This window comes from Priestia sp. J2, from assembly GCF_020790095.1.
GTDB classification, from domain to species: domain Bacteria; phylum Bacillota; class Bacilli; order Bacillales; family Bacillaceae_H; genus Priestia; species Priestia zanthoxyli.
In genome coordinates this window covers 3,159,012-3,212,800 of sequence record NZ_CP086208.1, presented here as the reverse complement: position 1 = coordinate 3,212,800, position 53,789 = coordinate 3,159,012, and the positions used below count along the sequence as shown (strand labels likewise).

Annotated in this window: 71 protein-coding genes and 1 pseudogene (2 of these 72 cut by a window edge); 46 read left to right on the top strand and 26 right to left on the bottom strand. The window is 38.9% G+C overall.

The features are described 5' to 3' along the window. The 3 genes from LJY09_RS16425 to LJY09_RS16415 all read left to right on the top strand — a co-directional run. On the top strand, window positions 1-27 hold the 3' portion of the coding sequence (locus LJY09_RS16425) for a glycosyltransferase (protein WP_099000380.1). 1,251 nt of this gene lie to the left of the window's left edge; the window shows 27 of its 1,278 coding nt (coding positions 1,252-1,278); its start codon lies beyond the left edge, outside the window; the stop codon is at window positions 25-27. Between the two features lie 22 nt (window positions 28-49). After that, a complete protein-coding gene (locus tag LJY09_RS16420) occupies window positions 50-706 on the top strand; it encodes a TetR/AcrR family transcriptional regulator (RefSeq protein ID WP_028414499.1) in 657 nt (218 codons plus the stop codon). A gap of 152 nt (window positions 707-858) precedes the next feature. Beyond that, entirely contained in the window at window positions 859-1,452 is a 594-nt protein-coding gene (locus tag LJY09_RS16415) for a hypothetical protein (protein WP_228307331.1), read from the top strand. 40 nt (window positions 1,453-1,492) lie between these two features. On the opposite strand, the gene LJY09_RS16410 is transcribed toward LJY09_RS16415, so the two are convergent. The 7 genes from LJY09_RS16410 to LJY09_RS16380 all read right to left on the bottom strand — a co-directional run bounded on the left by LJY09_RS16410 (window position 1,493) and on the right by LJY09_RS16380 (window position 7,227). After that, window positions 1,493-1,846, bottom strand: a complete 354-nt coding sequence (locus tag LJY09_RS16410; protein WP_223272376.1) for a DUF1516 family protein — start codon at window positions 1,844-1,846, stop codon at window positions 1,493-1,495. Window positions 1,847-2,000: 154 nt separating this feature from the next. Further along, window positions 2,001-2,423, bottom strand: a complete 423-nt coding sequence (locus LJY09_RS16405) for a NucA/NucB deoxyribonuclease domain-containing protein (RefSeq protein ID WP_098112357.1) — start codon at window positions 2,421-2,423, stop codon at window positions 2,001-2,003. Between the two features lie 140 nt (window positions 2,424-2,563). Continuing rightward, window positions 2,564-3,028: a FixH family protein gene (locus tag LJY09_RS16400; RefSeq protein ID WP_228307330.1), complete on the bottom strand. Its 465-nt coding sequence runs from the start codon at window positions 3,026-3,028 to the stop codon at window positions 2,564-2,566. A gap of 29 nt (window positions 3,029-3,057) precedes the next feature. Further along, window positions 3,058-4,437 carry a PepSY-associated TM helix domain-containing protein gene (locus LJY09_RS16395; RefSeq protein ID WP_228307329.1) on the bottom strand — a complete coding sequence of 460 codons (1,380 nt, stop codon included), beginning with the start codon at window positions 4,435-4,437 and terminating at the stop codon, window positions 3,058-3,060. 156 nt (window positions 4,438-4,593) lie between these two features. Beyond that, on the bottom strand, window positions 4,594-5,586 hold the full coding sequence (locus LJY09_RS16390) for a glycerophosphodiester phosphodiesterase family protein (RefSeq protein ID WP_228307328.1): 993 nt from the start codon (window positions 5,584-5,586) through the stop codon (window positions 4,594-4,596). A gap of 177 nt (window positions 5,587-5,763) precedes the next feature. Beyond that, window positions 5,764-6,405, bottom strand: a complete 642-nt coding sequence (locus LJY09_RS16385) for a response regulator (protein ID WP_033580507.1) — start codon at window positions 6,403-6,405, stop codon at window positions 5,764-5,766. Next, entirely contained in the window at window positions 6,406-7,227 is an 822-nt protein-coding gene (locus LJY09_RS16380) for a sensor histidine kinase (protein ID WP_098112354.1), read from the bottom strand. Between the two features lie 202 nt (window positions 7,228-7,429). Between LJY09_RS16380 and LJY09_RS16375 the strand changes: the two genes are divergently transcribed. The 3 genes from LJY09_RS16375 to LJY09_RS27690 all read left to right on the top strand — a co-directional run bounded on the left by LJY09_RS16375 (window position 7,430) and on the right by LJY09_RS27690 (window position 9,213). Beyond that, a complete protein-coding gene (locus LJY09_RS16375) occupies window positions 7,430-8,263 on the top strand; it encodes an AraC family ligand binding domain-containing protein (RefSeq protein ID WP_165636480.1) in 834 nt (277 codons plus the stop codon). Between the two features lie 27 nt (window positions 8,264-8,290). Continuing rightward, on the top strand, window positions 8,291-8,920 hold the full coding sequence (locus tag LJY09_RS16370) for a LysE family translocator (RefSeq protein ID WP_098112352.1): 630 nt from the start codon (window positions 8,291-8,293) through the stop codon (window positions 8,918-8,920). A gap of 158 nt (window positions 8,921-9,078) precedes the next feature. Beyond that, window positions 9,079-9,213, top strand: coding sequence for a hypothetical protein (locus tag LJY09_RS27690; RefSeq protein WP_260503752.1), 135 nt, complete (start codon window positions 9,079-9,081; stop codon window positions 9,211-9,213). A gap of 87 nt (window positions 9,214-9,300) precedes the next feature. On the opposite strand, the gene LJY09_RS16365 is transcribed toward LJY09_RS27690, so the two are convergent. Then, a complete protein-coding gene (locus LJY09_RS16365; protein WP_033580509.1) occupies window positions 9,301-9,663 on the bottom strand; it encodes a hypothetical protein in 363 nt (120 codons plus the stop codon). 203 nt (window positions 9,664-9,866) lie between these two features. Here LJY09_RS16365 and LJY09_RS16360 point away from each other — a divergent pair, with 203 nt between their 5' ends. From LJY09_RS16360 to cotJC, 3 genes are read left to right on the top strand one after another with little or no spacing between them, the layout of a single operon-like run. Next, complete coding sequence (locus LJY09_RS16360) at window positions 9,867-10,115, top strand: spore coat associated protein CotJA (RefSeq protein ID WP_033580510.1); 249 nt, start codon at window positions 9,867-9,869, stop codon at window positions 10,113-10,115. Then, window positions 10,112-10,372, top strand: a complete 261-nt coding sequence (locus tag LJY09_RS16355; protein WP_025751042.1) for a spore coat protein CotJB — start codon at window positions 10,112-10,114, stop codon at window positions 10,370-10,372. The genes LJY09_RS16360 and LJY09_RS16355 overlap by 4 nt, the downstream gene beginning before the upstream one ends. Before the next feature lie 21 nt (window positions 10,373-10,393). Continuing rightward, complete coding sequence (cotJC, locus tag LJY09_RS16350; protein WP_025751043.1) at window positions 10,394-10,963, top strand: spore coat protein CotJC; 570 nt, start codon at window positions 10,394-10,396, stop codon at window positions 10,961-10,963. Between the two features lie 60 nt (window positions 10,964-11,023). On the opposite strand, the gene LJY09_RS16345 is transcribed toward cotJC, so the two are convergent. Then, entirely contained in the window at window positions 11,024-11,392 is a 369-nt protein-coding gene (locus LJY09_RS16345; RefSeq protein ID WP_228307327.1) for a nuclear transport factor 2 family protein, read from the bottom strand. A 303-nt stretch (window positions 11,393-11,695) separates the two neighbouring features. Here LJY09_RS16345 and LJY09_RS16340 point away from each other — a divergent pair, with 303 nt between their 5' ends. Together LJY09_RS16340 and LJY09_RS16335 are read left to right on the top strand one after the other, a co-directional pair. Then, window positions 11,696-12,274: a TetR/AcrR family transcriptional regulator gene (locus LJY09_RS16340; protein ID WP_028414486.1), complete on the top strand. Its 579-nt coding sequence runs from the start codon at window positions 11,696-11,698 to the stop codon at window positions 12,272-12,274. Window positions 12,275-12,300: 26 nt separating this feature from the next. Beyond that, window positions 12,301-15,450 carry a bifunctional cytochrome P450/NADPH--P450 reductase gene (locus LJY09_RS16335; RefSeq protein ID WP_323134959.1) on the top strand — a complete coding sequence of 1,050 codons (3,150 nt, stop codon included), beginning with the start codon at window positions 12,301-12,303 and terminating at the stop codon, window positions 15,448-15,450. A 71-nt stretch (window positions 15,451-15,521) separates the two neighbouring features. On the opposite strand, the gene LJY09_RS16330 is transcribed toward LJY09_RS16335, so the two are convergent. Further along, on the bottom strand, window positions 15,522-16,457 hold the full coding sequence (locus LJY09_RS16330; protein ID WP_228307326.1) for a helix-turn-helix transcriptional regulator: 936 nt from the start codon (window positions 16,455-16,457) through the stop codon (window positions 15,522-15,524). A 90-nt stretch (window positions 16,458-16,547) separates the two neighbouring features. On the opposite strand from LJY09_RS16330, the gene LJY09_RS16325 reads away from it, so the two are divergent. Then, entirely contained in the window at window positions 16,548-17,066 is a 519-nt protein-coding gene (locus tag LJY09_RS16325; RefSeq protein WP_028414483.1) for a dihydrofolate reductase family protein, read from the top strand. Window positions 17,067-17,155: 89 nt separating this feature from the next. Continuing rightward, complete coding sequence (locus LJY09_RS16320) at window positions 17,156-17,596, top strand: cell wall hydrolase (RefSeq protein ID WP_013083968.1); 441 nt, start codon at window positions 17,156-17,158, stop codon at window positions 17,594-17,596. Window positions 17,597-17,737: 141 nt separating this feature from the next. Here LJY09_RS16320 and LJY09_RS16315 read toward each other — a convergent pair whose 3' ends face one another. Together LJY09_RS16315 and LJY09_RS27685 are read right to left on the bottom strand one after the other, a co-directional pair. After that, window positions 17,738-18,262, bottom strand: coding sequence for a hypothetical protein (locus LJY09_RS16315; protein ID WP_028414482.1), 525 nt, complete (start codon window positions 18,260-18,262; stop codon window positions 17,738-17,740). Window positions 18,263-18,407: 145 nt separating this feature from the next. Then, a complete protein-coding gene (locus LJY09_RS27685) occupies window positions 18,408-18,536 on the bottom strand; it encodes a hypothetical protein (RefSeq protein WP_255219776.1) in 129 nt (42 codons plus the stop codon). Between the two features lie 446 nt (window positions 18,537-18,982). Here LJY09_RS27685 and LJY09_RS16310 point away from each other — a divergent pair, with 446 nt between their 5' ends. Beyond that, window positions 18,983-19,807 (top strand): SPL family radical SAM protein, encoded by an 825-nt coding sequence (locus LJY09_RS16310; protein ID WP_028414481.1) that lies wholly within the window; start codon window positions 18,983-18,985, stop codon window positions 19,805-19,807. Between the two features lie 37 nt (window positions 19,808-19,844). On the opposite strand, the gene LJY09_RS16305 is transcribed toward LJY09_RS16310, so the two are convergent. Then, on the bottom strand, window positions 19,845-20,228 hold the full coding sequence (locus LJY09_RS16305) for a nuclear transport factor 2 family protein (protein WP_028414480.1): 384 nt from the start codon (window positions 20,226-20,228) through the stop codon (window positions 19,845-19,847). Window positions 20,229-20,246: 18 nt separating this feature from the next. Continuing rightward, window positions 20,247-20,726 (bottom strand): RrF2 family transcriptional regulator, encoded by a 480-nt coding sequence (locus LJY09_RS16300; RefSeq protein WP_013057917.1) that lies wholly within the window; start codon window positions 20,724-20,726, stop codon window positions 20,247-20,249. A gap of 160 nt (window positions 20,727-20,886) precedes the next feature. Here LJY09_RS16300 and LJY09_RS16295 point away from each other — a divergent pair, with 160 nt between their 5' ends. Together LJY09_RS16295 and LJY09_RS16290 are read left to right on the top strand one after the other, a co-directional pair. After that, window positions 20,887-21,870 (top strand): LacI family DNA-binding transcriptional regulator, encoded by a 984-nt coding sequence (locus LJY09_RS16295; RefSeq protein ID WP_028414479.1) that lies wholly within the window; start codon window positions 20,887-20,889, stop codon window positions 21,868-21,870. Window positions 21,871-22,142: 272 nt separating this feature from the next. Continuing rightward, complete coding sequence (locus LJY09_RS16290; RefSeq protein ID WP_028414478.1) at window positions 22,143-22,826, top strand: TerC family protein; 684 nt, start codon at window positions 22,143-22,145, stop codon at window positions 22,824-22,826. Between the two features lie 38 nt (window positions 22,827-22,864). On the opposite strand, the gene LJY09_RS16285 is transcribed toward LJY09_RS16290, so the two are convergent. Beyond that, the gene (locus LJY09_RS16285; RefSeq protein WP_028414477.1) at window positions 22,865-23,416 is read right to left on the bottom strand and encodes a helix-turn-helix domain-containing protein; all 552 of its coding nucleotides are present in this window, start codon (window positions 23,414-23,416) and stop codon (window positions 22,865-22,867) included. Window positions 23,417-23,511: 95 nt separating this feature from the next. Here LJY09_RS16285 and LJY09_RS16280 point away from each other — a divergent pair, with 95 nt between their 5' ends. Both LJY09_RS16280 and LJY09_RS16275 read left to right on the top strand, forming a co-directional pair. Beyond that, window positions 23,512-24,237, top strand: coding sequence for an AzlC family ABC transporter permease (locus LJY09_RS16280; RefSeq protein ID WP_028414476.1), 726 nt, complete (start codon window positions 23,512-23,514; stop codon window positions 24,235-24,237). Then, window positions 24,234-24,563, top strand: coding sequence for an AzlD domain-containing protein (locus tag LJY09_RS16275; RefSeq protein ID WP_028414475.1), 330 nt, complete (start codon window positions 24,234-24,236; stop codon window positions 24,561-24,563). Before LJY09_RS16280 ends, LJY09_RS16275 begins: the two co-directional genes overlap by 4 nt. 115 nt (window positions 24,564-24,678) lie before the next feature. On the opposite strand, the gene LJY09_RS16270 is transcribed toward LJY09_RS16275, so the two are convergent. Next, entirely contained in the window at window positions 24,679-25,092 is a 414-nt protein-coding gene (locus LJY09_RS16270) for a DUF1259 domain-containing protein (RefSeq protein ID WP_028414474.1), read from the bottom strand. A 114-nt stretch (window positions 25,093-25,206) separates the two neighbouring features. Beyond that, window positions 25,207-25,863: a DUF975 family protein gene (locus tag LJY09_RS16265; RefSeq protein ID WP_028414473.1), complete on the bottom strand. Its 657-nt coding sequence runs from the start codon at window positions 25,861-25,863 to the stop codon at window positions 25,207-25,209. Between the two features lie 283 nt (window positions 25,864-26,146). Between LJY09_RS16265 and LJY09_RS16260 the strand changes: the two genes are divergently transcribed. The 6 genes from LJY09_RS16260 (at window position 26,147) to LJY09_RS16235 (ending at window position 30,058) form a co-directional block, all read left to right on the top strand. Beyond that, window positions 26,147-26,692, top strand: coding sequence for a CBO0543 family protein (locus tag LJY09_RS16260; RefSeq protein ID WP_155010002.1), 546 nt, complete (start codon window positions 26,147-26,149; stop codon window positions 26,690-26,692). 107 nt (window positions 26,693-26,799) lie between these two features. Then, window positions 26,800-27,159 carry a nuclear transport factor 2 family protein gene (locus LJY09_RS16255; protein WP_186819725.1) on the top strand — a complete coding sequence of 120 codons (360 nt, stop codon included), beginning with the start codon at window positions 26,800-26,802 and terminating at the stop codon, window positions 27,157-27,159. 86 nt (window positions 27,160-27,245) lie between these two features. Next, window positions 27,246-27,806, top strand: coding sequence for a signal peptidase I (gene lepB, locus LJY09_RS16250; RefSeq protein WP_028414470.1), 561 nt, complete (start codon window positions 27,246-27,248; stop codon window positions 27,804-27,806). 292 nt (window positions 27,807-28,098) lie between these two features. Then, complete coding sequence (locus LJY09_RS16245) at window positions 28,099-28,662, top strand: NAD(P)H-dependent oxidoreductase (protein ID WP_028414469.1); 564 nt, start codon at window positions 28,099-28,101, stop codon at window positions 28,660-28,662. Window positions 28,663-29,217: 555 nt separating this feature from the next. Then, the gene (locus tag LJY09_RS16240; protein ID WP_014459286.1) at window positions 29,218-29,403 is read left to right on the top strand and encodes a hypothetical protein; all 186 of its coding nucleotides are present in this window, start codon (window positions 29,218-29,220) and stop codon (window positions 29,401-29,403) included. Between the two features lie 490 nt (window positions 29,404-29,893). Further along, window positions 29,894-30,058 (top strand): hypothetical protein, encoded by a 165-nt coding sequence (locus LJY09_RS16235; protein WP_197028701.1) that lies wholly within the window; start codon window positions 29,894-29,896, stop codon window positions 30,056-30,058. Window positions 30,059-30,139: 81 nt separating this feature from the next. Here LJY09_RS16235 and LJY09_RS16230 read toward each other — a convergent pair whose 3' ends face one another. Further along, the gene (locus tag LJY09_RS16230; protein WP_013057893.1) at window positions 30,140-30,394 is read right to left on the bottom strand and encodes a hypothetical protein; all 255 of its coding nucleotides are present in this window, start codon (window positions 30,392-30,394) and stop codon (window positions 30,140-30,142) included. A gap of 362 nt (window positions 30,395-30,756) precedes the next feature. Here LJY09_RS16230 and LJY09_RS16225 point away from each other — a divergent pair, with 362 nt between their 5' ends. The 7 genes and pseudogenes from LJY09_RS16225 to LJY09_RS16195 all read left to right on the top strand — a co-directional run bounded on the left by LJY09_RS16225 (window position 30,757) and on the right by LJY09_RS16195 (window position 36,462). Continuing rightward, the gene (locus tag LJY09_RS16225) at window positions 30,757-31,563 is read left to right on the top strand and encodes a cell wall hydrolase (RefSeq protein WP_028414468.1); all 807 of its coding nucleotides are present in this window, start codon (window positions 30,757-30,759) and stop codon (window positions 31,561-31,563) included. Window positions 31,564-32,126: 563 nt separating this feature from the next. Continuing rightward, the gene (locus tag LJY09_RS16220) at window positions 32,127-33,077 is read left to right on the top strand and encodes an ABC transporter permease (protein WP_028414467.1); all 951 of its coding nucleotides are present in this window, start codon (window positions 32,127-32,129) and stop codon (window positions 33,075-33,077) included. Next, complete coding sequence (locus LJY09_RS16215; protein WP_028414466.1) at window positions 33,070-34,017, top strand: iron chelate uptake ABC transporter family permease subunit; 948 nt, start codon at window positions 33,070-33,072, stop codon at window positions 34,015-34,017. The genes LJY09_RS16220 and LJY09_RS16215 overlap by 8 nt, the downstream gene beginning before the upstream one ends. Beyond that, on the top strand, window positions 34,011-34,769 hold the full coding sequence (locus LJY09_RS16210) for an iron ABC transporter ATP-binding protein (RefSeq protein ID WP_028414465.1): 759 nt from the start codon (window positions 34,011-34,013) through the stop codon (window positions 34,767-34,769). The genes LJY09_RS16215 and LJY09_RS16210 overlap by 7 nt, the downstream gene beginning before the upstream one ends. Before the next feature lie 23 nt (window positions 34,770-34,792). Beyond that, a complete protein-coding gene (locus LJY09_RS16205; protein WP_028414464.1) occupies window positions 34,793-35,749 on the top strand; it encodes a siderophore ABC transporter substrate-binding protein in 957 nt (318 codons plus the stop codon). Between the two features lie 43 nt (window positions 35,750-35,792). After that, window positions 35,793-36,059, top strand: a pseudogene (locus LJY09_RS16200) (manganese catalase family protein); the annotation flags it as partial. Between the two features lie 262 nt (window positions 36,060-36,321). Next, window positions 36,322-36,462, top strand: a complete 141-nt coding sequence (locus LJY09_RS16195; protein WP_014459290.1) for a hypothetical protein — start codon at window positions 36,322-36,324, stop codon at window positions 36,460-36,462. A gap of 468 nt (window positions 36,463-36,930) precedes the next feature. On the opposite strand, the gene LJY09_RS16190 is transcribed toward LJY09_RS16195, so the two are convergent. The 3 genes from LJY09_RS16190 to LJY09_RS16180 form a co-directional block, all read right to left on the bottom strand. Beyond that, entirely contained in the window at window positions 36,931-38,010 is a 1,080-nt protein-coding gene (locus LJY09_RS16190; protein WP_154973754.1) for a PrsW family intramembrane metalloprotease, read from the bottom strand. Between the two features lie 275 nt (window positions 38,011-38,285). Beyond that, window positions 38,286-38,534, bottom strand: a complete 249-nt coding sequence (locus tag LJY09_RS16185; protein ID WP_014459293.1) for a hypothetical protein — start codon at window positions 38,532-38,534, stop codon at window positions 38,286-38,288. A 22-nt stretch (window positions 38,535-38,556) separates the two neighbouring features. Further along, window positions 38,557-39,171, bottom strand: a complete 615-nt coding sequence (locus tag LJY09_RS16180; RefSeq protein WP_098112345.1) for an NAD(P)-dependent oxidoreductase — start codon at window positions 39,169-39,171, stop codon at window positions 38,557-38,559. 535 nt (window positions 39,172-39,706) lie between these two features. Here LJY09_RS16180 and LJY09_RS16175 point away from each other — a divergent pair. Beyond that, window positions 39,707-41,194: a hypothetical protein gene (locus tag LJY09_RS16175; protein WP_098112344.1), complete on the top strand. Its 1,488-nt coding sequence runs from the start codon at window positions 39,707-39,709 to the stop codon at window positions 41,192-41,194. A 66-nt stretch (window positions 41,195-41,260) separates the two neighbouring features. Here LJY09_RS16175 and LJY09_RS16170 read toward each other — a convergent pair whose 3' ends face one another. Further along, window positions 41,261-41,983 carry a DUF421 domain-containing protein gene (locus tag LJY09_RS16170; RefSeq protein WP_223546162.1) on the bottom strand — a complete coding sequence of 241 codons (723 nt, stop codon included), beginning with the start codon at window positions 41,981-41,983 and terminating at the stop codon, window positions 41,261-41,263. Between the two features lie 327 nt (window positions 41,984-42,310). On the opposite strand from LJY09_RS16170, the gene cspD reads away from it, so the two are divergent. Continuing rightward, complete coding sequence (cspD, locus tag LJY09_RS16165; protein ID WP_013057877.1) at window positions 42,311-42,508, top strand: cold-shock protein CspD; 198 nt, start codon at window positions 42,311-42,313, stop codon at window positions 42,506-42,508. 242 nt (window positions 42,509-42,750) lie between these two features. Then, the gene (locus tag LJY09_RS16160; protein WP_028414456.1) at window positions 42,751-44,328 is read left to right on the top strand and encodes a peptide chain release factor 3; all 1,578 of its coding nucleotides are present in this window, start codon (window positions 42,751-42,753) and stop codon (window positions 44,326-44,328) included. A gap of 97 nt (window positions 44,329-44,425) precedes the next feature. Here the strand turns inward: LJY09_RS16160 and LJY09_RS16155 are convergent, their stop codons facing one another. After that, on the bottom strand, window positions 44,426-44,752 hold the full coding sequence (locus LJY09_RS16155; protein ID WP_013057875.1) for a DMT family transporter: 327 nt from the start codon (window positions 44,750-44,752) through the stop codon (window positions 44,426-44,428). After that, window positions 44,749-45,282 (bottom strand): TetR/AcrR family transcriptional regulator, encoded by a 534-nt coding sequence (locus LJY09_RS16150; protein WP_034328103.1) that lies wholly within the window; start codon window positions 45,280-45,282, stop codon window positions 44,749-44,751. The genes LJY09_RS16155 and LJY09_RS16150 overlap by 4 nt, the downstream gene beginning before the upstream one ends. A gap of 237 nt (window positions 45,283-45,519) precedes the next feature. On the opposite strand from LJY09_RS16150, the gene LJY09_RS16145 reads away from it, so the two are divergent. Next, on the top strand, window positions 45,520-46,095 hold the full coding sequence (locus LJY09_RS16145) for a poly-gamma-glutamate hydrolase family protein (RefSeq protein ID WP_205664195.1): 576 nt from the start codon (window positions 45,520-45,522) through the stop codon (window positions 46,093-46,095). Here LJY09_RS16145 and LJY09_RS16140 read toward each other — a convergent pair. Then, window positions 46,046-46,600, bottom strand: a complete 555-nt coding sequence (locus LJY09_RS16140) for an HAD-IIIA family hydrolase (protein WP_205664194.1) — start codon at window positions 46,598-46,600, stop codon at window positions 46,046-46,048. The two genes, LJY09_RS16145 and LJY09_RS16140, sit on opposite strands and share 50 nt — an antisense overlap. 148 nt (window positions 46,601-46,748) lie before the next feature. Between LJY09_RS16140 and LJY09_RS16135 the strand changes: the two genes are divergently transcribed. Together LJY09_RS16135 and LJY09_RS16130 are read left to right on the top strand one after the other, a co-directional pair. Then, window positions 46,749-48,071: an AlbA family DNA-binding domain-containing protein gene (locus LJY09_RS16135; protein ID WP_224980261.1), complete on the top strand. Its 1,323-nt coding sequence runs from the start codon at window positions 46,749-46,751 to the stop codon at window positions 48,069-48,071. Between the two features lie 157 nt (window positions 48,072-48,228). Then, complete coding sequence (locus LJY09_RS16130) at window positions 48,229-48,375, top strand: hypothetical protein (RefSeq protein WP_165351766.1); 147 nt, start codon at window positions 48,229-48,231, stop codon at window positions 48,373-48,375. A 39-nt stretch (window positions 48,376-48,414) separates the two neighbouring features. On the opposite strand, the gene LJY09_RS16125 is transcribed toward LJY09_RS16130, so the two are convergent. Continuing rightward, on the bottom strand, window positions 48,415-48,858 hold the full coding sequence (locus LJY09_RS16125) for a hypothetical protein (protein ID WP_028414451.1): 444 nt from the start codon (window positions 48,856-48,858) through the stop codon (window positions 48,415-48,417). A 118-nt stretch (window positions 48,859-48,976) separates the two neighbouring features. Between LJY09_RS16125 and LJY09_RS16120 the strand changes: the two genes are divergently transcribed. The 9 genes from LJY09_RS16120 to LJY09_RS16080 form a co-directional block, all read left to right on the top strand. Beyond that, a complete protein-coding gene (locus tag LJY09_RS16120) occupies window positions 48,977-49,195 on the top strand; it encodes a DUF1659 domain-containing protein (protein ID WP_013057868.1) in 219 nt (72 codons plus the stop codon). A gap of 15 nt (window positions 49,196-49,210) precedes the next feature. After that, window positions 49,211-49,423 carry a DUF2922 domain-containing protein gene (locus tag LJY09_RS16115; RefSeq protein WP_013057867.1) on the top strand — a complete coding sequence of 71 codons (213 nt, stop codon included), beginning with the start codon at window positions 49,211-49,213 and terminating at the stop codon, window positions 49,421-49,423. A gap of 55 nt (window positions 49,424-49,478) precedes the next feature. Further along, window positions 49,479-49,616: a YvrJ family protein gene (locus LJY09_RS16110; protein ID WP_028414450.1), complete on the top strand. Its 138-nt coding sequence runs from the start codon at window positions 49,479-49,481 to the stop codon at window positions 49,614-49,616. 84 nt (window positions 49,617-49,700) lie between these two features. Continuing rightward, window positions 49,701-50,114 carry a BlaI/MecI/CopY family transcriptional regulator gene (locus LJY09_RS16105; protein ID WP_028414449.1) on the top strand — a complete coding sequence of 138 codons (414 nt, stop codon included), beginning with the start codon at window positions 49,701-49,703 and terminating at the stop codon, window positions 50,112-50,114. Between the two features lie 3 nt (window positions 50,115-50,117). Then, window positions 50,118-50,969 (top strand): M56 family metallopeptidase, encoded by an 852-nt coding sequence (locus LJY09_RS16100; protein ID WP_028414448.1) that lies wholly within the window; start codon window positions 50,118-50,120, stop codon window positions 50,967-50,969. A gap of 36 nt (window positions 50,970-51,005) precedes the next feature. Further along, a complete protein-coding gene (locus LJY09_RS16095) occupies window positions 51,006-51,713 on the top strand; it encodes a DsbA family protein (RefSeq protein ID WP_028414447.1) in 708 nt (235 codons plus the stop codon). Beyond that, on the top strand, window positions 51,713-52,123 hold the full coding sequence (locus tag LJY09_RS16090; RefSeq protein WP_028414446.1) for a disulfide oxidoreductase: 411 nt from the start codon (window positions 51,713-51,715) through the stop codon (window positions 52,121-52,123). Before LJY09_RS16095 ends, LJY09_RS16090 begins: the two co-directional genes overlap by 1 nt. A 938-nt stretch (window positions 52,124-53,061) precedes the next feature. Further along, window positions 53,062-53,544: a DUF2243 domain-containing protein gene (locus LJY09_RS16085; protein WP_047750497.1), complete on the top strand. Its 483-nt coding sequence runs from the start codon at window positions 53,062-53,064 to the stop codon at window positions 53,542-53,544. Further along, window positions 53,537-53,789, top strand: partial view of a cytochrome c oxidase assembly protein gene (locus LJY09_RS16080; protein WP_228307325.1) — the 5' portion only. The gene runs 506 nt beyond the window's last position; only the first 253 of its 759 coding nucleotides appear in the window; it begins with the start codon at window positions 53,537-53,539; its stop codon lies beyond the right edge, outside the window. The genes LJY09_RS16085 and LJY09_RS16080 overlap by 8 nt, the downstream gene beginning before the upstream one ends.

Below are 53,789 nucleotides of genomic sequence, written 5' to 3'. Positions count from 1 at the left end.
ACACTCGAGACATTCGGGAATAAATAAACAGTAAGCGAGCGTGAAAAAAATGCCAAAAGTAAGGGAAGGATACGCTGAAAAAAAGAAGCAAGAGATTTTAGAAGCAGCCAAAAGAGTATGCAAGAGCAAACCGGTGCATGATGTAGCCATGCGAGATATCGTTTTGGAAGCTGGAATGAGTCAAGGAGGCGTGTACAAATATTTTTCAAACCTTGATGAAGTATTTGTCGGACTTCTTAATCAAGAAAGCGTCAGCTATAAAGTAAAAGATAAAATTGAAGCCCTGCTTCAGACAAAGAAAGACTCCTTTGAAATGCTGCATGATTTCATTATGTATATTGGAGAGCATATCCAGGAATCAATGACAGCAGGAGGAGAAATTTACTTTGAACTAGTAGCATTGTATTCAAAAGACCCTCAGCGTTTTATGAAAATTGAAAATCAGCTAGTTGAAGTATCAAACCTTAAATATATTCAAAAAAAGCTTCACGACTTTATTACGGAACAAATAGAAGTAAAGAATTTCTCTCCGGCTGTACCAACAGATGATCTGCTAGCTTTTATGGCTACAACGATTAATGGAATTACACAAAATCCAGCGCCGGTTTACAACGTCGATGAACAGAAACAAGTTGCAGAAGAGGCAAACGTAGAACGTCATATCAATACGCTGTCAGTAGCTGTCCGAAAGCTGTTAGGTGAATAAGTACAGCTGCAATCTTGAAATGTTCCTTATCGTATGGCTAGCAGCGGTAAGTATAGTGAGAAAAAAGGTACTCACTTCTTCGTCTCCTTTGAATAGTTTTGCAAAAATTAAGCATAATACGACTGCAAACTATATTTAAGGAGATGGAAAAAATGAAAAAAGGGCTTATCATTGCTTCTTCAGTTCTTTTTCTTTCAGGCTTAGCTGCATGTGGAGGAAATAAAGACAACAACGCAATGGACAATACTCAAAATGACTTACGCAACACTTCTACAAACGACGGGGTTGATAACAATATTCCAATGGATAATACTGATCAGCCGACCAAGTCAGTTGAAGCAGCGCAAAATGTAGAAGATATGAAGGAAGTTGACGATGCGTATGTGCTTCGCGATAATAATAATGCCTATGTAACGGTAGACTTAGCGGGAAATGACGCAGCGGACAACAGCGATAACGGCAAGGTGAACACCGTAACGTATAACGGCGATACTTATCATGAAGTTTCAACTGATTTTGAACAAAAAATTGCGGACCGTGTGAGAGAAGCAGATAGTAAAATTGACAAAGTATACGTGGCGTTTGTCAACACGGGTTTAGACAATATGAATAACAACAATAACGTACCTGGTGTAGATAAAAATGACAACATCTATAAAGATGATGAAAAAGACAACAACCGTGATCCAGAAGATATTGTAGAAGATCCAAAAGATATGATGGACCGTAACAACAAAGATCAATAACATCAAAAAGGCCTCTGAATCACCAGAGGCCTTTGGTTCATTAACTAAGTTCAAGTAAAGAAATAAAAATCGGAAGAACACAGCAAGAAACGGCTGAAATAAAATCAAGCTCGTTCTGTTTTTTTGCAGAAAGCGTGAACTCCATCAAAATAATTGTCAGGATACTCATGAAAAGCGTTGCATAAAAAAGAAAATCGCGCTGACTTTCCACTAAAAACAACACCGCATTTAAAATCAAAATAACGGCATAAAGAAACTTAAGCAGCACGTGAAGCTGCATGCTGAATTTATTCTCTTGTTTGTAGCGCAAGATATAGACAAAAAAGAAAATAAATAAAGTTAATTGCCATGAGGCAGGAAGTAACTGCTGCCATAGATTGTCCAAGAAACTCATTCCTCCTATAAAACGATGATGCATATATGTATAACATACATTTTTATTTTAAAAGTGAATAGTATCTTTAGGCAAGAACAATTCTTCCTTTTTTATTCTTTTTCTTATACAGGCTCTCAACATAAAAAAAGAACGGTCGCAATGACCATTCTTTTTACTTCACTTCAATTAAAACCTTCGTACCGTCTGGAAACTCATCTACTTGATGTGAAATCCAAGACCCGGCGCCTCGGTTGTCTGAAGGCTTTACATATTCAATATCTGCACCGCTTCCGCCTTCTTCACAAAAGGCCATCGGAAACTCATCTCGGTCATAGCCGCTTTTAGTCGGAATGCCTTTTAAAGACTCACGGCGGTTTTCTTCAGCACCGTCTCGATCGATTGTACAAACAGCCGATTTTCCTTTATCGATTGCATGTTGAATGTGCGCTGCAGTTTCAGGGTAACGATCAGCAGGGAAGGTAATGACTTCATCGTAGGAGGTATTCGTTGAAGAGTTCTGCTCTAACGGATTTCCTTCAATCATAACAATAACGGCTATTACTAAAATTAAAATACCAGAAACAATTTTTTTCAACCTGTAAAACTCCTTTATAAAACGTTTATCACTCTTATTGTAAAGTAATAAGAAAAAAATGTAAAAACATATAATGGAACTAGCTAGAATTCATAAGACAAACATAAGCTCACGTTCAGCTGATGAACGTGAGCTTATGTCTAATGATGAGAGTGGTGATGATGCGTTTCGTTTTCAGCTGGCTGCAGTGAATGTAACTCTTCTTTTGATAATTTGCCTACTGCGACTTGCTGAGTAGGCAGGATGTGCTCACCGCGAGCATTAATATCGGTTTTAATATAGTAAATACCATCCTCTTTAAAGGCTGCTTTTGCTTTATACATACTGCCGTCATAATGTGCCTTTGCTGTTTCAACTTTACCGGGAGCATCTTTTTTCCACACGTTAAACTGAACGCTTTTGGCGTCATTCACCGTTTTGTTTTCTTGCATGACATGGACTTCTAACACCTGTGTGCTCTGTGGCTCTATATTTTCAGGAAGCATCACATGCGCTGACAGAGGCTTTTGCTGCTTGTAGAGCTGGTCTGCGTCACTGTTTACAGAGCACGCGGAAAGCACAAGCGTACTGAGTATGACCAATCCGGACATTTTCCATTTATTCATTGTTACTGCACCTCACATCGTTTCATCAATCATGCGTTTAAAAATCGCTTCAATGCTGGAATTCGTTTGATAACAAAAAAATCTAAAAGCCACACGATAATCAAAGACAGTCCGACTAAAGGAAAGAGGATACCAAACACGACGATTATACACGTCATGATGCGCATTGCATTTCCTTCAGGAACTTTAGGAGCCCCCATGTTTTTAGCTGGTTTTCTCTTCCACCACAGTAAGGCTCCGCTGATAGCGATACCAGCAACTCCGATACAAATAATAAGGCCCATAAGCTGGTTGATAAATCCAAACTGTGTGCCTTTATGAAGCGTAATACCAAGCGCAATCAATTTGCCCATAAATCCATAGTTGTCATACCGATAATCCGCTAACACAGCTCCGGTGTATTGATCAAGGTGAATGGTGGCTTCATCCTGAGCTCTTGGTGAAAAAACGGAGAGCGTATACACACCTTGAGCGTCTTGCGGAATAGAAATGGTATAGCCGTCGTGCATATGCTGTTCTTTTGCAATACCTACAATGTCATCAAGCGATACTTTTGTATATTGCGAAGCTGTGGAGCTTGGCACTTCTAACGTTTCAGCTCCCCAAGGCACGTCCGCAACATCTTTTGTTTGCACGGTTGAAGTAGGAGCACTTCCTACCCAAATAGACGGAGGGTACCCAACACCTGCGTTTGTGGCGACTTGCTGAAACGCATTGCCCCACAGTCCTGACCACGGAAGTCCTGTTAGTACGAGAAAAAGCATCCCCGCTGAAATCCAAAAGGCCGGTACTGCATGAAGGTCACGTATCAGTACATTTTTACCTTTTGAAAACCGAGGAATCAGCACGCCTTTTATTTTGTCTTTTTTGCGCGGCCACCATAAAAAAGCGCCGGTTACAATTAAGACAATTGCCCAGCAGGCCGCAAGTTCTACGATACGATCACCTGCTGTTCCTGCCATCAGCTCTCCGTGAAATTCTTCAATTTGATTCATTAAGCGACTGGAATCATCTACTTTTCCTATGATGTGACCATTGTGAGGGTTAACAAAAATCGTATATGTATGGTCTTTTAATGAAATTCCTACTTCTGAAGAACGAGTAGAGCGCTCACTGGGCTTATACGTCAACACATCAGCGTCTGGATACTTTTCCTTTACAGCCTGTACTTGTGCTGAAGGGGATACGGACTGTGATTGAGCTTGTACATGATACAAGTCGTGGTACAGTCTTTCTTCAATTTGAGGCTTGAATAAATACATCCCGCCAGTAACAGCTAATATAAGAAGAAACGGAGTAAACACTAAACCTGCATAAAAATGCCAGCGCCATATGGCTTTGTATAGACCTTGAGAACGCGCCGTGCTCTTTTTCGTTGTACTCGCTGATTCTTCGCGCTTTTCCTGCATCGTTTTTTCCTCCTTTTTACTAACTAACGTGCTTTTATTATAGAAGGAAAGGGAGAATTAGCCATCACCCCTGAGAGTGATTGTTGGGACTTATAAAGGGAGGGCATGGATAAAAAAAGCATCTGCTTCACGTAGAAAGGGCAGATGCTTTTTCGTTTATTCCTTTTTCTTTTCATAATAAGGACCTAGACGGTCAATACGATTTGTCCAAATTCCACCTGAATAATTAGCTGGAAGGCGTTTTATGTCTTTGGCAGAATCAAATCCTGTGGAAAATTCGCTTCCGTTTCCGCCTACAATAATCGTCCGGGTATTGCTGTGATCCATTCGATTTAAAAAGCGATTTGGCCATCCCCACAGAAAAGGTCCGATCTTTTCAGGTATATGCAGTTCAGTGTTTTCGCATGCTTTAGGCACGTATCCGGTCCACCCGGTTGCTATATACGGAATAAGACAAGATTTCATCGTTGCTTTTGACATAACTTTTAGATTGGGCATCGCTTTTTTCAGCGAATCAATCGGTTCGTCTCCTCCGTACACAGTGATGTTTGTTAAGCGTTTTTTAGAGAGCTGTGACAAGTACTTTGCTAGTTTTTTTCCTTCTTCAGGATCATTGCTTTTTACGTGAATAAGAAAAGATTGGTGCGGAAAGTATTTCATTACTTCGTCTAGAGAAGGCATAAGGTTAACTCCTTTGCCGCGAAAAGGATGTGTTTTTCCTCCGTCTGCCGTGTAGCCGTACCCAATATCAAGCTTCTTTAATTCCGCCATGGTGTAATCTCGTGTTACGCCCGTTCCGTTTGTCCGGCAATCGAGCGTCCAATCATGGAACACAGCAAACTGATTGTCTTTTGTAATGTGAACGTCAAGCTCGACTATGTCAGCACCGTCTTTAAAGGCTTCGTTTATAGAAGGAATTGTATTTTCTATAAACGAATGCTTAGGTTTGTAGATGCGTTCCGCTGTACACGTGTCGTTTTGAAGGCCTTTTATATTAAACGTTTGAGCTACACCTCTATGAGCAAGAAGGAGAGGCTGTCCGCTTCTTTTTGTCAATAAAGAGCTATTGTTTATGTATACAAAAACAGCGGTTCCTATCAAAATAAACCATACAGATTTTCGTTTGAAAAGCGCTCTCAAAAATTTCATAGCATCCCCCAAGTAGTTGTTTAATTTTAATGCTTACTTCTAAAAAAATCCTATAAGAATCGGCTTTGACTTTCAATATCCCGATGCTAATAATTCTATGATAGTTTTCAGATAATTTATGGAAAAATAGAATGTTTTACATCTACCAAGACACAAAAAAACAGCTCGTAAAAGCTGTTAGTTCATTAAGCCATTTTGAAACGCATAGCTTGTCAGCTGCACGCGGTTTTCTAAATGAAGCTTGCTTAAAATATTTTTCAAATGGCTTTTTACCGTGTGTTCAGAAATAAATAACTGCGCCGAGATATCGCGGTTTGACAGTCCTTTAGCCACTAATTGAAGCACTTCAAGCTCCCGTGCAGACAGGGGAGTGTCTGGCTTTGTAATCGATGTTTCCTGCGGAAACTCTTTTAAAATTTGAAACGCAATTTCTTTTGACATAGGAACTTCATCTAAAGCGAACGCACGCAAATAGTCGTACCACACTTCAGACTGCAGGTTTTTTAACAAATAGCCCTGGGCTCCTTTTTTCAACGCATCAAACAAATCCGTAATATCGTCTGAAACCGTGATGACCACGATTTTAACATACGGAAACTGAAGCTTAATTTGTTTTGTCGCTTCTAATCCATTCATCACGGGCATTTTAATATCCATTAGCACAATGTCAGGCATTAATTTTTCGGTTAGTTCGATTGCTTCCTGCCCGTTGGTTCCTTCGCCAACAATCATAAAATCTTCATATTCTTCTAAAATATCGCGAATGCCTTCTCTTGCGTGAGCGTGATCATCTACAATCAAAATACGAAACGGCTGCATTTACGTAACCTCCTTTTTAATACTAACAATGGTCTGGTTCTGTTTTCGTTGAATGGAAAAGTCCCAGTTCATATCTTTGGCACGATCTTTCATAATTTGCAGACCAAGACCGGCCTTAAGAGATTCAGAGGTGAAACCTATACCGAAATCTGTAATTTCACAAATCCATCCGCCTGCCGTTTCACCGGCTGTAATCCAGATTTTATTTGTTTTTGCATGTTTAATGACGTTCATAGCAGCTTCTTTCACACAGGCAAACAGCTCATTTTTTTCTTTTCTCGAAAGCGTTGTTTCTGACAGTCTCCAATCTAAATTGATATCTAGTAAATGAGTATGTGTTAAATCATCGACGTATTGATGAATGCTTTCAGTCCAGCTTTCTGAAGAGTCTGAAGGAGAGTGCTTTAAATTTGTAATCGCTTGGCGCGTATCGTCATGAACATGCTGCAGAGTTTGCTTCATTCGGATAAAATCAGGATCCTGCTCTAAGTTGTTTTTTCTTCCGAACTTGTTCATTTTAACAGATAGGAGAAACAGCGACTGCGCAATGCCGTCATGCAGTTCACGAGCTAATTTTTCACGCTCAATAAGCGCAGCTTTCTTTTCTTTTTCTTGCCTTAGTTCTTCTTGTATTTTTTCTAAAATAGAAAATAAATAGCGGACAAACACAAGCGTTACAAAAAAGACAAGCAGCGGAGAAAGAACATTTCCCATGTCCATTGAGATGTAAGGAAGCAAAAAGGCATGGCGAACATACTCCCAAAGTGCGATGGTCAGAGTTGGAAGAAGCAAAATCAGCCATTTAATTTGTCTATATTTCACGGTATCCCTTCTTTCATCCATAAAATGTGTCTATATTTTATCATTTGAGCGGAAAATTACTAGAGGAAAGAAGAGAAATCACTCTTAGGGGTGAGTGGATAAAGTTAATAAAGAAAATCTTATCTGCAATATCATACAAGAAAAATTCTCGAGTCAATGGTATGGTTAAAAAGCTTAAGATGTGACAAGGAGTGATTTATTAATGGCAAAAGAAATTCGGACAGCGCACGTTGACGCTGATTTACATATTGAAGCTTATCGTTTTAAAGGAATTATGCAAAAGTTTCCTGCTCATTTTCACGAGTATTATGTGATTGGATTTATTGAAGAAGGTCAGCGTCATTTAATTTGCCAAGGCAAAGAATACATCATTAATCCAGGCGATTTGCTGCTGTTTAATCCGTATGATGTCCATAGCTGTGAACAAATAGACGGCAAAACGCTTGATTATCGCTGTATTAACGTGACGCCAGACGCGATGAAAAAAGCTGTTTTTGACATTAACGGAAGTGAAAGTCTTCCGCGTTTTAACAGCAATGTGGTACAAAGAAGTGAGGCTGTCTCTAGTTTAAAAGAGCTTCATTTACAAATTTTAAATGGTGAACATGAGTTTAAGAAAGAAGAGTTATTTTTATGTTTGCTAGAAGAGCTCATGCACGATCATTCAAACCTTTCCTTTTTTTCGTCAGCTGCTGACACGTCTGATGAAATCAAAACAATCTGCAGCTATTTGGAAGACAACTATACAAACAAGATCACGCTGGATGAATTAAGTAAGCTAATTGGATGGAGCAAATACCGGCTGCTGCGCTCTTTTACAAAGCAAAAAGGAATCTCTCCATACAGCTACTTAGAAACAGTTCGAATCAATCAGGCTAAAAAGCTTCTAGAACAGGGACAAAAACCGATTGACGTCTCCTTTTTAACTGGATTCAGTGATCAAAGTCATTTGACTCGATTTTTTAAAAGTCAGGTGGGGCTAACGCCAAAACAATACATGAAAATCTTTGAAAGTGAAAAGAAAACAGAATGCTAGCAATAGCTTAAAAAGGAGAGAAGAACTGTGGATCATTTAGCTGCTTATATGCTGATGGCGCTGGTTATGTCAATGATACCTGGTGCTGATACGATTCTTATCATGAAAAATACGCTTCATCACGGAGCAAAAGCAGGACGTTTTACCATACTCGGCATGGCTACAGGCCTCACGTTTTGGACGTTAATTGCTGTGCTTGGCTTGTCTGTTGCTATCGCGCAGTCGGTGTATCTGTTCAACACCATTAAATATATAGGTGCCGCGTATTTATTTTACTTAGGTATCAGGGTATTTCTGACAAAAAATACGCTCTCATTGGAGCACATTTCAGAAGAAGAAAAAGCTGTTAAGCCTTCATCTAATCACGCCTATAAAGAATCATACATACAGGGAGCTCTTAGTAATTTTCTTAATCCTAAAACGGTATTGGTTTATATTACATTCATGCCACAGTTTATCAACTTGGATGCTCACACGAATCAGCAGCTGCTTATGCTTGGTTTTATTCTTACACTCATAGCGGTAGGTTGGTTTTTAATCTTAGTGTATGTAGTAGATTACGTGAAAAAATGGCTTAAAAAACCGATGTTTCAAAAAGCTTTTCAGAGATGCAGCGGAGTGCTGCTGATTGGTTTTGGAATAAGAACAATCGTGTAATAGTAGCTAGTAAGCAAAAAAGAGGCTGGGATAAAAATATGTTAGTTGAAGGAAGATCCGAATGAGTTTGATTCTTGATGGAGAATCAAACTCGTTCGGATTTTTTTATTAGTATGGTGAACATAGCCTTCATATATTTATTCAGTTATTTCTAGCTGTTGATTGGAGGGCAAGGCGAAGACTCCTGCGGGAAAAGCGGAACAGGTGAGACCCCGCAGAAGCGCAAGCGACGAGGAGGCTCACCGGCCGCCCGCGGAAAGCGAAGCCATGCACGGAAATCAACAGCAGTGTAACAAGCCACCGATACTAGTTCATGTATTCAATTTTATCGTCTTTAAATTGTATTGATTTAGCTATGTCTCAATCTCTTTTCTTAACGTTTAAAAACACGTAAACGAAACAATTTGTCGTGTATCGACACCGAAAATGGTCCAAAAACGTCCGTTCCATCTAAATCCTGCAACCGATCGCGGTCCTACAAAAATAGGGAAGTACCAGAAGCTAGAGCCGTTTCTAAGCCATATGAACGTATTGCGGAATAGACAAAGAGAAATGGCTCCTGGGTCAACAGCAAATGGAGTTGCCGTTTGCTGAGCTGGAATAAATGCCGGCGGGGGGGAAGTTGGAGCTTGCTGCGGGTCAGGTGTAGGTAAACCGCCTGGTGGTCTAGGTGGACCGGGCGGGAGTTGAGGTCCAGGAAATCGTGCTGGGTAAAAATAAAAATCCATGTAATTAATGTCCATTTTTTAAGCACCTCTATTTTCTTAATCACTATTTTATAAAGTATGAGAAAGCTGCCTAAAGGGATTGGGCAACTATAGCGTTTTTTACATAGGTCTTTTTTATGAAGAAAAGTTTGGTTCTTAAGTCGGGAATGAATTCCTTCATGAACACGATAAAAACTGAATAGGATAAAACAGAGTGTGTTTTTAGAGGAGGACTTTTCATGGATAACAATCCAAAAAAGATGTTTACACCGGTTAAGACCTATCAACCTTTCCACAGTATCTATGATCCGTGCCGGCCGATAGGAGTTAAATATTATTCTACGCCGCCTCAGTTATACATGGGATTTCAGCCCGCGAATCTGCAGCAGTTTTCACCGAAAGAAGCGCTAAAAAAAGGAACGCTGTGGCCGGCTTTTTGGGACTACTATGAAAATCCATACAAAGATAAGAAGAGGGATGAAGAATGAAAAAACTACCTCCGGAGTACTATCAGGATTTAGAAGAAATACAGGCGATTGATTTTGCACTTGTAGAATTAACGCTGTATTTAGATACCCATCCAAATGACCAGCAGGCTATGCAGCAGTTTAACGAATACGCGCAGCAGGCTATGCAGTTAAAAAGAAACTTTGAAACAAAGTACGGGCCGCTCCAGCAGTATGGAAACAGCTATACCGACGGGAAGTGGAGCTGGGGAACAAGCCCTTGGCCATGGCAAATATAAGCAGATAAAGGCGGGAACTATATGTGGGTGTATGAAAAGAAATTGCAGTATCCAGTTAAAGTAAGTACGTGTAATCCAACGCTTGCCAAATATTTAATGGAACAGTACGGGGGAGCGGACGGAGAGCTTGCAGCTGCACTTCGTTATTTGAATCAGCGCTATACCATTCCCGATAAAGTTGTTGGACTGCTAAACGATATCGGGACAGAAGAGTTTGCTCATCTTGAAATGATTGCGACGATGATTTATAAGCTAACAAAAGATGCAACGCCGGAGCAGCTGAAGGCAGCTGGATTGACAGAACACTATGTAAACCATGATAGTGCACTTTATTACAATAATGCTGCTGGCGTTCCGTTTACCGCTACGTATATACAGGCAAAAGGAGATCCGATTGCAGATCTTTATGAAGACATAGCAGCAGAAGAAAAAGCAAGAGCTACATATCAATGGTTAATTGATATATCAGATGACCCTGATTTAAACGACAGCTTACGATTTTTACGAGAAAGAGAGATTGTACATTCACAGCGGTTCCGTGAGGCCGTGGAGATTTTAAAAGATGACAGAGACAGGAAGAAAATCTTTTAATGAGCAAAAGGAACATCCCTCTTAGTAAAGAAGGGATGTTTTTTATTATGGCAGCGTTGATTATGCGCTAGAACTGCAGTGACAAGAAACAACCTTTAATGTTCCTTCAACATCTTTCCAAATTCGCGTATAGCAGTATTCTCCTCCAATGGCTTCACCGGTTGCCAGCGACCCATTTAACGCTACTTTTGTAACGGTAACGGCAAGTTCTTGAAACAGTTTAATTTCTTGTTCCAACACTTCGATGCCCGCTATATCAAGACTTTTTGAACGATGAGCATTTGTATCTTGCTCTTTTGACAACCATTGCCCAAAGTGATTCACAAAAATAAGCTCATCTGAAAGTAATTCTTCTAATAACTCTACGTTATTAGAAAGCATGGCTGAGCGAAGCATTTCTTCGTATTCTATCACTCTTGCTTGGTCCATTTTTAATCCTCCTTTACGCCTTGTGTAACTCTTTTCTATTTCCACCTTACTTTTCCTTTAAACTTCTTCCTTTAATAGATTGTGTTAAATTATGTTAATCAAGGGGATAAGTGGACTAATTTTCTGTAAGCATAAAATATTCTGAAAGACTCCATTATTTACCTTTAAATGGTATAAAATTAGAGTGAAAGAACCTTTTCTTTCCACTTGTCTAGTTATCTTTTTACTATTAAGAAGCAGTTTTTTATACTTGTAATTGTAGCGGAATGAACGTTCATTCCGTTTTTGGAAAGAGGTGATAAAGTGGAATCTACTCCAACAAAACAAAAAGCGATTTTTTCTGCTTCGCTTCTGCTGTTTGCAGAAAGAGGATTTGATGCAACCACGATGCCAATGATTGCAGAAAATGCCAAAGTAGGAGCAGGAACAATTTATCGCTACTTTAAAAATAAAGAAAGCCTTGTAAACGAACTGTTTCAGCAGCATGTAAACGAGTTTTTACAGTGTATTGAAAGCGGCCTGGCTAACGAAAGAGAAGGATATCGAGATGGATTTCATCATATCTTTGAAGGTATGGTGACATTCACTAAAAATCATCCTCGTGCGCTTGGCTTTATTAAAACTCATAGTCAAGGAGCTTTTTTAACAGAAGAGAGTCGCTTAGCCTATCAAAAGCTGGTGGAATTTGTTTGCACGTTCTTCAGAGAAGGACAAAAGCAAGGCATTATTAGAAACCTTCCTGAAAATGCGCTCATTGCTATTTTATTTGGAAGCTTTATGGAAGTATATGAAATGATTGAAAATGACTATTTATCTTTAACTGATGAACTTCTTGCCGGCGTAGAAGAGAGTCTGTGGGCAGCACTTAGCAGACAATCATGAAACTTAACAAGTGAAAGAGGGATAACATGACAATTAAAGAAATGCCTCAGCCAAAAACATTTGGAGAGCTTAAAAACTTACCGTTATTAAACACAGATAAACCGATTCAAACGCTGATGAAAATTGCAGATGAATTAGGGGAAATCTTTAAATTTGAAGCGCCTGGACGTGTGACGCGCTACTTATCAAGTCAGCGTCTAATTAAAGAAGCATGCGATGAATCCCGCTTTGATAAAAACTTAAGTCAAGCGCTTAAATTTGTGCGTGATTTTGCAGGAGACGGTTTATTTACAAGCTGGACGCACGAAAAAAACTGGAAAAAAGCGCATAATATCTTACTTCCAAGCTTCAGTCAGCAAGCGATGAAAGGCTATCACGCGATGATGGTCGATATCGCCGTGCAGCTTATTCAAAAGTGGGAGCGTCTAAATGCAGATGAGCATATTGAAGTACCGGAAGATATGACGCGCTTAACGCTTGATACAATCGGTCTTTGCGGCTTTAATTACCGCTTTAACAGCTTTTATCGCGATCAGCCGCACCCGTTTATTACAAGCATGGTCCGTGCACTGGACGAAGCGATGAACAAGCTGCAGCGAGCAAATCCGGATGACCCTGCCTACGATGAAAATAAGCGTCAGTTTCAAGAAGATATTAAGGTAATGAACGATTTAGTAGATAAAATTATCGCAGATCGCAAGGCAAGCGGTGAACAAAGCGATGATTTATTAACGCATATGCTAAACGGAAAAGACCCAGAAACAGGTGAGCCGCTTGATGATGAAAATATTCGCTATCAAATTATTACGTTCTTAATTGCGGGACACGAAACAACAAGTGGTCTTTTATCATTTGCGCTGTATTTCTTAGTGAAAAATCCACATGTATTACAAAAAGCAGCAGCAGAAGCAGCAAGAGTTTTAGTAGATCCTGTTCCAAGCTATAAACAAGTGAAACAGCTTAAATACGTCGGCATGGTCTTAAACGAAGCGCTGCGCTTATGGCCGACAGCTCCTGCATTTTCTCTATATGCAAAAGAGGATACGGTGCTTGGAGGAGAATATCCGTTAGAAAAAGGCGATGAACTGATGGTTCTGATTCCTCAGCTTCACCGTGATAAAACGATTTGGGGAGACGATGTGGAAGAGTTCCGCCCAGAGCGTTTTGAAAATCCAAGCGCGATTCCGCAACATGCGTTTAAACCGTTTGGAAACGGTCAGCGTGCGTGTATCGGTCAGCAGTTCGCTCTTCATGAAGCAACGCTTGTACTTGGTATGATGCTAAAACATTTTGATTTTGAAGATCATACAAACTACGAGATGGATATTAAAGAAACTTTAACGTTAAAACCTGAAGGCTTTGTTGTAAAAGCAAAATCAAAAAAAATTCCGCTTGGTGGCATTCCTTCACCTAGCACGGAACAGCCTGCTAAAAAAGCACGCAAAAAGGTAGAGAACGCTCATAATACGCCGCTGCTTGTGTTATACGGTTCAAATATGGGAACAGCTGAAGGAACGGCGAGGGATTTAGCAGATATTGCGATGAGCAAAGGATTCGCACCTCAGGTTGCAACGCTGGATTCCCATGCAGGAAATCTTCCGCGTGAAGGAGCTGTTTTAATTGTAACGGCTTCTTATAACGGACATCCGCCTGATAACGCAAAGCAGTTTGTCGACTGGTTAGACCAAGCGTCTGCTGATGAAGTCAAAGGCGTTCGCTACTCCGTATTTGGATGCGGCGATAAAAACTGGGCTACTACGTATCAAAAGGTGCCTGCTTTTATCGATGAAACGCTTGCAGCTAAAGGGGCAGAAAACATAGCTGAACGCGGCGAAGCAGATGCAAGCGACGACTTTGAAGGCACATACGAAGAATGGCGTGAACATATGTGGAGTGACGTAGCAGCTTACTTTAACCTCGACATAGAAAACAGTGAAGATAATAAATCTACGCTTTCACTTCAATTTGTCGACAGCGCTGCGGACATGCCGCTTGCGAAAATGCACGGTGCTTTTTCGGCGAACGTTGTAGCAAGCAAAGAACTACAAAAACCAGGCAGTGAACGAAGCACGCGTCATCTTGAAATTGAGCTTCCAAAAGAAGTTTCTTATCAAGAAGGAGATCATTTAGGTATTATTCCTCGCAACTATGAAGGAATAGTAAATCGTGTAACGACAAGGTTCGGTCTAGATGCATCACAGCAAATCCGTTTGGAAGCTGAAGAAGAAAAATTAGCGCATTTGCCACTCGGTAAAACCGTATCAGTAGAAGAGCTTCTGCAATATGTGGAGATTCAAGATCCTGTTACGCGCACACAGCTTCGCGCAATGGCTGCTAAAACGGTCTGCCCGCCGCATAAAGTGGAGCTTGAAGCCTTGCTTGAAAAGCAAGCGTATAAAGAAAAGGTGCTGGCAAAACGCTTAACAATGCTTGAACTGCTTGAAAAATATCCGGCGTGTGAAATGGAATTCAGCGAATTTATCGCTCTTCTTCCAAGCATGCGTCCGCGCTATTACTCCATTTCTTCATCACCTCGTGTCGATGGAAAACAAGCAAGCATCACGGTTAGCGTCGTCTCAGGAGAAGCGTGGAGCGGATATGGAGAATATAAAGGAATTGCGTCGAACTATCTTGCTGAGCTGCAAGAAGGAGATACAATTACGTGCTTTGTTTCCACACCGCAGTCAGGCTTTACGCTGCCAAAAGATCCTGAAACACCGATTATCATGGTCGGACCAGGAACAGGCGTCGCGCCGTTTAGAGGCTTTGTGCAGGCTCGCAAGCAGTTAAAAGAACAAGGACAGTCGCTTGGAGAAGCGCATTTATACTTTGGCTGCCGTTCACCTCATGAAGACTATCTGTATCAAGAAGAGCTTGAAAACGCACAAAATGAAGATGTCATTACGCTTCATACCGCTTTTTCACGCGTACCAAATCAGCCGAAAACATACGTTCAGCACGTTATGGAACAAGACGGCACGAAATTGATTGAACTTCTTGATCAAGGAGCGCACTTCTATATTTGCGGAGACGGAAGCCAAATGGCACCTGACGTTGAAGCAACGCTTATTAAAAGCTATGCTGATGTTCATGAAGTAAGTGAAGCAGATGCTCGCTTATGGCTGCAGCAGCTAGAAGAAAAGGGCCGATTCGCAAAAGACGTGTGGGCTGGGTAAATAAAAAATAACCTCCGCTAAATAGCGGAGGTTATTTTTTATAGCCAGATTGAGACATGACTAAACCCACCTCATTTATAGCGCCTTAGCGTTTCTTCTGCGTGACAGCAAATTTTTTCAATTAGCTCCTTAGGTTCTTCAATTAAAGCATGAGCACCTAAGGTATAGAAAAAAGAAGCCATGTAGTTTAATTCATTTCCATCAGTTATCGTACCGATATAGCCGCACCCGTCTTCCGTTACCTTCACGTGATTTTCAAGCCACGGAACGCCTTTACACTGACGAACGCCTTCGTGCGTCAAGGTTACTTTTAACGAAATCGGCTGTGAGTTTACCGGTTCTGTTTCAAGCCATTCTTTTAACGTAAGAGACATCTTTTCGTCTTTTTCTAAAACTTTTAACGAGTGAATACGATCTGCTCGAAACAATAATACTTTTTGCTTATCGCAGGAATAAGCGGGGCAGTACCACAAGCCGTTATGAGCATAAATGCCAAGGGGTTTGACTTCTTTTCTTGTTTGACCCGTCTTTGAATCATAAAGAAATTCAATATATTTTCCTGTAAGGCTTGCTTCTAGCAGCTCTTTTAAATAAGGAGTGTCTAAGTTTCTTTTAGGATTCCAAAACGCAATATGAGCACTTATTTTATCTACTTTTTTCTTCGTTTCTTCAGACAGGTACACATAAAATTTTTGAAGAGCCGCATGAATTTCTGCATCAAACGGAAGGTCATGATAATACTGCAGAGCTTGATAAGCAAAAAAGATCGAAATAGCTTCTTGTTCCGTAAACAAGATAGGAGGGAGAATACGGTTTTTTAACACTCTGTAACCACCGCTCCGTCCTTTTTCACTGTAAAGAGGCAGTCCTAATTCACTTAAGTCCAGCAAATAGCGCTGAACGGTCCGTACAGAAAGGCCAAATTCCTCCGCTAGTTCTTTTGCCGTAAACGTTCTTTTTGTATTAATAAACATAAGCATATCAACAAGCCGTCTAGACTTAGCCATTTATTTTCACCTTTTTCTTTTAATATGACAAAAAGTGTCGTATTAAGATGATATCATACAGAAACAGTAAAGTTGAAAGGAGAAAAGGGAATGAAGAAAAAAATCGTCGTATATATTGCCGCAAGCTTAGACGGGTATATCGCAAGAGAAAACGGAGAGATTGACTGGCTAGAAAGCGTAGAAGGAGAGGGGGACAACGGCTACGAAGCGTTTTATCAAACGTGTGATGCGGTCGTTATGGGAAAGGCTACGTACGATCACGTGCTGAAGCTCACACCCGAGTTTCCGTATCTCGATAAAAAGTGCTACGTGTTTAGCCGCTCAGCTCAAGGAAAAGATCAGTATGTTGAGTTTATAAACGAAAGCGTGGCGTCATTTCTCAACAATCTCAATCAAGATACGAAAAAAATATGGCTGGTGGGAGGTGCTGATATTCTCGCTGATTTCTTAAAAGCAAACAGGGTGGATGAATTTATTATATCGGTTATTCCCGTTTTGCTTGGAGCTGGTATTCCATTGTTTAAGCCAGGAATTCCAGAAATGAACTTCAAGCTCACTAATATGAAGCAGTACGGACAAATTGCTCAGCTGTATTACAAAAGAGGATAAGCCTTTTGCGGAGCATTCAATTACTGTTATTTTAGGGACAGTGACATCAAGACCGGCTTTTTTTCATAGTATATTTTTGGGGTGAAAAAATGCCAAGAGTAAATTATCGAGATTCAGACGTTGCTTTAATGGCAAGGATGATGAGAGCAGAAGCTGAAGGCGAAGGAAAACAAGGCATGCTGTATGTTGGAAATGTCATTGTAAATCGCCTTAAAGCAAACTGTTTAGATTTCAAGAATTTAAGATCCGTTCCGCAAGTTATTTATCAGGTGCAGGGAGGCAACTATTCGTTCGAGGCTGTTCAAAAAGGAAATGTATTTTATCAACGAGCAAGAGGTGTTGAAAAAAGGTTAGCCAAAAAGAATTTGGATTATTGGAGAGAACACCCGGGGAAATATGCACTGTGGTACTTTAATCCATCCGCTCCATGCCCTCCAACATGGTACGGTCAACCCGCTTCTGGTCAATACAAAAATCATTGCTACTATGAGCCAAAGCCTGGAACATGCGCTAGCGTTTATAACGGGTAGATAGCTTAGAAGATATGCTGCGCTTTGAAAGTCTGGCCTCAAATCCAAACCGTTAGCTGCAGGTGACAAGGTAATTCTTCTTCATATAATAAGAGAAAGCCCTCTTTTCATAAAGAGGGCTTTTGCTAATTGGTGCATGTCTCATTTTGCTTCAAATTTTATGTTTTTACCAGCAGCAAATTCGGATTGATCCTTCGCTTTTGTATCCTTTACCACCCAGGACGTCTTTACCTTAGCTGCTGCTAAAATATCTTTGATTTGCTTATCGGTTAAGCCTTTCGTATAAAGGACAAATTCCCTTGTATAGATGTTTTTGTTTTCTTGCTCTTCATCTGCACCGCTGCCAAACCAATATCTTGTTTGCTGATCGTCTTTCATGTTATTAAAAGCTTCTTTATAGTTAGGTAGCTTAACTTGAATATCCGACAGGTAGTTCGTACCGCGTAAAGTAAGAGTCATATGTACTTTGTGAAAATCTTTTTTAGAAGGGCCTGTTAACCCTGATGTTCCAACTTCACTAAATTCTTTTTTCGTCAGCGGTTTAACTGTAGTAGAAACAGAAACTTTTGGATCTGAATTATTTGTCACAACGTCTTCGGTACTGCAGGCACTTAAAATGAACAGCGTTAAAAGAGCATAAATTGCTCCCATCACTTTTTTCTTCATGCTCGTTCTCCTTTGTCATTAATAGATAATGGTATTCATTCGCCATGTTCATTATCTTTACCTTTATTTGTCACAACGTCATGATTAATGAAGAAAAGTATAGAAACATTAAAAAGAGAAATGCCGAGGCATTTCTCTTTTTGTTCTATGAGTCTGGATTAAGCGAAGTATGCGTATACTCCGGCATACGCTCTTCTTTTTCCGTTAGTTGAGTATCGGGGCTTTGCTGCTCTTGTGAAACAGGAGACAGCGTGGATTTTTGTTCATGATTCATGTTTGTCATTCCTCCTTCTATGAAGTGAGCTGTTAATCAAGTTTATACGTTTACTAATCTTGCTATTAATTTACGTTACATTGTAAAAAATATACAAATAAAACGTGCATAAATGTAAAAATAGTATAAAATACCATGATTATTTTTGTTTAGATACGGGTAGAGTTAAGTACATTACTTTTATCCATTGATGATTGAAAACACATACATAAAAAACAAAGGGAGTGGAGAAAGATGAGAAAAGAAGAGCAGCCTGTATTATCTGATTTTATTGAAAAGGACCAATTTGAGTTAAATTCATATTTAACCTCTTTACTTGAAACGACAAGTGAAAAGAAAGAAAATCAAAGTTGATGAGTTGAAAACATAAAGGGCTACTTTCCATGTGGGAAGTAGTTTTTTCATTTGTGAACTTGATATACTTATTGGACAAAGAGGTGAGAAAGATGAACCAAAAAGACGTGGTTTCGAAAAGTATTTTAACAAAAGCGACCGGCTTTTTGGCATCCGGTTATACTCATAGTTTAAATCCGTATGCTGGATGTACATTCTCCTGCAAATTTTGCTACGTGCGAGAACTGCCAATTCAGCGTTTTAAAGAAATGGAGTGGGGAACGTGGTTAGAGCTGAAAGTCAACGCAGCTGAAGTCTATCAAAAAGAAATACAAAAACTGCGAAAAAAAGAGCAGCCGGTGTGCATTTTTATGTCTTCAGCGACAGATCCCTATCAGCCGGCTGAGCGTAAAGCAGGCATCACTCGGGCTCTTTTAGAAACAATGATCAATCATCCGCCTGATTTTTTACTGATTCAAACAAGATCGCCGCTTGTGACGAGAGATATTGATTTGCTTTTACAGCTTCAAAAAGTATGTGACCTTCGCGTATCGATGACTATTGAAACAGACCGAGAAGATGTAAAACAAATTTTTTCTCCTTATGCTCCGGGGATGAAACTTCGTATGAATGCGTTAAAAAAAGTAAAAGAAAGCGGAATTTTAACGCAAGTAGCCATTGCTCCAATGCTTCCTTTCACGCCTGAATTTCCTGAGAAAATAGAAGGAATGATGGACCGGATTTGCATTGATACCTTGTACTTAGGAGACGGTTCCTTAGGGAAAACGTCTAAAAGGCTAGGGATGCCGGAACTATTTGATCAGCACGGTTTCCTAGACTGGTATGACAAAGACATTCATATCAAAGCCATTCGTTATTTTGAAAAATTTTATCCTTCTTCGATGATTTATCTTTCTCAAGAAGGGTTTGCGCCGTAAAAAAAGAAGGGCCTATATAGCCCTTCTTTTCTCCATATTAATTTTTATACGTATCAAACATGTTTGTGTCATCAGGCACGTTTTCTAAATAACTGATCTTCCCGTTTTTATCTAGCTTAGCAATATCTTTTCCTGTTTGAGTAAATACGCTGCCAGATGCACGTTTTCCGCATACTGCCCAAGGCGTTTCAAACATGTCCGTACCTTCAACTGCTTTCCAGCCTTCGAACATATGCTTAATATCAGCATTTTCTTTAAACACCATTTTCACAAACAGCTTCCAGTTTTCAATGCCTTGCTTTTCGTGGCCGTTTAAGACAAATACGATATCGTCTGAAAAAAGGCTCACCAATTCTTCAAATGCTTGTTCGCTTGTACGTGATTGATCGAATAAATCAAAATATCTATTTAAGTTTTCCATGATAATCTCCTTTGGGTGCTACAGCACCATTTTTTCTTCTACAGTTGCTTTTAGCATGTCCAGGTTTTCTTTTGGACATTTTTTATGAATTTCATTTGTAAGCGTGGCAATGGTTTGCCGTTTTAAAATGGACTGCCATGAAGATTCGGCTTCTTCCATTAAATCGGATAATAAGCAAATATCTTTGTCTTTTAAATTAAGCATATCGTGAAAAATACCGCTTGATGAATAAAGAGACTGCTTGCCTTCAATGGCTACGTATACGTCATAGATTCGAATTTCTTCCGGCGTTTTCTTTAAGCGAAATCCACCTTTGCTACCAGGAACGGAAGCAAGTAAATCAGCGCTAACCAGCTTGCGAAGAAGCTTTTGAAAATACGTAGGCGAGCCCCCAAGCTGAGTGCTGATAACATCTCCTGGCAGCACAGCTTTTTCAGGTAAAAACGTAAGCAGCAAAATGGCATACACCGATTGCTCAACGCCTGTTTTCATATGCAAAAACATCATCTCCTGCTATATGTGTACAATGTGGATAATATTTATCCACGTTTAGGTTATCATACCGCTTATGAAGCAAAAAGTAAAGCAGTTACTTAATATACACGCGATATTCGTGTATACTGTGAAAGAAGCAGCAACAAAATACGGAGATGAGAGAATGACAACTATTGCAGATATCGCTCGGCTTGCAGGAGTAGCAAAAAGCACTGTATCCCGCTACCTTAACGGAGGGTCTGTGAGCGATGCGACGAAACGAAAAATTGAAGGAATTATTAAAGAAACAAACTATAGCCCAAATGCTTTTGCTCAAAGCTTAAAAGCAAAAAAAACAAATATCATCGGTGTCATTGTTCCGCGCATGGGTTCTTTTGCGACTTCCCGCACATTAGATGGTATTGACCAAGAACTTAGAGACCACCACTATCAAATGATTGTTTCCAATTCTAATCAAGATTTAGAAAGAGAAATTGAAAATATTTATACGCTGGCTAAGCAGAAGGTAGCCGGTATTATTTTGCTTGCCGTTCAGATTACAAAAGCTCATTTGGAAGCGTTCCGTACGATTTCAATTCCCGTTTTGCTAATTGGACAGGAGCATAAAGAAGTTCACAGTTTAATTCACCAAGATTACGAGGCTGCATGCGACATTGGAAGGTACATAGGGGAAAAAGGGCATAAAAAAATCGCTTTTTTAGGCGTAACTGAAAAGGACATAGCTGTAGGTGTAAAGAGAAAAGAAGGGGTAAAGCAAGGTCTTAAAGACAGCGACTGCGAGATCCGCTGTTATGAAACAAGCTTTAACATGAGCGATGCAATCGGAGCAGCTACGGCAGTGATGAAAGAATTTAACCCGTCCATGATTGTATGTGCGACCGATAACATTGCGCTTGGTACGTTAAAGGCCGCTTATTTAAACGGACTGCGCGTTCCTGAAGATGTATCCATTACCGGCTTTGGAGGCTATGAAATTACAGGTGTGATTCATCCGAGCTTAACAACCGTAAAATATTACTATAAAGAAGCGGGCCAAATGGGAGCACAGCGAATTATCAAGCTAGTTAACGGCGAAGAAGTCGAAAAGCTTACACTTTCGAACTATGAATTGATTGAAAGAGAAAGCGTTGACAATCGTTTTACATAAAAAATGATTGACAGAATGTAGGAGATGCTATAGTATAAATGGTGTAAATACAAACAAATAATTGAACGTATCTCCTAAAGGGGAGTAGCTTTAACAGCAAAGTCGTCATTACAGAGATTATCTCTCGGCTTTGTTGGCGACATTATGTTGTTAGCAAGACCTTTACCGCTTATTTGGTAAGGGTCTTTTTTGTATTCAATTATAAAAAAGGAGGAAAAGGCTCGGACATTTAGAGGAGAAACGTTACATAAAAAGAGAAGGTGGAGGTAACTATGGAGGAACTAATTGGCGTATCAGTGCAAGGTTTGCTGCAAATTATTTTTCTTGATTTAATTTTAAGCGGAGATAACGCGATTGTGATTGCAATGGCGGCTCGTAACGTACCAAAAGACTTACAAAAAAGAGCGATTTTAATTGGAACAGGCGGCGCGATTGGTCTTCGATTATTATTTGCGGCTATTATTGTCCCATTATTAAAGATTCCATTAATCGGAGCGGTCGGCGGCTTGATGCTAGTCTGGATCGCGTATAAATTATTAGCCGATAATCACGAACACGGCGATAACCCTCAAGGTGGAGCAACGGTATGGAGTGCGGTTAAAACGATTATTATCGCAGATGCGGTCATGTCATTAGATAACGTATTAGCTCTAGCTGGTGTAGCTCATGAATTTGTTCCAATTATGATTGGTGTATTAATTTCAATTCCGATTATTATTTGGGGAAGCAGCTTTATTATGAAAGCAATGGAAAAATTTCCGATTATCATTTACGCTGGAGCGGCGATGCTCGCATGGTCTGCTGGAAAAATGATTGTTGAAGATAAAATTATTGGTGGATTTGTTCCAAGTACAGCTTTACATCTTGCTGTTCAAGTTATCTTAACGATTGCAGTTGTAAGTATTGGATACATGAAAAACAAAAAAATGAAAAAAGAACAAGCCCACGCAGCTTAATAAAAAAAGAGCGTACGGATGATCCGTACGCTCTTTTTTTATGATTCGGGATAGTGCATAAGTAAAAAAAAGCTTGCTTCTTCTTCAGATGAATTGATATAGCTGTGAGAGGTATTTCCTGAAAAATGCAGAGCGTCTCCTGAGACTAATTCATGTTCTTCACTTTCAAAACGAACCGTTAATTCTCCTTCTTTAATAAGTAAGTATTCATCTCCTAAGTGAGTTTTTGCTTCATGCACGCATCCGGGCTTTAATGTGACAATGTAAATTTCAAACTTTTTTTCCGGGTGATAAGGAAAAAAAGAATACACTAAGTAATCACCTTTGTTGTCCGTGATGGGATCTAGCTGTTTTATGCTTACTTTCTGCACATCCGGAGTGTCTTCTTTTATAAATACAGAAAAAGAGACTTGAAGGCCGTTCGCAATCTTCCAAAGCGTAGTAACTGTCGGACTGGATTTACCTTTTTCAATTTGTGCAAGCATTGCTTTGCTCACACCTGTTAATTCAGAAACTTGATCAAGCGTCAAATTTCGATTTTTTCGTAGTTTAACAAGATTTTTAGCAATAATATCTTGAATCGCGTCCATTGTTGTACTCCTTTAATGATTATAAAGATAGTATAACATACCGTTGTTTAATATAACGTATAGATGTATAATATAGCAGAAAAGGAGGGAGTACGGTGATCGCAGAAAAAGCAGTACAGCAGAGAGAAAAAGTGGATCTAACGTTCAGACAAGGGGCCAAGGACTGTGTCCCTACGCTACTCGGTTACATAAGCATAGGGCTTGCCGCCGGGATTGTCGGCGTGTCCTCGCATCTTTCCGTTATGGAAGTTACTTTATTATCAGCGCTCGTGTATGCCGGGGCTGCTCAGTTTATTATTTGTGCACTGATGGTTGCGAACAGTTCGATTTCAGCTATTATTCTCACAACATTCATCGTTAACTTACGACATTTTCTTTTGAGTGCTACGGTCGCGCCTAAATTCACAAAATATTCGTTATTAAAAAACGTCGGAATTGGAGCACTTCTGACGGATGAATCATTTGGAGTGTCTTCAAATAAAATTGCAAAAGGGGAGCCAATTAATGACCGCTGGATGAACGGATTAAATATAACGGCTTACGTCAGCTGGATTATCGCCTGTACGATGGGAGCCATTTTTGGGCATTTGCTATCTGACCCGGAAGCCTTTGGATTTGATTTTGCCTTAACGGCTATGTTTTTAGCTCTGCTTGTTTTACAAATCGAAAGCGTGTTACCTTCAAAACTTAATCATTATTTACGTTTAATTCTTTATATGGCGATTATTATGATTGTGCTGTCTTTTTTTGTACCTTCACATGTAGCTGTCTTAATTTCAACGATTATTGTAGCGACGATTGGGGTGGTGACGGATAAATGAGTATCCACTATTCAACACTTATCATTATTTTAGGGTGTGCCCTTGTTACCGTAGTTCCTCGTATTGTTCCGTTTTTAGTTGTGCGTAACATCGCGCTGCCAGAACCCGTATTAAAATGGCTGTCCTATATTCCTATTTGTATTTTAACAGCACTTGTTGTACAGAACTTTATCATTCAAACAAATGACAGTGTGAAAATTAACTGGCCCGTCATCATCGTAGTCATTCCGACCTTACTGATTGCGCTGAAAACAAAAAGTTTATCTCTCACCGTTATTAGCGGAGTTGGAATGATGGCGCTGCTTCGTTTGTTTTTATTTTCATAAAAGAGTGTTTTCGTTTAGTTGAAGATAAAATTGAGTCTACTCATAATATGTTCATTCATAAAAAAGAAGCATCTTTTATAGCTCTACCATGCTTTTAAAAGGTGCTTCTTTTTTATTATACGTTTGTTGAAACAGGCAAGCTGCTTAGCGTTGTAAAACAAAAAGCCATTTTTTTTGCAAAATGCAAAGGAGGCTCTACAGATTGAATATGAAGATACATAAGGACGGGTTCTGTAAAAAGCCAATGGTTATGCAAAGCGCTTACGATAAGACCTTGCCGCGCAGCAGCTTCTGTAAAACGAGGGATTTCTTCTTGTAAAATAGCAATCTCAGCCAAGTTTAACGCGTTTCCCTGCGCGTCTATCGCCTCAAATGATACGCCAACAGGAACGACAGAGCTGCTTTTCCGCCCTTGAACAGAAGCCTGAAAGCTTCTTTTAAGCGACACTGAGCATCCTGTTGGACTAACTTTGCTTTTAGCGTTTAAAATCTGGCCAAACTGCTGACATATCTCACTTGTAGTATACATATAAGCCCCTGCCTTTCTTCTATACTCTTAGTAAGCTTTATGACATAAGAGCTTCACTTATGCAAACCGTGTTCTTATAAAAAAATCCTCTTCACGATGAAGAGGATTTTTTTATTATTCAGCATGCGATGAACGTTCGTTTAACAAATTTTCATAAAAACGAGCAAGTGAAGCAGAAAGGTATGGAATAGACCATAAAAAGCCGATTCCTACTGTAATAATACTTAATAAAAACCAGCCAAGAAAGCTTAGCAGCAGCAGGAAGTACTGTCCTTTATAACCATTCATCAACCTACGGCTTTCTGTAATCGCTTGATTCATCGAGTAAGTAGGATTGTCTTTACAAATATAGTACGTTTGTGAATATGCCAGTGCTTTAATAATTCCAGGAATCAGTAAAAGCAGTGACCACAGCATCACATAAAGAGTCATAAGTACATAAATTCCTAATGACTTTACATAAAGGCCAAAGTCTTGGAATGTTTTAAACAAGTGCCCCAATCGAACAGATTCACCTCGTGCTAGACCTAAAAATGCCCAGTAGTTCGCCATCAGAAGAGGCGAGAAGACGATAGCAAAGGCAGTTGAAATCCATGAAGCGGAATCAGATTCATCTTTCATCCAATTGTCATAGCCGCCGCTTGCCACAATTTCAAATGGAATAGGCAGAAGCGTATATACTCCGTACGTCACCACCGTCAGTAGAATCGCAAGTCCCCAGCGATTCTTTAAAGAAGCTTTAGCTTCTCTTTTAATCGTACCGATGTTCATGTTGTTCCTCCTTTAATGTTGCAAAACAGTATCTTTTTGCTCGTATTAACATGTAAACCATGCACAATTGTTAATTTTGTATGAAATGAAAATAATAGTCAATAGGTTCTGAGATGAAAAGCAATGCTCCTGCGAAAAAATTTTACTAGACAGATAGAAATCGCTAAATAGGTACAATCTGTTTTTGAAGAAGGAGGAGGTGCAAAAGCACTGTGTGCGATGTTTTATTTTAGTATGAAGTGAAACCCTCATGGAAAGACTTGCTAAGATAGGAGGGATTTCTATGTTTGAAATGATTAAAATGATGCAACAAGTCTTAAACAAAAAGGAATTTTCTTATTGGGTTCATCAAGATCTTTTTAGTTTTCAATGGTGGCTCATAGTAGTGATAAATGCTCTTTTTCTGCTACTTTTTTACTTTTTTATTGATAGACAGCGTCTCTTTTTTATGCTTCTCGTTTTTTTTATCAGCTTTGACATAGTCGGTTTAGTAGATGAATTCGGGAAATTTTTTAACCTGTGGTGCTATCCTCATCAGATGCTGCCGTTTACAGATCGCTTCAATACGGTTGACTTTGCTATTATTCCGGTAAGTATCGCACTCGTCTACCAATTTTTCAGCAAATGGAAATTTTTCTTTATCGCACATATTATTACGTCTGCCGTTATTGCTTTTATAGGCATTCCGATATTCAAAGCGCTGTATTTGTACCAATTGCTGAACTGGTCGATGTTTTATTCATTTCTTACCGTATTCGTCATGGGAATTGTCGTGAAAATGATTAGCGATTGGGTTGCGGGTAAGAAGAGAGGCTATAGCGTTAGCTAAACAAACAATACTCCTGTCTATTTGAGATAGGAGTATTATTTGTTTAAGGGAAAACGGCAGTATTCCTTTATAATAAATGTAAGAAAGAATGAGAGGAGACTGTGAAAGTGGAAAAAGCGAATATCACCCTAACATTTTATGAGTTAGAATGCAGCCACTTAAAATCAGAGATACGAACCTCTGCTAAAGAGCTTTCAAACATTCTTGCAGATGATTACGTGGAGTTTGGCAGCTCGGGCAGGGTATGGAAACGAGAAGATTACAATCACAATCATGTACTTTCGCCAGATGTATTTGAGATCTCTCATTTTCATGTAGACGTATTGTCTCCTGACTGCGTATTAACTACCTATCATCTTATGAACCATACGGCAGAAAAAAAGACGCTTCGCAGTTCTATTTGGCGAAAAAGAGAAGAAAAGTGGTGCTTGTTTTTCCATCAAGGCACAGTGACAAACGGTGAGTAATAAATAAGATTATTCGGTTATTATTATACTTTCCCTCTATTTGATGCTATGATGAAAGTATATTTTGACGTAAGGGATGTTTTGAAATGAGCAAAAATAACGTAAAAAAAGAAGTGTTTTCATGGATTAAGTCCATTGTTATTGCATTGGTTATTGTAGTGGGAGTTCGCCATTTTTTATTTGCGCCAACTACGGTTCACGGTGAATCGATGTATCCAACGTTTGAAGATTCAAATCGCGTTATTTTAAATAAAATCAGTGATGTTGATCGCTTTGATATGATTGTATTTCATGCACCGGATGCAGATGAAAATTATATTAAACGTGTAATTGGACTGCCAGGAGATACGGTAGAAATGAAAAACGACGTTCTGTATATTAACGGAAAAGCTTATAAAGAGCCGTATTTAAAAGAATCTAAAAAATCTCTTGCACCTAATGAAAAATTCACGGAAGATTTTACGCTTCAAACGCTGCCCGCAACTGATGGCAAAGTGAAAGTGCCGAAAAATTCACTGTTTGTAATGGGTGACAACCGTCCTGTAAGTCATGATGGACGAGCATTTGGCTTTATTTCACAAAAATCAGTGATCGGAAAAGTGCAGTTTCGCTACTATCCGTTAAATGAAGTGGGCGAACCGAAATAAAAAAGATAGAAAGACTGACGAAATTTAATTCGTCAGTCTTTTTTTGTTGGGTGAAAAGAACTGATTTTAAAAAAACGATTTGCTTTATGCAAGTTAAACATCTTCTAAGAAATTAGTAAATTAGATCTTGTTTTTTTCTTTATTTAGGAAATCATAAGGGTGTTTAAAAAGGGACTTCTAGGTACCTATGTTACTTCAAAGTAAGAGGTAGTACTGATAGATAAGCAGTTTTTATGGGTATACAGATATATGAAGATAAAGAAGTAAGGATTTTGGAAAGGAGCAGGTCAGCATGAAAAACGTATTAATCATTAATGGACACGAGTATTATAAAAAGTCAAAAGGAGAGTTAAATCAGACGATTTTTAATGAAATGCAGCATTTACTCGCTGATCAATTTGACATTAAAACAACGGTGGTTGATAAAGACTACGAAGTAGAAGAAGAAATTGAAAAGTGGCTATGGGCTGATGTTGTGATTATGCAGACGCCTATTTACTGGTTCAGCATTCCCGGAAAGTTTAAGCAATATATTGATCGCGTGTATATGGATAACATTTTCTTTAAAGGTTCCAATCAATACGGGCGAGGCGGCTTATTAACGGGGAAAAAATACATGTTTTCTCTTACATGGAATGCGCCGGAAGCGATTTTTAACAATGACGAAGCTTTCTATGAAGGAAAAAGTTTAGACGAAGCCATTATGCATTTGCATAAAATGAATCAGTACGTCGGTATGAGTCCACTTCCAACATACTCTATTCACGATGTAGTTAAACATCCAAACATTGATCACTACAAGCATAAATTAGAAAATCACGTAGCAGAAGTATTTGGAATAGGTGAGGGACATTAAAAATCAATCTCTACAAAAAAACCGACTAAACAGTCGGTTTTTTTATTCATTATGATGCAAAAATCGTATCTCTTAATTATTGGAGCTGAGGATTCAAAGCCGATTTATATGGCAACGGTTGTAAAGAGGAACTTCCCTATATTAACGGCAAAATTGTGCGCGTAGAATGTCATGAATGCAATCGCACAATGGTATTTCAAGGTGATGTTTTGAAAGAGTTTTATAAAGAGGTTTATAAGCGTGTCTCTACGAAACCTAACCGAGTATCAAAAAAATATATAAAAGATATAAATAAATTTTTAATTGGAGTTCCTATAAGGTTAGTGAGCAAACCTTATCGTCTCATAAAAGATTTTAACGAATCCATGCGTACTATTCACCGATACAAAAAATGAACTGCTGCTCTTAAAATTTTTATATAAATGATTTCCTTGAAAATCATGTTTTAGATGTTTAAGGAAAGGGTATAGTAAATAGTTCTCCGATATGAAATGAATTATGAAGCAGTACTTACACGTATCTTTACTTTAAAGTCTAAGAAGGTGAAGGTATGGGATGGATGAACGACTAGAAAATAAACGTTGGGTTGCCTATTGCCCTGTGACGGATCGGCTCGTAAATCTAGAACTTTCTTCTATTAAAAAAGAAGGAAAGAAAGACATCATCACCAGTTGTACAGGCATTGAAGATATTTGTCATACTTGCTTTATAACAAATACCGGGGATGTATCAAAAACATAGCGCGATGTTTGTAAAAGAGATGTGAGTTAGCGCTGCCTGTTATTATGACTCATGCACAAACACCTGTAGTATTTATCTTTTTTTAAATGCTACAGGTGTTTTTTGTTTAACTGGAATCTTTTGAAAATAAGCTTGCTGAGCACTTACAGGATCTGCACATCAAGCAGCAATTTTAATTGTGAGAATGCTTTTTTAGATGTTATATAAATTTTATCAGGTATGGAGCTAGGAAAAGTAAAAACATAAAAAAGCTGCTTTATATAAAGCAGCTTTCTTACGTGACAGTTTCAAACTTCAGGGTGTGAGGTGGGATAGTTTTTGTTTACCCCCCTATATGTAAATAAAACAATCTAAATGATAATGAAGTAGAAGTTATTTATTCCATTTGTTTATAAATTGTTTAAATCCAACATGAAGCAGTTTAGCGTTGGAAAATAAGGGAAAAAGCATACTAACTTGCCTGTGTATATTTAGAAAAGGAGGGATAAAGATGTCGTTAGCTCATTTTGATGATATTTCAGAAATTTGCTATGCATGTGAAAAACAGCCTCTTGGGAAAAGACAAAAACGCATTGGCGTATGGACGGAAAAAGAAATGAGAAAGCCTGTTGAAGAGAGAATAGAAAATCAGAAGGTGGTCGCACTTTCTCGTTAATGTAAAAAAGCCTTTAGCTCATCTAAAGGCTTTTTTACGTATTGGCGTTTGGACATGTGTGAAGGGTCATAGAAGCAATCGTTATAAATCTTCTAGTCTTTGAACTTTTTTGCCTTCTATTTTATGCTGTTCCATCGTTTCTTTTAACTCTTTGTTCGCCGTTGTCATCGTTGTTTCATTTGTTACGCCCATAAATGACCAGCCATGAGATTCAAGCCAGTACTTGAATTCCCGCAAAAACTCTTCCTGCGTTCCTCCCGTATGATAAAAAGCTCCTTGAATTGTAATAGCCGGTTTTTCCGTGTTATACGTCACATACATTTTATTTGCACACATCCAAATAGACCTCCTTTATTAATAAACAAACGTAAATTGACAAAGAAGCGCTGAATCATTCCTCAATAGTTACACTATTTCTCTATTTGACTGCTGTTTTCCTTTTTATCTCTGCGATTAATCATAATTAAATCAAGTTTTTTACAGAAAGAGGAATGTAAGTAAACAGATAAAAAGCTCGTTTCGCAATGAAATCGTCATATTTCTACATATTCTTTAAGGGGCATGTAAAAGTTGTAACATAATGAATGGCACTGTAAGAAACTTAATCCAATTAGAACAAATGTTACTGTTTTTTTTAATGAAAAGGCGAATCTATGTGCTAAGGTAATAACAGGTTCAAATTTTAGGAGGTAGTTTTTGTGAGTAAAAAACGTGTAAAAAAATGGGCAGTTGCTTCTGCAGCGTCTGTAGCATTTCTAGCAAGTCAAGGAACAGCATCAGCAGCAGCTTCGCACAAAGTCGTAAAAGGAGATACCTTGTGGGGGCTTGGCCAACAAAATGGGGTTACGGTAGATGAGCTGAAAGGCGCTAATAACCGCCAAAACGACATGATTTACGTTGGAGAAACATTAACGATTCCTGACCAAGGACAAGCACAATCTGCCGCTAGTCCGGCAACATCTGTACATACAGTAGCACAAGGCGAAACGTTATATCATATTGCAACACAAAACGGCATGACTGTGGATCAGTTAAAAGCTGTTAACGGTTTACAAAGTGATATCATTACCATCGGACAAACATTAAAACTTCAAGGAGAAGCACCGGCGCCGGCACAAACTGCTCCGTCTACATCGGTTTCTGCACAAGATCAAGATTTACTAGCTAGATTAGTAGAGGCAGAAGCAAAAGGTGAGCCGTACCAAGGAAAAGTAGCGGTAGCAATTGTGGTATTAAACCGTGTAGCTTCACCGGAATTCCCAAATAGCATTCACGACGTTATTTATCAGCAGCTAGGAAACGGCGTCTATCAATTTTCACCAGTAGCAAACGGAGCAATTAATCAACCTGCATCAGAAGAATCAAAACGAGCGGTAAGCGAAGCATTATCAAACCCGCATGAAAACGATGCGCTGTTTTTCTATAATCCGAAAATCGCTGAAAGCCAATGGGTTGCAACGCAGCAAGTAACGGCAGTTATCGGAAACCATGTATTTGCAAAATAAGTAGATTTCTTTCAAATATAAACATATATTTCATATATATGTAATTGCGATACAAAGAGGCTGCGACAAAAGTATTTCGCTTAAAGTTAAATCCGAACCATTAATAATTATTAATGGTTCGGATTTTTTGTTGTTATGGTGAACGTAGATTTCATGTATGTAGTTATTTCTAGCTGGTGGTTAGAGGCGAAGACTCCTGCGAAAAAAGCGTAAGGGATGAGACCTCACGGAGCGCGAAGCCTTGCACGGAAAGCAACAGCGGTGAAAAAAGCAGTCCAGATCATTTATTCCTATTATTCGTCTTTAAATGAGGGCGAGTTAGGTATGTTTTAATCTCTTATGTATGAAGAGAGAAATAGCTCTTTTTAAGTTTAATTGAACCTTAAAATGTCTTAACAGATCCATCTGTTAAGGTATTTTTTTGCTTTAATTTTAAGAAAACCATTGATTATTTAGAGAATAATGGTATTATAGGGGTAGTCAATTGATAATGATAATCATTTACATATGATATAGAGGAGGAGATAACTAGACTTCTAGATGAAAGAAAGGAGCAAGGAAAGTTGAAGTTTTATCAGTTAATTCTTGTGTTTGCTGTACTAGCGGTTTCGTCTCTTTTTGTAGGAGTACAAGACCTGTCAGCGATGGATCTGTTTCATTTAACAAAAGAAGAAAGCCAAACGCTGTTTTTTAGTCGTTTTCCTAGGCTTTTGAGTATTATTATGGCGGGAATGAGCCTTAGTATTTGCGGGTTAATTATGCAGCAAATTACGCGAAATAAGTTTGTCTCTCCAACAACTGCAGGAACGATGGACTGGGCAAGACTTGGTGTGTTGATTTCTCTACTAGTATTTGCTTCAGCAAGTCCTCTATTAAAAATGAGCATTGCTTTCATTTTCTCACTTGCGGGCAATCTATTGTTTATGAGAATACTAGACAGAATTAAATTTAACGATACGATTTATATTCCACTAGTTGGTTTAATGCTTGGCAGTATCGTAAGTTCCCTAGCTACCTTCATCGCTTACAAATACGATTTGATTCAAAACCTTTCTTCATGGCTGCAAGGCGACTTTTCGCTAGTAGTCAAAGGGCGATATGAACTTTTATACCTGAGTATACCGCTCTTAATAATTGCTTATCTTTACGCAGATAAGTTCACGGTTGCTGGTATGGGAGAAAGCTTTTCAATCAATTTAGGCGTGAAATACAAACAAATCGTAAACATTGGATTAGTCATTGTTTCGCTTATTACGTCGATTACGATTTTGACCGTTGGCATGCTGCCTTTTTTAGGATTAATCATCCCCAATATCGTATCGATTTACCGTGGAGATCATTTGCGAAAAAGCCTGCCTCATACAGCGGTGCTTGGAGCTGTATTCGTACTTGCGTGCGATATTTTAGGCAGAGTCATTATTTTCCCTTATGAAGTTTCTATTGGGTTAATGGTCGGTGTAATAGGAAGTGCGATCTTTCTTTTTATGCTGATAAGGAGAGGTCGTTATGCATAACAAATATAAAATTATTATTCTGGCCGCGCTGGCTATTTTGTCGGCTGCGCTGTTTATCAGCTATGATTTAGGCTACTGGCAGTACACGCTGCCGCGAAGAATTGAAAAAATCGCTGCGATTGTTTTAACCGGAGGAGCAATTGCGTTTTCATCCGTTATCTTTCAAACGATTACCAATAATCGAATTCTAACTCCTAGTATTCTAGGACTGGATTCACTGTATTTATTTCTGCAAACGTTTATTGTGTACATCTTTGGCTCGACGAATATTGTCATCATGAACAAAAATCTTAACTTTCTTCTTTGCGTTTCGCTGATGATTATCTTTTCGGTCTTGCTTTACCTACTGATGTTCAAAAAAGCCGGTAAGAATATTTTCTTTATTTTACTGGTTGGAATTGTGTTCGGCACGTTATTTAAAAGCATGTCTTCATTTATGGAAATGCTGATTGATCCGAATGAATTTCAAATTGTACAAGATAAATCATTTGCAAGCTTTAACAATGTCAATACTGATTTGCTATACATAGCAGCGGTTATTTTTATCCTGCTTGGCATTTACGTATGGCGTTTTACCTCCATTTTTGATGTTCTGTCGTTAGGAAGAGAACATGCGGTAAATTTAGGTATTGATTATGACAGGCTTGTCAAAAAAATGCTGATTGTGATCGCCATTTTTGTCTCAGTGGCCACAGCTTTAGTTGGGCCGATTACCTTTCTTGGACTGCTTGTTGTGAACCTTGCGAGAGAACTGTTCAAAACGTACAAGCACACCTATCTAATGATGGGATCACTGCTGCTTAGTGTTATAGCCCTCGTCGGAGGAGAATTTATTGTTGAAAAAGTGTTCACCTTCAGCACCACGCTGAGCGTCATCATTGACTTTGCCGGCGGAATTTACTTTATTTATTTGCTGCTAAAGGAGAATAGATCATGGTAGAAGTAACAAATGTCAGTAAAAAATACGGAGAAAAAACCGTTTTAGAAAAAACATCTGTGGTGATTCCAAAAGGGAAAATCACATCATTTATCGGCCCAAACGGAGCGGGGAAAAGTACGCTGCTTTCCATTATGAGCCGTCTTATTAAAGCCGACTCAGGATCAATATCAATAGAAGGAAAAAATATAGAGAATATTGACAGCTCGGATTTAGCTAAAAAAATGAGCATTTTAAAACAGTCCAATCAGCTGAATATCAGACTTAGCGTACGTGAACTCGTAAATTTTGGCCGGTTTCCTTATTCAAAAGGCCGGTTAACAAAAAGCGATGAACAAGCGGTTGATCAGGCGCTGAGTTATATGAAGCTTGAAAGTATTCAAGATAAATACTTAGATGAACTGAGCGGAGGACAGTGTCAGCGAGCTTTTATCGCTATGGTCATCGCACAGGACACGGAGTATATCTTCTTAGATGAACCGCTCAATAACTTAGATATGAAGCATTCTGTTGAAATTATGAAGCTGTTGAAACGTCTCGTAGAAGACTTAGGCAAAACCATTGTGATTGTCATTCACGATATTAATTTTGCGTCTGTCTATTCGGATTACATCGTGGCGCTTAAAAACGGTGAAGTGATCCGTGAAGGCCCAACAGAAACCATCATTCAAACATCTGTATTAAAGGATATATACGATATGGATATTCCAATCGAAACGGTTGGCGGACAGCGTATTTGCGTTTATTTTTCATAAAATTTATTCATGAGGTGACAAAAGTGAAAAAAGTGTTAGTAATGTTTGTAGCAGTCTTAACGGCGATTGTTGTGGCCGCTTGCGGTAATCAAGGAGCAAAAGAAACAACAGGTGGAGAAAGTAAGCAAAAAGAAACGGTAACGGTAACCGATCAGTTCAATAAAGACGGAATTAAAATTGAGAAAAATCCTAAAAAAGTTGTAGTATTCAGCATGGGTGCACTTGATACGCTAGATAAACTAGGCGTTGAAGTAGCGGGCTTGCCAAAACAAGCGATTCCTGAGTATTTATCAAAGTATCAAGATGATAAGTATGCGAATGTAGGTGGCTTAAAAGAACCTGATTTCGAAAAGATTGCAGAACTAAAGCCAGACTTAATTATTATTCAAGGCCGCCAAGCAGATTCGTTTGATGAATTTTCAAAAATTGCGCCGACAATCTATATCGATACGGACAACCAGCACTATATGAAGTCATTTAAAGAAAACACAAAAGTACTAGGACAAATTTTTGATAAAGAAGATCAAGCGAAAAAAGATCTAGCAGCAATTGATAAGCAAATTGCAGATTTGAAAAAACAAGCGGACAAACTAGATAAAAAAGCGCTTGTAATGATGGCAAATGACAGCAAAATGACAGCATTTGGTCCAGGGTCTAAATACGGATTAATTCATGATGTATTTGGTATCAAAGCAGCAGACGACAGCCTAGATCCATCGGCTAAGCACGGTCAAAGCATTGCATATGAATATTTAGTTAAGCAAAACCCGGACTACTTATTCGTGGTTGACCGCGGCGCAGCAATTGGTGAAAAATCATCTGCTAAACAAATTGTTGAAAATGAGTATGTAAAAGAAGTCAATGCAGTGAAAAACAATCACGTTGTGTATCTTGATCCAGGTCTTTGGTATTTATCTGGAGGAGGCCTTGAGTCAATGGCAGGCATGATTAAAGAAATCAAAGCAGGGATAGAGAAATAATAGAGAAAAAGGAGCTGGTTTTAACCAGCTCCTTTTTTTGTGCATGGACTGGGGCAAGCTTTTCCCTGTACCAAATTATGATATTAATAAATACCCTGAATGAAGAAAATTTGTCGAGATGGGCTATCATAACACGCAATTTGATTTTAGGTCAGATCCGCACAGAATGGAAGAAATATTCCAAGGGCAGACGCCAAGCAGAAATGGCGGAGACTTGAGCGTAACGCCTCCACCGGAAGCTTTTCCCGTTCCTCACTTATCTGAAATGCCAAATGAGCACGCTCCAGGTTCAGGAGACATGAATGCATAAAAGTATGCCAATTAGCTTTAATGAATTAGAGCTAAAGTAAATAAAAAAACATTGACTGAGAGCTAGTAGTCAATGTTTTTTTATATTTTCTCAGCTAAATGATGTCATTCCTCTAAAGGTAAGAACACCTCGTCGTTTGCATAAGCTCCGGATGAAATGTTTGTTCTACATCTATTTGTTAATTTAATTGTTTTTTACAAGAAGAAAAGGGAATACTTTCTTTAATCGCTTGTAATAGAAAGCTAATAAGGGGCATGCTGCTATGAGTAGTCAACAAGATGAATTTTTATTTAAAAGAGAGCTCTATCGCTTAGTACAAGAATATAAACGTTGTAAAGTTGAAGAAATTAGACGGGCCATTCAAAAGGATATTCTGCTTTTGAAAAAGGTTATAAATAACTAAAATAGATAGACACAGACAAAAAAGCTCATGTTAGTTAATAAATGAACTTTTTTGTCTGTTTTAAACTTGCTCAAACGAATTAATATGTCTATTAATGGTCTTAGGAAGATTATGGATCATATTAAACAAAGCTAACGCAGCTGTTTCCAGTTCTTCATAACGATAAATGATATCGTTCTCAATGTCGCAGATTTGAAAACTGTTTAATTGTTCTGAATAACTCAGTGTAAACCTATTAGCAAGAGTATGAGTAATGTCACTATCTTTATAATTTACTAAATTTGTTATCATATGCTTAATTTCAGTGAGGTTCATTCACCAAGTCACCCTTTCATGTTATTGAGGTTATCATATCATGTACAGGTAATTTGAATGCTGTTTTTTACAATTTGTAACACCAATTTTCAAAATGAAACATAAAGGTAATAAAAAGTTAAAACGAGCAGCTTAACGCAAGCTGAACATCTCCTAAGAGGGTGTAGGATTTTCTTTAGAGTAGGTCAACTCCAACTTTTTATCCGCGATTTCTTTTAGACCAATACGGATCATACTGAATACTAAAATCCATAAGACAACCGTCAAAATCGTATGTCCTGCTGGGACAACACCTAGTATAGGTGAGTCCCAAAGAGCGTGCATAAAAACGACAAGCAAAAATACACCGAGAAATTTCAGTTTTACCAGCATGTTCCACTGAAATTTCTTATCTTCTTGTACGATGCATATGGCAGCTCCTGTCAAGGCAGCCCAAGCCACATGCCCCCCAGGAGCGAAAATACTGCGCCAGAGTATTGTGGAATAAAGCATGTGAAAGCTGCCGGAAAGAAGTGCCCGTAGAGCATAGCCAGCGGTTTCAAAAGCAGCAAAACCAGCTCCTATTGCAGCTCCTAAAAGAAGGCCGTTAAGGATATATCTATATTTAAGATTGCGCACAAAATAAATAACAGCGATAACTTTAGCGAGTTCCTCACATATTCCAATTACAATCACGTTTGTGTTATTTCCAAGAATATCGTAAAACACAAGTGCTAATAAAAGTGAAAGGATTCCGCCAATAAAAACGACATAAACAATTTTGTAAATAGCAATATTCTGGGGAGCGTTCATTTCCCAAAAGAAAATGAGAGTAGTAAATGGAACTGCAAAAGCACCGACTACAATAAGACCTGGTATGAAGTTGATGTTTTCGAACAAACTTACGCCTAAATATAGGCCTAAGTATGCGACAAGCGCAATAAGAAAGACCCTTGCAAAAAGCCAAGGTTTTGGCCATGTATTTACAACTTCTTCTATTTTAGGAGTCGTAAGCCCTGTTCCTACAATAAAAAGCCGTTCAGCTTCCATTTCACTGTGCTGTCGGAAGACTCGAGAAAATATATTTCGAAACTTAGGTTCAACGGAACGTTCATTTCTCGGAATTTTATCAACACGATGGGCAAACAAGTAGAATATGCTGTAGTTTTCGTTGTGGTCCACGATTTCATGGCCGCAATTTAAGCAGAATTTTACCCCTTCCGAATTAGAATAAGCACAATGGGGGCATTTCATTTATCTTCCTCCTTTTTCTAGATATAAATCGTTTGACGCTTGTCTTCTGACATCTTCTACATATATTATGTGAGCTGATGAAAAAAGCATAAGAGGGTTTGGTAGGTAATTTGCTTAAATAATGGAATGGTATGTATATAAAAGAACAGAAGCTATTGTAAAAAGAGACCTTATTAAAACTAAAAAAGGGCTGTGTCATAAGTCGAACATTCGACTTACAGCACAGCCCTTTATATGATTGAAAATGTGGATTTAAGTCTGTTTTCTTTACAGTACTACGCAATAAAAAAGCTTCCTGAAATAAAAACGATCACACCAATAATCATCATTAACGTTTCGCGGTCTTTTTTTCCTGTTTTTTTATTAGCAGGAAGCAGCGATTTTGCAAGAGGCTTGGCAAAAATAATGACAAGCATGCAAACAGCAGCAAAGATGCCAAGCGCCAGCTGAAAATTACCTTCAATAAAGACGCATGCCATTAAAAGTACAAGACTTATTTTTAGAAAAATTTTTGATAGGTTCACTATCAACACTCCTTTAGAACACTTAATACGAAAGACTTAGTGATTTTTTTATGTGCCTGTTGTTTTCTACGGCTTGAAGGAGAAAATGAGCGACGTCAGAACGGCTGATATTGCGTCCGTTTTCTGGTATGCTAGCCTCTCCTATACGATAATACGTGGTTAATGGACCGCTTGTTAAACCCATTGGCCGAGCAACGGTCCAGTCGAGTCCGCTTACCTTCAAGAGCTTCACGGCTTCGTGATGATCGCGAAGTACATTTTTTAAAATACGCTGAGCAAGCCAGCCCGTCATCCCAGGAATTTCTCCGTCGATTCCCGCTGAAGCCGTGTAGGCGATACGCTGAATTCCGTTTTCGTTCATACATTGAACCAGCAGATTTGTCGTTTCTACTAAAAGGGTAGAATGCCCTAGATTTTCGGTTCCAAGACAAGAGATTACTGCATCACACCCCCGCATGGCCTGACAAACTTCATAATAATCAAGCACGTCCCCTTGTATGATGTGTACGTTCGCATGCGTTATCTTAAGCTTAGATGGATTTCGCACAAATGCTTTTACATAATGTCCGTTTTTAATCGCTTGCTTTATTAATTCCTGTCCGGTCCTGCCACTTGCGCCAATCAAAAAAATGTTCATACGATCAACCCTTTCGTTTCAATGTAGGTAGTAAAAACGAAATTTTCTTTTACCATAACACATTTTTCTCGATTTAGCTTGTCAAAACATAAAAGCTGCTTACGAGATTCATCAAAGTAAGAGGTATCCTCTGTTCTTTTTTAAAACTTATGTCATAGACTGTCTAGAAAACGAGGAAATGTACGAACGGTTTATAAAGGTGTTTAATGCTATAGAAGCGAAAGGGTATTATAGGAATAAGGGACGAACAGAAGGGGCGATGCACTATGAAAAAAACGGTAAGCCGAGCACGTGTTATCATAGTACTAATAGGTTTTCCGCTCATCTTTCTCATTATGGCGCTTGTGACGGGTGAGTGGCGATATATGACTTGGATAATCCCGCCTGCACTGATGTCATGTTGGACGGCACTCTTCGTATTAAGAAAGCAAGAAGAAAGATAACAGGAAATTTGAACTATTGCATCGAATTTATAGAAAAAGTATAAAATGATAGAAAGCTATAGTAAGAAAATTTAATGAAGGACGGTGTGAAGATGAACGGACAACAGTTATTGTATGGGTTGCTTACGTCTAAAGGCGATATCCTAAGAGCTGCTTATGTGTTATGTGACCACCGCATTTATACGGAAATGTCAGCACAGTATCAGCAAACGGAGCATACGGATTTTCAAGCATCATTGGTAGAAGAAATGAAATTGCTTGAAAAACAGCCTGAAGTAGACATGCATCTGCATATTTTGCTTGAAATGGCGAAGTTTTTTGAACTTCCCGTTTCTCATGCTACGACAAATGGCGAACTGTACGAGTTAAGTGATAACATTGGAAATTTGCTTGTATCTAAATACAATGAGCTGTTTTCAATTGCACGCTGTCATACGCTAGAAGACGTAATGCGCCATCAAATCCGACTGTTCTTTCATCTAATTGATTCGCAGTACATGATTGCTACAAATCGTCAGCAAGTTGTGTTTCAGCAGCAGTTGATGAATTGGATTGAACAGCTAAACCCCATGTATCAAGAAAGAATGATTGATGCATTAGGAGACTATCAGCAGAAATCGCTTGTGAAACTGCTGCAAAAAAAAGGGACAATCGAGCTATACAAACAGCTTCCTCCGCACGCATACCCTGCTATTTCAGGCCTTATGGCAACCGTAATGAGTATTTTTATTCCCGTTAATTACCCGCCAGCACTGCTATTTAGTATGAATGCGCCGCTGTTTTTAATGGCGAGCTTTGAAAGTCATGAAATTATTGCAAAACGCAAAGAAGCTGGAACTTTTTTACCGCTGTTATTAGTAGTTGTTCAGCTGATGTGGACGTACAAGCTTGAGCATCAGGATGAGCTGTTGAATTATCAGTCTCTGCTGATTAAATGGTCATCTGTACACACAGCGTATCAAGATTATGTAAAAAAGAAAGAGCAGTCACTGTTTGACCGTGAACGGTTGGACAGCTTTATTTATAAAACAGAGCAGTATGTTAAGCAGCTCCGCGCAACGGAGAAAAAGACGGTGAAACAAATTGAAACGCTCAAAACAGCTATTCGCCATCAGCTTGATGAAATGGAGCTCACATCATTAAACGGAGGGCTTGTGCTTCAAAAAATGATTGAAGAGCATGAATCATTAAAACAAGATGTAGAAGAACTGCAGCGTAAGCTTTCGATTAAAGGTGACTTCTTCTCTAAAGTAAGGCTGACGTTCCGTTCTGCAGAACGAGCTGTCAAAAGCAAAGTGAAAGAAGTAGAGCGTAAAAAAGTGCTTATGCAAATGACGGACTTTATTTTAGCAAATCGTTTGCCCGTATGCGTGGATATTCAAAATGAAATTTATGATTATCAAGACGAGTTGACGACGACTATTTTTCAAATTGATCAGCAGGTCGAGCTGCTTGAAGAAACAAAACAAAGCCGCCAGCTAGCCGATGCAAAAGTACGCCGCTATGATCAAGAAATAAAGCGATTTGAACGGAACTACTACGGCTTAAAAGAAGGAACCGTTGAAGAGATGGCACAGTAAACGTATTTTATCCGAACGAGTTTGATTCTTGATGGAGAATTAAACTCGTTTAGTTATGTCTCAACCTTATTCTCTGTCTGTAGGAGCGGACAGCTGATCTTTATACTCATCTACATAGAGCATGCCGTTTGTTGACACAACTGCATACAGCACTTGATTCAACTGAAGCTGGCGATTTGAAAGCTCAAGGTTGATCCATTGTTCGGTATATTGAGATGTTAAATTTTTATGAATAATTTCTCCGTCCATGATGAGTTCTACCGGTAAATTCATTTCTTTAAACGGCTTAGACAAAACGTCCTGTTTGGCAATGTTTTGATAAGCCGCTTTTTTTAATACTGACAGTTTTCCGCTTACTTCTAAAACAGCAAATTCTACTTCAGCAATGTTGAACGTTCCTAGTTCTCGTAAATGCTGATTCAAGTCGTCAATAGAATATTTGACTTTTTTCATATTTGCTTCAAGAAGCTTTCCTTTTTCCATAATAACCGTCGGGCGGCCTGTAATCCATTTTCGTAAGCGCCTGCTTTTTAGAGCTGTTGATGCTAAAAGAAAATGAATGGCCACAAGAAAAGCAAAAGAAGCGAACATCGGCAGAAATTTTAATTTTAAATCAAATCCCATATTTGCGATGAACGATCCAATAATGATGGACATTGCAAATGTAAAATGATTATTATGCGTGTTAATTTGTTTTCCAATCAGGAAAGTTGTAATGCTTAAGATAATAAAAGAAACAAAGGTTCTAAGAAGGGACAAAAGAATGTCTTCCATCGCTTGTGATGTCACCTGCTTTCTCATAAATAGAAAGAGTATCTATCTCTATAGCGTTATCCATTTAAAGGATCGTTATACAAGAAGAAAAATCAAGAAGAAGTGCGGATAATTCGTTCACATTCGGCTGCTTAAAAAGGGGTAGAAAGGCTGTAGGTAAGGGATAGAAGCGAACAAAAAGAATGTGCAAATTCCTTTGAAATTTTTTGGAGGATTTGTTACAATAAAGGTGCTTATTTTTGTTCGGTAAGGATAGTTCGAAGTGTTCGTCTTGACTTATTGTAAGAGCAGGAATAGAGTAATACACAATGTGTGGATTGTCACACAAGGAGGAAAAGAGATATGTTACAAGGTAAAGTAAAATGGTTCAACGCTGAAAAAGGTTTCGGTTTCATCGAAGTAGAAGGACAAGACGATGTATTCGTACACTTCTCTGCTATCCAAGGCGAAGGTTTCAAAACTTTAGAAGAAGGTCAAGAAGTTACATTTGAAATCGTTGAAGGCAACCGTGGACCACAAGCTGCTAACGTTCAAAAGTAATTTTTTTTATAAAGTTTAAGCCGATCAGCAGAACGTTTCTCTGGTCGTTCGTTAAACTAAACTGGGAGAAGGCCCCTTTTATAAAAGGGGTCTTTTCTTGTTCGCTTTTTACACCTTGTTGACGATTTCTTTGATTTTGCAGAAGTATTCAAATATGAAAAAAACTAGTCACGCAGTATAAAAAAAGCGTATAATGAAATGATGAAAATAGGAATTGTAGAGCAGAAAGGATTTTAAAACGTATGAGCAACCAACTTCAAGAAACGATGGTCGATTCACGTCGTACATTCGCCATTATTTCTCACCCGGATGCCGGGAAAACAACGTTAACAGAAAAAATGCTGTTACTGGGTGGAATGATTCGTTCAGCCGGAACGGTTAAAGGAAAAAAATCAGGCAAGTTTGCTACATCTGACTGGATGGAAATCGAAAAACAACGTGGAATTTCGGTTACATCAAGTGTTATGCAGTTTGAGTATAAAGATCACTTTATTAACATCTTGGATACACCAGGACACGAAGACTTCAGTGAGGATACGTATCGTACCTTAACGGCTGTAGACAGTGCGGTCATGGTTATTGACGGAACAAAAGGGATTGAAGCACAAACGCTTAAACTTTTTAAAGTTTGTCGTATGCGCGGTATTCCCATCCTAACATTTATCAATAAATTAGACCGTGAAGGAAAAGAGCCGCTTGAGCTGCTTGAAGAAATTGAAGATGTACTCGGTATTGAATCATACCCTGTAACGTGGCCAATTGGCATGGGGAAACGATTCCAAGGAACGTATGACCGTTTTTCAAAACAAATTGAAGTATACCAAGGAAACAAAGAGTCATATTTTGCAGACTTTGACGGTGAAAATATCGACGATGAAATTAAAAAGCACGTCGATGAAATGTATTTACCAGGCTTAGTGGATGATTTATCTCTATTAGACGAAGCAGGTAATGATTTTTCAATTGAAAAAGTAAAGCAAGGTCTATTAACACCTGTTTTCTTCGGAAGTGCGATTGCAAACTTTGGTGTACAGTCTTTCTTTAATTCATTTTTACAATTAACATCACCGCCGCAGCCTCGTGAATCAACGAATGGCACCGTTCAGCCTACGGATGAAAACTTCTCAGGTTTCATCTTTAAAATTCAAGCGAACATGAACCCAGCTCACCGCGACCGCATTGCGTTCGTACGCGTATGTTCAGGGAAATTCGAGCGTGGAATGAACGTGACGTTAGCAAGAACAAACCGTAAAATGAAGCTAGCGCAGTCTCATCAGTTCCTGGCGTCAAGCCGTGAAACAGTAGACACAGCGTATCCTGGAGATATCATTGGTTTATATGATTCAGGCACGTATCAAATCGGGGACACAATTGTAGGAGAAGGAAAAGTATTCGAATTTGATGCTCTTCCAAAGTTCCCGCCTGAACTGTTTGTAAAAGTTCGTGCGAAAAACGCAATGAAATCCAAGCACTTTGAAAAAGGGATTAATCAGCTTGTACAAGAAGGGGCGGTACAGCTTTACCGTACGCCGTTCTTTGGAGATTATATTTTAGGAGCAGTCGGTGAACTTCAGTTCCAAGTATTTGAACATCGTATGAAAGGTGAGTACAATGTCGATCTTGAATTCACACGCATGTCTCACAACATTGCAAAATGGGTAGACAAAGCAACAATTGAAGATCGCATGCTAGATTCTCGCGTGATGCTAGTAGAAGATCGTGATAAGCATGCTGTTCTTATGTTTGAAAACGATTTTGTATGGCGTTTGTTCCAGGACAAATATCCATCTGTTAAATTCCTAGATCCGTTTAATCTATAAAAGAGTATAAAAAAAGGAAAACGATACATACTACTTTCATAAGTAGACAGTCGATTTTCCTCCTTTGCTTAAGAGTCAGTATTTACTGGCTCTTTTTTTAATGAGCCACTGATTTTAAATTTAAAAGAATGACTCCTGCAATGATTAATACGATGCCAAATACCATCGTAAGACTGCCGCTTTCTTTCCAAATGACTACACCAATCACAGCTGTCACAGCAGTTCCTACACCAGACCAAATGGCGTATGCAACGCTGAGCGGAATGTGCTGAAGCGATGTGGAAAGCGCATAGAAAGCAAGACCAAATCCTAATAAAACACCAAGACTAGGCCAAAATTTTGTAAATCCGTTTGATGCTTTTAACATAGATGTACCAAATAACTCTGAACTAATTGCAATTGCTAAAAATAAATAGGCTTTCATCGAAAACCCTCCTCTGTTAATTTCCGAAGTTGTTGTTGAATCTGTTTTTGCATGTCTGGATCCACGGGTGCGAGCCCAAACATTTGGCTAAACCATAATCCATCGGCTGCTAAGCGCACGATGGTAGCAAGGACAGGGTCAATGCCGTCTTGTTCAATATGCTGCTGCCACTTTTCATAGTGTGTTTGAAGGTGCTGCAGAAGTTCAGGATTCGTTGCAATACCTGCAAGTAACCCTGCGCTCATCGCTTGTTCACGCTGAAGGTCATGAAGCGTCTCAGCGAGATAAGCCCGGCTCCATTTGCCAGGAGCATCATCATGTTCAATTTGCACGTGTAGCCCGTCATCATATTGCTTTGTGACTGAGTACAGCATTTGCTGAATCAATTCATCTTTTGATGAGAAGTGGTACAACAAGCCGCCTTTACTAACACCGGCTTCTTTTGCTACTTTTTCGAGCGTTAAATTTCCAACGCCGTCACGCTGTACAACCTGAGTGGCCGCAAGCAATATATCATCATATGTAGACACATGAATTTCCTCCTTTTTGATTTTCCCTAGAATACTTTACCGTCTGGACGGTTTGTTTGGCAATACTTTTATTTCGAATTTCAAAAAAAATTTTTGTGCACACTAAAATATAAAGTATAAAAACAAAAATGAACGCGTAAACAAAGGGTTAATCCCTTTACTACTTTTACTATATGAAGAAAAAGAAAAAATAAAGCCTGGGTATATGAAAGATAAAAGAAAGGTGTGAAGAAACAGATGAGGGATGTGTATCAAAGTTTTCAAGAACTATCACAGTGTGAACGAGCGGGGATTGATTACGAAATAAAATGTGTCATTCGCCGGAGAGAAATTGTTGTGCTTGCGATTCACGGAGGAACGATGGAAATTGGGACAGAAGAAGTAGCAGAAAAAATAGCAGAAAAGCTGAACGCAACGGTGTACGTATTTAAAACGCTGAAAACAGAAAATCCGTTTGAATTGCACGTTACGTCTGCAAACTACGATGAAGAAATGGCGCGTCACCTTGTTAAAAAATCAGCGGTCACGATTTCTCTTCACGGTGCCTACAGCGACGTCTGCACGACTTATATCGGCGGAAGAGACGAAAAGTTAGAAAAAGCGGTGCGTCATGCACTCTCAGGTTTTCCGATCAGTGAAACGCCCGTGCATTTAAAAGGCGTTTCACCTCGAAATATCGCCAACGACAATCAGCGGCATAAAGGACTGCAGCTTGAAATCACCACTCCGCAGTATGAACAATTATTACAAGATGAGCAGCTGTTCAACGAGTATGTGAATGCGATAGTATCGGCTGTGAACTCAGTGATGTAAAGATAAATTCAACAGCTTCCTGTATATCGGCTGCAATAAGAGTTGGTTGTACATCAGCCCACTTTTCTCGTTCATGTAACGTGTCGTGCCCAGCCCCTGTTAACACTAAAATACATTGTGCTCTTGCTGCATGGGCCGCTACTAGGTCTTTCCACCGGTCGCCAATCACGATGCAGTTAGCCAAATTTAAGCTGTGCTCCTCCGCTGCTTTTAACAGCATGCCGGGGTTTGGTTTGCGGCACGAACAGGCGTCTGAATCTTCATGAGGACAAAGGTAAACATCATCAAATCCAAAAGCTAAAAGTTCAGAGAAAAACTGTGATTTATTTACCTTTCCTTTTGCAACATCGGGCTGATTCGTAAAGGAAAACAGCGGAATGTTTTGTTTCTTTATGTCTTTAATCGCTTGCTTTGCTTGGGGGAACAGCTGAAAATCACCTGGATATTGAATGTCATTACTGCCTCCAATCGTTCCGTCTCGGTCTAAAAATATTGCTTCAATCATGTTATTCACCTCTTTTTCTATCATAATATAAAACAGGATGAATTCGGTAAAAACTTTGTTTTTTGAAAAAAATCAAAGAAATATGACTGTCTTTTTACTTCTCATCATATGGATAAGTTAAATAGAAGTGGTGAGGAGGGGAAGACAAGTGAACGAAGAATCGTTTTATTCACCATTTATAAGCGAAGACGGAAAGAAAAAAACAATTGGAGAAATTGAGTTTTCAGATGTGCAGCGCATGATGGAAAAACATTTAGAAGAAGGCTATCAGCTTGAGTTCAAGCGCGAAGTAAGCTCAACGGTCAAACGGAAAATCCCAAATATCATCGCTTCGTTTGCCAATGAAAAAGGAGGGTGGCTTATTTTTGGCGTAGATGAAGACGACCATTCCATTAACCTGCTCGAGCGCAAGGAATATGAGCTGTTTATTAATAATATGCTGAAAGATGTCACCAATCCCATTCCTCGTATCGTTACGCGCTTTTTATCACCTGAAGATCACCCCGGGCAAGGTGTTTTTGTTATTTGGATTCCCGAAGGTCCGAACCCTCCGTACATGTCTTACGGGAAAATTTACAGAAGAATTGGAAGCGGCACATCTCCGGTTACGGAAATCGATGATCGCTATCATTTAGATCGTCTTTATCAAAAATCGGAGGATCAAACGCAGCGAATAGAGGAATTTTGCACAAAAGAACTGTCTATCTATAACAGAAAGTGGCCGATGCACGGGAAAAGCTATATTCATTACGGGATGTGTAATATGTACGTGCTGCCACTATATGATTTGCATTTAATCGAACAAATGGAAGAAGAACGGTTAAAGCAATATATTTTAAGCAAGTCTAGCGAACCAAAACACTATCGTTTGGACGATGAGAGTACGGTGATGCTGCATACACCGTTTGTCAAAGCTTCTTATTCAGCGGAATCCATCATTTTTCGAAGCACAGATGTAATTGATGCATATGATAAAACAATTGCGTGGGAGCAGTTTTATAACGGATCAGCTAAGTTTCACATTCCTATTCCGTATATGGAAGAACCAAAACAAATTCATGACGTGCTGAAATCCAGCATTTCAAGCTACATTGATGAGACGATTTTTGAGCAGTTTCAATATATAAACGGACCCTTTTTTCTTACATCTTTAATCAGCTGCATCGGCGGATACATCGATTGTATGATGGAATTAAAAACTGAGCTCGAAGACATGATTATTGTAATTGATTTAGAGAACGTTCGAAATGATGTGCTTTACTTTCCGCATCAGCAGTTTCAAACATTTCTAGAGAAAGAAGGGCTCGTCTTTTCAGATAAAAAGCAGTATCGGTTTAATCAATCATTTAAAACAACAAAACTAGGGGGAAACGTCGAGCTTCTTGCCTACGTTGATTATATCGTAACGGCGTTTGGCCTTTCAAAAAACCAGTCCATGGACTTTCTTAAACATTCGTTAAACCGAGTATAAAATATACAATTTTTTGACAATAGCTAAAAAAATGACAAAAATGAAAAAAAGTATGATAATATCTTTCGTAAGTAATGAGCAAGTAAAGAAGAGAAAGGGGACTCTTTTTTACAGCTGCCGTTGCTAGGTAGGGTTAAACATAAGGGGAGAAAAAGTAATGAAAAAAGCGACATCCATACTTCTAATTGTCCTAGCACTTGCTGGTCTAGGAGGAGTATGCGCTGCTTATTATCATTTGGAGCAGCAAAAGCAAACGGAAGAAATGACGTATGAACAGAACTACATAACCGTAAGAAATGCATGAAAAAACCAGCCAATCGGCTGGTTTTTTTTTGGTTTCAAGTCATAGTAAGTAAAATAAAGATTTTGCTTGTTCAGTTTTTTTAAATAACTCCAATGATGTATAGACGCAAAATAGAAAGCCAACGCTTGAAAAAATAAAAAACAAGCGGAGAAAAGGGCGTTTTTTTTGAATGCGAAAGTACGTAAAAACAACGAGTGAACATACAAGCAGTACGCTCATAGCAGCAAATCGAATCGCGAGCTCTGCTAAATCATCAACCGTGCTTTGAAACAGTTTTAGCGTTTCATCGTTCAAATCAGTCTCAGGAATGTTCGTTTTGTCTTGCTGATTTAACACCCCTACATCCCATTTTTCTCGACTATAATCATGAGAAACCGTGTAGTAAAACGGACCAAGCTTTTTTTCATCTGCACCGTCATCAGCAAGTGCTGAAGCTGGATGCATGAATGCTAGAACAAAAAATAAAAAGCTCCACTTTCTCATTACCAAAGCCTCTTTCTAACTCAGACTATCTCCCATTATAAACCAAAAATTTTTATGTTTCCATCATCCCTCTTTCCTATTTCCATTTCTATATATAAAGTGAAAGGGGGAATAAAAGATGGCAGAAAAAATTCAGCATTCAAGCCAGCTTCGCTTAGTATTAGAACAAGGAATAAAAGAGGATGGAAAACCCGATTTAAAGACAAAATCCTATATGAACATTCAGCCCGGAAGTTCTGCAGATGCGCTCATTACAGCAAGCGAAACCATCGCCAGCCTGCAGTCGCTGCCGCTTGTTGAAATCAACGAAGTTGTCACGTTTTCACTTTTAAAATAAGAAAAGAGGTAGAGTATGAAAACTTTAACGATGCAGTTTTTGAATGAGTCACAAAAAGCAGTAAGCCTATCGATTGAATCACCAAAAGATACGTTAGACGCAGCAGCCATCACAGCAGCAATGAACGCGCTGATCGCAAGCGATGTCTTTACTTCAAGCGGCGGAGCGCTCGTTGCCAGAAAAGGCGCCCAAATTGTCGAGCGAAATGTAACCGAATTTACGATTTAAAAATGAAAGTCCTTCCACTTCGGTGCGAAGGGCTTTTTTAAAAGGAGAGAGGAAGATGGCAGAGTGGTTTACGCTTGTTTCAGACGTTGGGTTTCCTATTGTGGTGACGCTTTATTTACTTCACCGAATCGAAGCCAAGCTCGATACAGTTGTGCTGTCCATTCAGCATTTAACCGATGAAGTAAAAAAGTGATTATGACAATTGTAAGGCGGTTGTCATGGAAAAGTTGACGGATTTGACACCTCACACTACAATTAGTAGTGTGAGGTGTCGAATATGAAAATTGAAAAATTCAAATTTAACGAAACCGGCCTTAATCGCTTTTTTGGCCCGCTTGAAGCAAAAATTATGACGGCTTTATGGAACGGAAGTGAAATGTCCATTAAAGACGTGCAGCACGTGCTTGAGAAAGAAAAAACAGTTAACTTCAACACCGTTATGACCGTTATGAATCGGTTGGTGGAAAAAGGCGTGTTGCAAAAGCGTTTAAAAGGACGTACGTCGATGTATCAGCCGATTCTTTCTAAAGAGGAATTTATCGACGCTCAGTCGAAAGAGTTAACGCACGAATTGATCGATGAATTTGGCTCGCTTGCTGTTACTCATATGCTTGATGCGCTAGAAGAAGTCGATGATTCACTGTTAAGTATGCTCGAATCAAAAGTCAAACAGTTAAAAAAGGATGAATAATCAATGAATCAAGGAATACTAAAGCGTTCTAAGCTTATTTTTAACCTGTGCTTTTTTATTGCCGTGACGTTGCTTATGCAAATGGGGATGTATGTGCTGCATTTGCTGTTTGGATGGAATTTATCGTTTAACTTAATTTTACTTTGTAACAAAGTAGCCCACTTTTTCGGCTTGTTTTTTATTGAATACATGCTGAATGCCGTTATTTTTCACACGATGTTTGTACTGTTCATTAAAGCTGTAAAGCAAGTGATTCAAATGCGGAAAGTCCGTAAAATGATTACGAAGCTGCGAGATGAAACAACAACGGCTGACCTGCAAAAAGCGTACGGAAAGGATTTAACGGTCTTAACAACAGATCAGCCCATTGCCTTAACGATGGGGCTGTTTACACCGCATATCGTCCTGTCTACAGGGTTGCTGTCGGTGCTTGATGAAAATGAACTCGAAGCCGTTATTTATCACGAGCAGTCGCACGTTGCAAACAAAGACCCGCTCAAAACGTTTTTACTAAGTACGCTTGCTTCTGCATTATGGTATATTCCATTTATTAAATGGAGCCATAAACGCTTCAAAGTTATGCGTGAAGTGCTGGCTGATCAAGATGCCATTGTGAAAAATGGCACGCCTGCTCACATCGGCAGCGCGCTTTTAAAAATGGTGAAAACGGGACAGACAAGTCTCTCGTGTGCGCACGTATCGTTTGCTGATACGTCGGTTAATTATCGCATTCAATATATTTTAAATCCGGAAACGAAAATGCCGATGCAGCCTCCTGTTATTTTAACGCTGACGTCGCTATACGTGTTTTTTATTTTGTGTGCGCTGATTTTTACAGCTCTAACAGCTTTGTAAGTTTGTAAGAGAGAAAGAAAAGAAGGAGATGAGATTGTGTCAAAAGCAAAGAAAAAGAAAAAAGTAACGCCCAATCAGCAAACATCCTCAAGCAAGTGGATTTTTTGGGTGATTGGAATTATTGCGGTCTGTATTTTAGGGTTAATCGTCCTTTCGAATATGTCAAAGGGCGGAGGAGATGAAAAGGCCTCTCTTACATATGATAATCAGCCGTATCTTGGAAAAGAGTCAGCTCCGGTAGAAGTGGTAGAGTTTGGAGATTACAAATGCCCGGCTTGCAAAAACTTCACGGAATCCTTTTTCCCGCTGATTCAAAAAGATTATGTGGATACAGGTAAAGTGAAATTCTACTTTATGAACTATGCATTTATCAACAACGACTCCTCTCGTGCAGCAGAATTCGCCGAAACGGTATACAAAGAGCTTGGAAACGATACATTTTGGAAATTCCATGAACTTCTTTATAAAAAGCAAAACGCAGCGGACGAAAAGAAAGATGTCTTAACGGAATCTTACTTAGAAGATACGCTGAAAGAAGTGTCAAGCGATGCCGATGCGAAAAAAGTAGCGAGTGCATTTAAAGACGGAAAAGGAAAAGATGCGTTTAATCAAGATATGAAGACAGCCAATGACTTAGGCATCACAGGTACACCAACCATTTATGTAGGCGGCAAAAAATTCGAAGGAAAAACAATCGATGACTTTGATCAAATGGTCAAAGATGCGGCTAAGGAGAACAAATAATGAACAAGTCTTTAGTTTTCGGGTGGATTACAGCGCTTATCGCGATGCTTGGAAGCTTGACGTTTAGTGAAGTTCTTCACTTTATCCCGTGCGAACTTTGCTGGTATCAGCGAATTTTGATGTATCCGCTCGCGATTGTGCTAGGTGTAGCCGTGTACCGGAATGATACGTTCATCTACAAATACGTCCTGCCGTTTTCGGTGATTGGTATGGCGCTTTCAGGCTATCATTATTGCCTGCAGAAGATACCGGCTCTTAAAGCATTTGAAACGTGTACAAGCGGTGTTCCTTGCTCAGGTCAATATATTAACTGGCTTGGATTTATCACCATTCCTTTTTTAGCGTTTATTGCGTTTACCATTATTACGATTATGATGCTTGTTCTTCGCAAGCAGATGAAAAAAGCTTAACCTCCGGGTTAAGCTTTTTTTATCTGAAAACAAAAAAAGTCCCGCTTACAAGAAGCGGGTGCAAATAGGGTACATCTATGAAAAATGATGAAATTGTTTTGACAAGAACAGTATATAAAAGAAAAGTGAAAAAACGGTGAAAAGAGAAAAGCTTTTTTAAAAAATATGCTTTTCTTATAAAAAAAGCCCCGCTCACAAAAAGCGGGGAATAAATAGGGGTCATTTATGAAAAATGATGAAATTGCTTTGACAAACTTAGTATACAAAAGAAAAGTGAAAAAACGGTGAAAAGATGGAAGCTTTTAGAAAAAATAAAAAAAGACCTGTTTTGGGGAAACAGGTCATTAGAAAGGGAGTAAAACTATGAAAAAATATGCTAATTGGCTTCGCAAGTACTATCTTATACCTTTATGGTGAAAAAATGATGAAAAAAGAAACTGGATATAAAAAAAGACCTGCTTTGGGGAAACAGGTCTTTAGAAAGGGAGTAAAACTATGAAAAAATATGCTAATTGGCTTCGCAAATACTATCCTATACCTTTATGGTGAAAAAATGATGAAAAAAGAAACTGGATATAAAAAAAGACCTGCTCTGGGGAAGCAGGTCTTCAAAAGGAGTAAAACTATGAAAAAAATATGCTAATTGGCTTCGCAAGTACTATCCTATACCTTTATGGTGAAAAAATGGTGAAAAGAGAAGCGGGATATAAAAAAGACCTGCTTTGGGGAAACAGGTCATTAGAAAGGGAGTAAAACTATGAAAAAATATGCTAATTGGCTTCGCAAATACTATCCTATACCTTTATGGTGAAAAGATAGTGAAAACGAGATTAGGATATAGCTCCTATTTTTCCATATTATAGATTCATTTCTCTTTAATAGGGTATACGTTCATTAGAATCGATATAAACTTAAAGAACTGGCAGGGAGGGATATATATGGAAAAGAAGCACGAAGCAACTGCAAATCAGCGCGTGGTTCACCGCGCTCGAAATAGCTGGTCAGGCTTTTTGTTTGGCGTAGGGTTAGTTGCTTTTATTGATGAAGCAGTGTTTCATCAGCTGCTTCATTGGCATCATTTTTATGATAAGTCCACAACGGCCGCTGGTTTAGTGTCAGACGGTTTGTTTCATGCATTCAGCTGGTTCGCTACAATTGCATCACTTTTTATGGTGGCAGATCTAAGGCGCCGGGGCGGCTGGTGGGTGAAAAGGTGGATAGGAGGAGTATTGCTTGGAGCCGGGGCGTTTCAGCTTTATGACGGGACCGTGCAACATAAGCTTATGGGCCTTCACCAAATTCGGTACGGAGTGAAGATTGCACCTTACGACATTACGTGGAATGTACTTGCATGTTTGATGCTGCTTATTGGCATCATGTTAACATGGTTTACACGTAAACAAGGTGCACATCATGATTAAATATAAAGTAATATCTCAGCTTTTATTAGCCCTGCCTTTTGTCGCTGCCTTTTTTTTATACGTGTGGGCTGTAACGTCTTCAAATGCAACGTATAGAAAATGGTCATTATATAGGACGTCCAGCTGGACACTTGGTATTTTATGCGCCATATCTTCTGCAGCAGGACCGCTCGCAGCTCGTGCTCATATGGACTTTACCGCGCATATGACGGGGCATTTGCTTTTAGGTATGTTAGCTCCGCTTT

What these genes read in the sequence shown, in the direction of transcription:
- LJY09_RS16420 (WP_028414499.1), top strand. Translation starts at nt 50, where the DNA reads ATGCCAAAAGTAAGGGAAGGATACGCTGAAAAAAAGAAGCAAGAGATT.
- LJY09_RS16415 (WP_228307331.1), top strand. Translation starts at nt 859, where the DNA reads ATGAAAAAAGGGCTTATCATTGCTTCTTCAGTTCTTTTTCTTTCAGGC.
- LJY09_RS16410 (WP_223272376.1), bottom strand. Translation starts at nt 1,846, where the DNA reads ATGAGTTTCTTGGACAATCTATGGCAGCAGTTACTTCCTGCCTCATGG.
- LJY09_RS16400 (WP_228307330.1), bottom strand. Translation starts at nt 3,028, where the DNA reads ATGAATAAATGGAAAATGTCCGGATTGGTCATACTCAGTACGCTTGTG.
- LJY09_RS16395 (WP_228307329.1), bottom strand. Translation starts at nt 4,437, where the DNA reads ATGCAGGAAAAGCGCGAAGAATCAGCGAGTACAACGAAAAAGAGCACG.
- LJY09_RS16390 (WP_228307328.1), bottom strand. Translation starts at nt 5,586, where the DNA reads ATGAAATTTTTGAGAGCGCTTTTCAAACGAAAATCTGTATGGTTTATT.
- LJY09_RS16385 (WP_033580507.1), bottom strand. Translation starts at nt 6,405, where the DNA reads ATGCAGCCGTTTCGTATTTTGATTGTAGATGATCACGCTCACGCAAGA.
- LJY09_RS16375 (WP_165636480.1), top strand. Translation starts at nt 7,430, where the DNA reads ATGGCAAAAGAAATTCGGACAGCGCACGTTGACGCTGATTTACATATT.
- LJY09_RS16365 (WP_033580509.1), bottom strand. Translation starts at nt 9,663, where the DNA reads ATGGACATTAATTACATGGATTTTTATTTTTACCCAGCACGATTTCCT.
- LJY09_RS16360 (WP_033580510.1), top strand. Translation starts at nt 9,867, where the DNA reads ATGGATAACAATCCAAAAAAGATGTTTACACCGGTTAAGACCTATCAA.
- LJY09_RS16355 (WP_025751042.1), top strand. Translation starts at nt 10,112, where the DNA reads ATGAAAAAACTACCTCCGGAGTACTATCAGGATTTAGAAGAAATACAG.
- cotJC (WP_025751043.1), top strand. Translation starts at nt 10,394, where the DNA reads ATGTGGGTGTATGAAAAGAAATTGCAGTATCCAGTTAAAGTAAGTACG.
- LJY09_RS16345 (WP_228307327.1), bottom strand. Translation starts at nt 11,392, where the DNA reads ATGGACCAAGCAAGAGTGATAGAATACGAAGAAATGCTTCGCTCAGCC.
- LJY09_RS16335 (WP_323134959.1), top strand. Translation starts at nt 12,301, where the DNA reads ATGACAATTAAAGAAATGCCTCAGCCAAAAACATTTGGAGAGCTTAAA.
- LJY09_RS16330 (WP_228307326.1), bottom strand. Translation starts at nt 16,457, where the DNA reads ATGGCTAAGTCTAGACGGCTTGTTGATATGCTTATGTTTATTAATACA.
- LJY09_RS16325 (WP_028414483.1), top strand. Translation starts at nt 16,548, where the DNA reads ATGAAGAAAAAAATCGTCGTATATATTGCCGCAAGCTTAGACGGGTAT.
- LJY09_RS16320 (WP_013083968.1), top strand. Translation starts at nt 17,156, where the DNA reads ATGCCAAGAGTAAATTATCGAGATTCAGACGTTGCTTTAATGGCAAGG.
- LJY09_RS16315 (WP_028414482.1), bottom strand. Translation starts at nt 18,262, where the DNA reads ATGAAGAAAAAAGTGATGGGAGCAATTTATGCTCTTTTAACGCTGTTC.
- LJY09_RS27685 (WP_255219776.1), bottom strand. Translation starts at nt 18,536, where the DNA reads ATGAATCATGAACAAAAATCCACGCTGTCTCCTGTTTCACAAGAGCAG.
- LJY09_RS16310 (WP_028414481.1), top strand. Translation starts at nt 18,983, where the DNA reads ATGAACCAAAAAGACGTGGTTTCGAAAAGTATTTTAACAAAAGCGACC.
- LJY09_RS16305 (WP_028414480.1), bottom strand. Translation starts at nt 20,228, where the DNA reads ATGGAAAACTTAAATAGATATTTTGATTTATTCGATCAATCACGTACA.
- LJY09_RS16295 (WP_028414479.1), top strand. Translation starts at nt 20,887, where the DNA reads ATGACAACTATTGCAGATATCGCTCGGCTTGCAGGAGTAGCAAAAAGC.
- LJY09_RS16290 (WP_028414478.1), top strand. Translation starts at nt 22,143, where the DNA reads ATGGAGGAACTAATTGGCGTATCAGTGCAAGGTTTGCTGCAAATTATT.
- LJY09_RS16285 (WP_028414477.1), bottom strand. Translation starts at nt 23,416, where the DNA reads ATGGACGCGATTCAAGATATTATTGCTAAAAATCTTGTTAAACTACGA.
- LJY09_RS16275 (WP_028414475.1), top strand. Translation starts at nt 24,234, where the DNA reads ATGAGTATCCACTATTCAACACTTATCATTATTTTAGGGTGTGCCCTT.
- LJY09_RS16270 (WP_028414474.1), bottom strand. Translation starts at nt 25,092, where the DNA reads ATGTATACTACAAGTGAGATATGTCAGCAGTTTGGCCAGATTTTAAAC.
- LJY09_RS16265 (WP_028414473.1), bottom strand. Translation starts at nt 25,863, where the DNA reads ATGAACATCGGTACGATTAAAAGAGAAGCTAAAGCTTCTTTAAAGAAT.
- LJY09_RS16260 (WP_155010002.1), top strand. Translation starts at nt 26,147, where the DNA reads ATGTTTGAAATGATTAAAATGATGCAACAAGTCTTAAACAAAAAGGAA.
- lepB (WP_028414470.1), top strand. Translation starts at nt 27,246, where the DNA reads ATGAGCAAAAATAACGTAAAAAAAGAAGTGTTTTCATGGATTAAGTCC.
- LJY09_RS16245 (WP_028414469.1), top strand. Translation starts at nt 28,099, where the DNA reads ATGAAAAACGTATTAATCATTAATGGACACGAGTATTATAAAAAGTCA.
- LJY09_RS16240 (WP_014459286.1), top strand. Translation starts at nt 29,218, where the DNA reads ATGGATGAACGACTAGAAAATAAACGTTGGGTTGCCTATTGCCCTGTG.
- LJY09_RS16235 (WP_197028701.1), top strand. Translation starts at nt 29,894, where the DNA reads ATGTCGTTAGCTCATTTTGATGATATTTCAGAAATTTGCTATGCATGT.
- LJY09_RS16230 (WP_013057893.1), bottom strand. Translation starts at nt 30,394, where the DNA reads ATGTGTGCAAATAAAATGTATGTGACGTATAACACGGAAAAACCGGCT.
- LJY09_RS16215 (WP_028414466.1), top strand. Translation starts at nt 33,070, where the DNA reads ATGCATAACAAATATAAAATTATTATTCTGGCCGCGCTGGCTATTTTG.
- LJY09_RS16210 (WP_028414465.1), top strand. Translation starts at nt 34,011, where the DNA reads ATGGTAGAAGTAACAAATGTCAGTAAAAAATACGGAGAAAAAACCGTT.
- LJY09_RS16195 (WP_014459290.1), top strand. Translation starts at nt 36,322, where the DNA reads ATGAGTAGTCAACAAGATGAATTTTTATTTAAAAGAGAGCTCTATCGC.
- LJY09_RS16190 (WP_154973754.1), bottom strand. Translation starts at nt 38,010, where the DNA reads ATGAAATGCCCCCATTGTGCTTATTCTAATTCGGAAGGGGTAAAATTC.
- LJY09_RS16180 (WP_098112345.1), bottom strand. Translation starts at nt 39,171, where the DNA reads ATGAACATTTTTTTGATTGGCGCAAGTGGCAGGACCGGACAGGAATTA.
- LJY09_RS16175 (WP_098112344.1), top strand. Translation starts at nt 39,707, where the DNA reads ATGAACGGACAACAGTTATTGTATGGGTTGCTTACGTCTAAAGGCGAT.
- cspD (WP_013057877.1), top strand. Translation starts at nt 42,311, where the DNA reads ATGTTACAAGGTAAAGTAAAATGGTTCAACGCTGAAAAAGGTTTCGGT.
- LJY09_RS16160 (WP_028414456.1), top strand. Translation starts at nt 42,751, where the DNA reads ATGAGCAACCAACTTCAAGAAACGATGGTCGATTCACGTCGTACATTC.
- LJY09_RS16155 (WP_013057875.1), bottom strand. Translation starts at nt 44,752, where the DNA reads ATGAAAGCCTATTTATTTTTAGCAATTGCAATTAGTTCAGAGTTATTT.
- LJY09_RS16145 (WP_205664195.1), top strand. Translation starts at nt 45,520, where the DNA reads ATGAGGGATGTGTATCAAAGTTTTCAAGAACTATCACAGTGTGAACGA.
- LJY09_RS16140 (WP_205664194.1), bottom strand. Translation starts at nt 46,600, where the DNA reads ATGATTGAAGCAATATTTTTAGACCGAGACGGAACGATTGGAGGCAGT.
- LJY09_RS16130 (WP_165351766.1), top strand. Translation starts at nt 48,229, where the DNA reads ATGAAAAAAGCGACATCCATACTTCTAATTGTCCTAGCACTTGCTGGT.
- LJY09_RS16125 (WP_028414451.1), bottom strand. Translation starts at nt 48,858, where the DNA reads ATGAGAAAGTGGAGCTTTTTATTTTTTGTTCTAGCATTCATGCATCCA.
- LJY09_RS16120 (WP_013057868.1), top strand. Translation starts at nt 48,977, where the DNA reads ATGGCAGAAAAAATTCAGCATTCAAGCCAGCTTCGCTTAGTATTAGAA.
- LJY09_RS16115 (WP_013057867.1), top strand. Translation starts at nt 49,211, where the DNA reads ATGAAAACTTTAACGATGCAGTTTTTGAATGAGTCACAAAAAGCAGTA.
- LJY09_RS16110 (WP_028414450.1), top strand. Translation starts at nt 49,479, where the DNA reads ATGGCAGAGTGGTTTACGCTTGTTTCAGACGTTGGGTTTCCTATTGTG.
- LJY09_RS16105 (WP_028414449.1), top strand. Translation starts at nt 49,701, where the DNA reads ATGAAAATTGAAAAATTCAAATTTAACGAAACCGGCCTTAATCGCTTT.
- LJY09_RS16100 (WP_028414448.1), top strand. Translation starts at nt 50,118, where the DNA reads ATGAATCAAGGAATACTAAAGCGTTCTAAGCTTATTTTTAACCTGTGC.
- LJY09_RS16090 (WP_028414446.1), top strand. Translation starts at nt 51,713, where the DNA reads ATGAACAAGTCTTTAGTTTTCGGGTGGATTACAGCGCTTATCGCGATG.
- LJY09_RS16085 (WP_047750497.1), top strand. Translation starts at nt 53,062, where the DNA reads ATGGAAAAGAAGCACGAAGCAACTGCAAATCAGCGCGTGGTTCACCGC.